This is a genomic window from Streptomyces sp. NPDC002032 (genome assembly GCF_042890765.1).
Lineage (GTDB): Bacteria > Actinomycetota > Actinomycetes > Streptomycetales > Streptomycetaceae > Streptomyces.
In genome coordinates this window covers 1-55,755 of record NZ_JBIASM010000029.1, presented here as the reverse complement: position 1 = coordinate 55,755, position 55,755 = coordinate 1, and the positions used below count along the sequence as shown (strand labels likewise).

At 73.5% G+C, this 55,755-nt stretch carries 52 protein-coding genes, 1 tRNA gene and 1 pseudogene (1 of these 54 only partly in view); 27 read left to right on the top strand and 27 right to left on the bottom strand.

Annotated features, from left to right (window positions below):
• The 3 genes from ACFYYT_RS34930 to ACFYYT_RS34920 all read left to right on the top strand — a co-directional run.
• On the top strand, positions 1-1,091 hold the 3' portion of the coding sequence (locus ACFYYT_RS34930; RefSeq protein WP_351822552.1) for a citrate:proton symporter. Its footprint begins 406 nt before the window's first position; the window shows 1,091 of its 1,497 coding nt (coding positions 407-1,497); its start codon lies beyond the left edge, outside the window; it ends in the stop codon at positions 1,089-1,091.
• 99 nt (positions 1,092-1,190) lie between these two features.
• Positions 1,191-2,603 (top strand): aldehyde dehydrogenase family protein, encoded by a 1,413-nt coding sequence (locus tag ACFYYT_RS34925; RefSeq protein WP_351822549.1) that lies wholly within the window; start codon positions 1,191-1,193, stop codon positions 2,601-2,603.
• A 97-nt stretch (positions 2,604-2,700) separates the two neighbouring features.
• The gene (locus ACFYYT_RS34920; protein ID WP_351822546.1) at positions 2,701-3,786 is read left to right on the top strand and encodes a Zn-dependent alcohol dehydrogenase; all 1,086 of its coding nucleotides are present in this window, start codon (positions 2,701-2,703) and stop codon (positions 3,784-3,786) included.
• 111 nt (positions 3,787-3,897) lie between these two features.
• On the opposite strand, the gene ACFYYT_RS34915 is transcribed toward ACFYYT_RS34920, so the two are convergent.
• Positions 3,898-4,632, bottom strand: coding sequence for a TetR/AcrR family transcriptional regulator (locus ACFYYT_RS34915; protein ID WP_351822543.1), 735 nt, complete (start codon positions 4,630-4,632; stop codon positions 3,898-3,900).
• Positions 4,633-4,719: 87 nt separating this feature from the next.
• Between ACFYYT_RS34915 and ACFYYT_RS34910 the strand changes: the two genes are divergently transcribed.
• From ACFYYT_RS34910 to ACFYYT_RS34900, 3 genes and pseudogenes are all read left to right on the top strand, one after another.
• On the top strand, positions 4,720-5,871 hold the full coding sequence (locus ACFYYT_RS34910) for an acyl-CoA dehydrogenase family protein (protein ID WP_351822539.1): 1,152 nt from the start codon (positions 4,720-4,722) through the stop codon (positions 5,869-5,871).
• 84 nt (positions 5,872-5,955) lie between these two features.
• A pseudogene (locus tag ACFYYT_RS34905) lies at positions 5,956-6,168 on the top strand (YiaA/YiaB family inner membrane protein); the annotation flags it as partial.
• Between the two features lie 82 nt (positions 6,169-6,250).
• Positions 6,251-6,877 (top strand): TetR/AcrR family transcriptional regulator, encoded by a 627-nt coding sequence (locus tag ACFYYT_RS34900; protein ID WP_351822536.1) that lies wholly within the window; start codon positions 6,251-6,253, stop codon positions 6,875-6,877.
• Between the two features lie 61 nt (positions 6,878-6,938).
• On the opposite strand, the gene ACFYYT_RS34895 is transcribed toward ACFYYT_RS34900, so the two are convergent.
• Positions 6,939-7,400: a MaoC family dehydratase gene (locus ACFYYT_RS34895; protein ID WP_351822533.1), complete on the bottom strand. Its 462-nt coding sequence runs from the start codon at positions 7,398-7,400 to the stop codon at positions 6,939-6,941.
• Positions 7,401-7,508: 108 nt separating this feature from the next.
• Here ACFYYT_RS34895 and soxR point away from each other — a divergent pair, with 108 nt between their 5' ends.
• Positions 7,509-7,955 (top strand): redox-sensitive transcriptional activator SoxR, encoded by a 447-nt coding sequence (gene soxR / locus ACFYYT_RS34890; RefSeq protein WP_351822530.1) that lies wholly within the window; start codon positions 7,509-7,511, stop codon positions 7,953-7,955.
• Here the strand turns inward: soxR and ACFYYT_RS34885 are convergent.
• The 4 genes from ACFYYT_RS34885 to ACFYYT_RS34870 form a co-directional block, all read right to left on the bottom strand.
• Complete coding sequence (locus ACFYYT_RS34885; protein WP_351822527.1) at positions 7,933-8,700, bottom strand: 3-keto-5-aminohexanoate cleavage protein; 768 nt, start codon at positions 8,698-8,700, stop codon at positions 7,933-7,935. The genes soxR and ACFYYT_RS34885 overlap by 23 nt on opposite strands.
• Positions 8,701-8,756: 56 nt before the next feature.
• Positions 8,757-9,410 carry a hypothetical protein gene (locus ACFYYT_RS34880; RefSeq protein WP_351822524.1) on the bottom strand — a complete coding sequence of 218 codons (654 nt, stop codon included), beginning with the start codon at positions 9,408-9,410 and terminating at the stop codon, positions 8,757-8,759.
• 154 nt (positions 9,411-9,564) lie between these two features.
• Entirely contained in the window at positions 9,565-11,058 is a 1,494-nt protein-coding gene (locus ACFYYT_RS34875) for a serine-threonine protein kinase (RefSeq protein ID WP_351822522.1), read from the bottom strand.
• Positions 11,059-11,161: 103 nt separating this feature from the next.
• A complete protein-coding gene (locus tag ACFYYT_RS34870) occupies positions 11,162-12,427 on the bottom strand; it encodes a DUF1343 domain-containing protein (protein WP_351822519.1) in 1,266 nt (421 codons plus the stop codon).
• 85 nt (positions 12,428-12,512) lie between these two features.
• Here ACFYYT_RS34870 and ACFYYT_RS34865 point away from each other — a divergent pair, with 85 nt between their 5' ends.
• The 3 genes from ACFYYT_RS34865 (at position 12,513) to ACFYYT_RS34855 (ending at position 15,926) form a co-directional block, all read left to right on the top strand.
• Positions 12,513-13,286: an SDR family oxidoreductase gene (locus ACFYYT_RS34865; protein ID WP_351822516.1), complete on the top strand. Its 774-nt coding sequence runs from the start codon at positions 12,513-12,515 to the stop codon at positions 13,284-13,286.
• Entirely contained in the window at positions 13,283-15,244 is a 1,962-nt protein-coding gene (locus ACFYYT_RS34860; protein ID WP_351822513.1) for an AMP-binding protein, read from the top strand. The genes ACFYYT_RS34865 and ACFYYT_RS34860 overlap by 4 nt, the downstream gene beginning before the upstream one ends.
• Before the next feature lie 70 nt (positions 15,245-15,314).
• Positions 15,315-15,926, top strand: coding sequence for a TetR/AcrR family transcriptional regulator (locus ACFYYT_RS34855; protein WP_351822511.1), 612 nt, complete (start codon positions 15,315-15,317; stop codon positions 15,924-15,926).
• Between the two features lie 44 nt (positions 15,927-15,970).
• Here ACFYYT_RS34855 and ACFYYT_RS34850 read toward each other — a convergent pair whose 3' ends face one another.
• Positions 15,971-17,098 (bottom strand): alkene reductase, encoded by a 1,128-nt coding sequence (locus ACFYYT_RS34850; protein WP_351822508.1) that lies wholly within the window; start codon positions 17,096-17,098, stop codon positions 15,971-15,973.
• 59 nt (positions 17,099-17,157) lie between these two features.
• Between ACFYYT_RS34850 and ACFYYT_RS34845 the strand changes: the two genes are divergently transcribed.
• The gene (locus ACFYYT_RS34845) at positions 17,158-17,541 is read left to right on the top strand and encodes a MerR family transcriptional regulator (RefSeq protein ID WP_351822506.1); all 384 of its coding nucleotides are present in this window, start codon (positions 17,158-17,160) and stop codon (positions 17,539-17,541) included.
• 54 nt (positions 17,542-17,595) lie between these two features.
• Here the strand turns inward: ACFYYT_RS34845 and ACFYYT_RS34840 are convergent, their stop codons facing one another.
• From ACFYYT_RS34840 to ACFYYT_RS34800, 9 genes are all read right to left on the bottom strand, one after another.
• Positions 17,596-18,246 (bottom strand): acetate uptake transporter, encoded by a 651-nt coding sequence (locus ACFYYT_RS34840; RefSeq protein WP_351822504.1) that lies wholly within the window; start codon positions 18,244-18,246, stop codon positions 17,596-17,598.
• A gap of 212 nt (positions 18,247-18,458) precedes the next feature.
• Positions 18,459-19,658 carry a S8 family serine peptidase gene (locus ACFYYT_RS34835; protein WP_351822501.1) on the bottom strand — a complete coding sequence of 400 codons (1,200 nt, stop codon included), beginning with the start codon at positions 19,656-19,658 and terminating at the stop codon, positions 18,459-18,461.
• A 189-nt stretch (positions 19,659-19,847) separates the two neighbouring features.
• A complete protein-coding gene (locus ACFYYT_RS34830; protein ID WP_351822499.1) occupies positions 19,848-21,071 on the bottom strand; it encodes an acyl-CoA dehydrogenase family protein in 1,224 nt (407 codons plus the stop codon).
• Between the two features lie 9 nt (positions 21,072-21,080).
• Positions 21,081-22,121, bottom strand: a complete 1,041-nt coding sequence (locus ACFYYT_RS34825) for a phosphotransferase family protein (protein WP_351822496.1) — start codon at positions 22,119-22,121, stop codon at positions 21,081-21,083.
• A 197-nt stretch (positions 22,122-22,318) separates the two neighbouring features.
• Positions 22,319-23,230 (bottom strand): MBL fold metallo-hydrolase, encoded by a 912-nt coding sequence (locus ACFYYT_RS34820; protein ID WP_351822493.1) that lies wholly within the window; start codon positions 23,228-23,230, stop codon positions 22,319-22,321.
• A 159-nt stretch (positions 23,231-23,389) separates the two neighbouring features.
• Positions 23,390-23,686 carry a hypothetical protein gene (locus ACFYYT_RS34815; protein ID WP_351822490.1) on the bottom strand — a complete coding sequence of 99 codons (297 nt, stop codon included), beginning with the start codon at positions 23,684-23,686 and terminating at the stop codon, positions 23,390-23,392.
• Between the two features lie 72 nt (positions 23,687-23,758).
• A complete protein-coding gene (locus ACFYYT_RS34810) occupies positions 23,759-24,082 on the bottom strand; it encodes a DUF202 domain-containing protein (RefSeq protein WP_351822487.1) in 324 nt (107 codons plus the stop codon).
• A complete protein-coding gene (locus tag ACFYYT_RS34805) occupies positions 24,079-24,477 on the bottom strand; it encodes a DUF202 domain-containing protein (protein WP_351822484.1) in 399 nt (132 codons plus the stop codon). Before ACFYYT_RS34805 ends, ACFYYT_RS34810 begins: the two co-directional genes overlap by 4 nt.
• Before the next feature lie 99 nt (positions 24,478-24,576).
• Positions 24,577-25,107, bottom strand: coding sequence for an NUDIX domain-containing protein (locus ACFYYT_RS34800; RefSeq protein ID WP_351822482.1), 531 nt, complete (start codon positions 25,105-25,107; stop codon positions 24,577-24,579).
• A gap of 76 nt (positions 25,108-25,183) precedes the next feature.
• Here ACFYYT_RS34800 and ACFYYT_RS34795 point away from each other — a divergent pair, with 76 nt between their 5' ends.
• Positions 25,184-26,839 carry an FAD-binding dehydrogenase gene (locus tag ACFYYT_RS34795; protein WP_351822479.1) on the top strand — a complete coding sequence of 552 codons (1,656 nt, stop codon included), beginning with the start codon at positions 25,184-25,186 and terminating at the stop codon, positions 26,837-26,839.
• Here the strand turns inward: ACFYYT_RS34795 and ACFYYT_RS34790 are convergent.
• Complete coding sequence (locus tag ACFYYT_RS34790; RefSeq protein WP_351822476.1) at positions 26,836-27,261, bottom strand: ASCH domain-containing protein; 426 nt, start codon at positions 27,259-27,261, stop codon at positions 26,836-26,838. The genes ACFYYT_RS34795 and ACFYYT_RS34790 overlap by 4 nt on opposite strands.
• Positions 27,262-27,612: 351 nt before the next feature.
• On the opposite strand from ACFYYT_RS34790, the gene ACFYYT_RS34785 reads away from it, so the two are divergent.
• From ACFYYT_RS34785 to ACFYYT_RS34770, 4 genes are all read left to right on the top strand, one after another.
• A complete protein-coding gene (locus ACFYYT_RS34785; RefSeq protein WP_351822473.1) occupies positions 27,613-28,563 on the top strand; it encodes a hypothetical protein in 951 nt (316 codons plus the stop codon).
• A gap of 45 nt (positions 28,564-28,608) precedes the next feature.
• Positions 28,609-30,153 carry an APC family permease gene (locus ACFYYT_RS34780; protein ID WP_351822470.1) on the top strand — a complete coding sequence of 515 codons (1,545 nt, stop codon included), beginning with the start codon at positions 28,609-28,611 and terminating at the stop codon, positions 30,151-30,153.
• 218 nt (positions 30,154-30,371) lie between these two features.
• On the top strand, positions 30,372-31,811 hold the full coding sequence (locus tag ACFYYT_RS34775; protein WP_351822467.1) for an amino acid permease: 1,440 nt from the start codon (positions 30,372-30,374) through the stop codon (positions 31,809-31,811).
• Positions 31,812-32,025: 214 nt separating this feature from the next.
• Positions 32,026-32,976: an AEC family transporter gene (locus ACFYYT_RS34770; RefSeq protein ID WP_351822464.1), complete on the top strand. Its 951-nt coding sequence runs from the start codon at positions 32,026-32,028 to the stop codon at positions 32,974-32,976.
• 90 nt (positions 32,977-33,066) lie between these two features.
• On the opposite strand, the gene ACFYYT_RS34765 is transcribed toward ACFYYT_RS34770, so the two are convergent.
• A tRNA-Leu gene (locus tag ACFYYT_RS34765) sits at positions 33,067-33,154 on the bottom strand.
• A gap of 168 nt (positions 33,155-33,322) precedes the next feature.
• On the opposite strand from ACFYYT_RS34765, the gene ACFYYT_RS34760 reads away from it, so the two are divergent.
• The 3 genes from ACFYYT_RS34760 to ACFYYT_RS34750 all read left to right on the top strand — a co-directional run bounded on the left by ACFYYT_RS34760 (position 33,323) and on the right by ACFYYT_RS34750 (position 36,021).
• Positions 33,323-34,648: a M20/M25/M40 family metallo-hydrolase gene (locus ACFYYT_RS34760; protein ID WP_351822461.1), complete on the top strand. Its 1,326-nt coding sequence runs from the start codon at positions 33,323-33,325 to the stop codon at positions 34,646-34,648.
• Positions 34,649-34,785: 137 nt separating this feature from the next.
• On the top strand, positions 34,786-35,019 hold the full coding sequence (gene chpH / locus ACFYYT_RS34755; protein WP_281205873.1) for a chaplin ChpH: 234 nt from the start codon (positions 34,786-34,788) through the stop codon (positions 35,017-35,019).
• Positions 35,020-35,181: 162 nt separating this feature from the next.
• Complete coding sequence (locus tag ACFYYT_RS34750) at positions 35,182-36,021, top strand: chaplin (protein ID WP_351822458.1); 840 nt, start codon at positions 35,182-35,184, stop codon at positions 36,019-36,021.
• A gap of 37 nt (positions 36,022-36,058) precedes the next feature.
• Here the strand turns inward: ACFYYT_RS34750 and ACFYYT_RS34745 are convergent, their stop codons facing one another.
• A complete protein-coding gene (locus tag ACFYYT_RS34745) occupies positions 36,059-36,247 on the bottom strand; it encodes a DUF5703 family protein (protein WP_351822455.1) in 189 nt (62 codons plus the stop codon).
• A gap of 47 nt (positions 36,248-36,294) precedes the next feature.
• On the opposite strand from ACFYYT_RS34745, the gene ACFYYT_RS34740 reads away from it, so the two are divergent.
• The gene (locus tag ACFYYT_RS34740; protein WP_351822453.1) at positions 36,295-36,960 is read left to right on the top strand and encodes a hypothetical protein; all 666 of its coding nucleotides are present in this window, start codon (positions 36,295-36,297) and stop codon (positions 36,958-36,960) included.
• 82 nt (positions 36,961-37,042) lie between these two features.
• Here the strand turns inward: ACFYYT_RS34740 and ACFYYT_RS34735 are convergent, their stop codons facing one another.
• Together ACFYYT_RS34735 and ACFYYT_RS34730 are read right to left on the bottom strand one after the other, a co-directional pair.
• Positions 37,043-39,244 carry a helix-hairpin-helix domain-containing protein gene (locus tag ACFYYT_RS34735; RefSeq protein ID WP_388610538.1) on the bottom strand — a complete coding sequence of 734 codons (2,202 nt, stop codon included), beginning with the start codon at positions 39,242-39,244 and terminating at the stop codon, positions 37,043-37,045.
• A 578-nt stretch (positions 39,245-39,822) separates the two neighbouring features.
• Positions 39,823-40,806: an aldo/keto reductase gene (locus tag ACFYYT_RS34730; protein WP_351822450.1), complete on the bottom strand. Its 984-nt coding sequence runs from the start codon at positions 40,804-40,806 to the stop codon at positions 39,823-39,825.
• 109 nt (positions 40,807-40,915) lie between these two features.
• On the opposite strand from ACFYYT_RS34730, the gene ACFYYT_RS34725 reads away from it, so the two are divergent.
• Both ACFYYT_RS34725 and ACFYYT_RS34720 read left to right on the top strand, forming a co-directional pair.
• Positions 40,916-41,965, top strand: a complete 1,050-nt coding sequence (locus ACFYYT_RS34725) for an LLM class F420-dependent oxidoreductase (protein ID WP_351822446.1) — start codon at positions 40,916-40,918, stop codon at positions 41,963-41,965.
• Positions 41,966-42,173: 208 nt separating this feature from the next.
• A complete protein-coding gene (locus ACFYYT_RS34720; protein WP_351822443.1) occupies positions 42,174-42,968 on the top strand; it encodes a ferritin-like domain-containing protein in 795 nt (264 codons plus the stop codon).
• 23 nt (positions 42,969-42,991) lie between these two features.
• Here the strand turns inward: ACFYYT_RS34720 and corA are convergent, their stop codons facing one another.
• Positions 42,992-43,984 carry a magnesium/cobalt transporter CorA gene (gene corA / locus ACFYYT_RS34715; protein WP_351822440.1) on the bottom strand — a complete coding sequence of 331 codons (993 nt, stop codon included), beginning with the start codon at positions 43,982-43,984 and terminating at the stop codon, positions 42,992-42,994.
• Between the two features lie 54 nt (positions 43,985-44,038).
• Here corA and ACFYYT_RS34710 point away from each other — a divergent pair, with 54 nt between their 5' ends.
• The 4 genes from ACFYYT_RS34710 (at position 44,039) to mshC (ending at position 47,552) form a co-directional block, all read left to right on the top strand.
• The gene (locus ACFYYT_RS34710; RefSeq protein WP_351822438.1) at positions 44,039-44,746 is read left to right on the top strand and encodes a histidine phosphatase family protein; all 708 of its coding nucleotides are present in this window, start codon (positions 44,039-44,041) and stop codon (positions 44,744-44,746) included.
• A 75-nt stretch (positions 44,747-44,821) separates the two neighbouring features.
• Positions 44,822-45,412 carry a DUF3090 domain-containing protein gene (locus tag ACFYYT_RS34705; protein WP_351822435.1) on the top strand — a complete coding sequence of 197 codons (591 nt, stop codon included), beginning with the start codon at positions 44,822-44,824 and terminating at the stop codon, positions 45,410-45,412.
• Positions 45,376-46,212, top strand: a complete 837-nt coding sequence (locus tag ACFYYT_RS34700; protein ID WP_351822571.1) for an SCO1664 family protein — start codon at positions 45,376-45,378, stop codon at positions 46,210-46,212. The genes ACFYYT_RS34705 and ACFYYT_RS34700 overlap by 37 nt, the downstream gene beginning before the upstream one ends.
• Before the next feature lie 110 nt (positions 46,213-46,322).
• Positions 46,323-47,552 carry a cysteine--1-D-myo-inosityl 2-amino-2-deoxy-alpha-D-glucopyranoside ligase gene (mshC, locus tag ACFYYT_RS34695; protein WP_351822434.1) on the top strand — a complete coding sequence of 410 codons (1,230 nt, stop codon included), beginning with the start codon at positions 46,323-46,325 and terminating at the stop codon, positions 47,550-47,552.
• Between the two features lie 76 nt (positions 47,553-47,628).
• Here mshC and ACFYYT_RS34690 read toward each other — a convergent pair whose 3' ends face one another.
• From ACFYYT_RS34690 to ACFYYT_RS34670, 5 genes are all read right to left on the bottom strand, one after another.
• Positions 47,629-48,639, bottom strand: coding sequence for a PAC2 family protein (locus ACFYYT_RS34690; RefSeq protein WP_351822431.1), 1,011 nt, complete (start codon positions 48,637-48,639; stop codon positions 47,629-47,631).
• A gap of 126 nt (positions 48,640-48,765) precedes the next feature.
• The gene (locus ACFYYT_RS34685) at positions 48,766-50,373 is read right to left on the bottom strand and encodes a glycerol-3-phosphate dehydrogenase/oxidase (RefSeq protein ID WP_351822428.1); all 1,608 of its coding nucleotides are present in this window, start codon (positions 50,371-50,373) and stop codon (positions 48,766-48,768) included.
• A gap of 40 nt (positions 50,374-50,413) precedes the next feature.
• Complete coding sequence (glpK, locus tag ACFYYT_RS34680) at positions 50,414-51,940, bottom strand: glycerol kinase GlpK (RefSeq protein WP_351822425.1); 1,527 nt, start codon at positions 51,938-51,940, stop codon at positions 50,414-50,416.
• Between the two features lie 78 nt (positions 51,941-52,018).
• Entirely contained in the window at positions 52,019-52,801 is a 783-nt protein-coding gene (locus tag ACFYYT_RS34675; protein WP_351822422.1) for an MIP/aquaporin family protein, read from the bottom strand.
• Between the two features lie 326 nt (positions 52,802-53,127).
• Positions 53,128-53,895 (bottom strand): IclR family transcriptional regulator, encoded by a 768-nt coding sequence (locus ACFYYT_RS34670; RefSeq protein ID WP_351822419.1) that lies wholly within the window; start codon positions 53,893-53,895, stop codon positions 53,128-53,130.
• A gap of 253 nt (positions 53,896-54,148) precedes the next feature.
• Here ACFYYT_RS34670 and ACFYYT_RS34665 point away from each other — a divergent pair.
• A partial coding sequence (locus ACFYYT_RS34665; protein ID WP_388610508.1) for a homocysteine S-methyltransferase family protein occupies positions 54,149-55,755 on the top strand: 1,607 nt, incomplete at its 3' end.

The following is a 55,755-nucleotide window of genomic DNA, read 5'->3' as shown; positions in this document are numbered from 1 at the left end:
TGGTGGTCATGACGGGCGTCGCCGCGACCGCCAACGGCGTGATGAACACCCTGCCCTGGGGCGGCCCCACGGCCCGCGCCGCCACCGCGCTCAAGGTGGACGCGGCCGATGTCTTCGTCCCGATGATCCCCGCCCTCGCGGCGGGGCTGCTGGCCGTCCTCGTGCTGGCGTACGTCCTCGGTCTCAGGGAGCGCCGCCGCGTCGGCTCGCTGGTCATGCCCGTCGAGGAGACCGCAGGGGCCGCACGGGCGGTGGAGACCGGGGAGACCGAGGAGGAGTCCCTGGTCACGGTGGGGCAGGGCGGGCAGGGTGCCCGTTCCGCCGCCGACTCGGGCGCCCCCGCCCCCGCCCCCGCCCCCGCCCCCGCCCCCGCCGCCGCGGGCTCCGGCGCCGGGCCGGACGCCACCGCCGCCGGTGCCGCGTACGCCGCGGAGCCGCGGGGCGAGGTGTTCCAGGGGCTCGACCCCGACCGGCCGACGCTGCGGCCCCGCCTCTACTGGTTCAACGCGAGCCTCACCGTCGTCCTGCTCACCGCGATGATCATGGAGCTGCTCCCGATCCCGGTGCTGTTCCTGCTCGGGGCCGCCCTCGCGCTCACCGTGAACTTCCCGCACATGCCCGACCAGAAGGCCCGCATCGCCGCGCACGCGGACAACGTCCTCAACGTCGCGGGCATGGTCTTCGCGGCCGCCGTCTTCACGGGCGTGCTCAGCGGTACGGGCATGGTCAAGCACATGGCGGACTGGCTGGTCGGAGCCATCCCCGAGGGCATGGGGCCGCACATGGCCCTCGTCACCGGGCTGCTCAGCCTGCCGCTGACCTACTTCATGTCGAACGACGGTTTCTACTTCGGCGTCCTGCCCGTCCTGGCCGAAGCGGGCGCCGCCCACGGGGTCTCCCCGCTGGAGATCGCCCGTGCCTCCCTCGTCGGGCAGGCCCTGCACATGTCGAGCCCGCTGGTTCCGGCCGTCTACGTCCTCGTCGGCATGGCCCGGGTCGAATTCGGCGACCACACCCGGTTCACCGTGAAATGGGCGGCCCTCACCTCCCTGGTGGTCCTGGCGGCGGGGATGCTTTTCGGCATCATCTGATCCCGGCGGACCCTGGCGCCCGGAAAACTACCGACGCTAGTTTGTATGGTGTCGACGACGTCAGGTCCACGCGCTCGTACGTGCTCGGGAGGAAATGCCATGAAGGCCCACGACGGGATGTACATCGGCGGGGAATGGCGGCCCGCCGCCGGAGCCGACCGGATCGAGGTCGTCAACCCGGCCGACGAGCAGGTCCTCGCCACCGTCCCGGCCGGCAGCGCCGAGGACGTGGACGCGGCCGTACGCGCGGCCCGCGCGGCCCTCCCCGGCTGGGCGGCCACGGCTCCGGCCGACCGGGGCGCCCTGATCGGGGCCCTGCGCGATGTGCTGGCCGCCCGGAAGGGCGAGATCGCCGAGACCATCACCGCCGAACTCGGTGCCACCCTCGGCTTCTCGGAGGCCGTCCACGTCGGGGCGCCGATCGCCGTGGCCTCCTCCTACGCCGAGCTGGCCGCCTCGTACGCCTTCGAGGAGCGGATCGGGAACTCCACCGTGCTGCTGGAGCCGGTCGGCGTGGTCGGGGCCATCACCCCCTGGAACTATCCCCTGCACCAGGTCGTTGCCAAGGTGGCACCCGCTCTCGCCGCCGGCTGCACCCTCGTCCTCAAGCCGGCCGAGGACACCCCGCTGACCGCACAGCTCTTCGCCGAAGCCGTGCACGAGGCGGGCATCCCGGCCGGAGTCTTCAACCTGGTGACCGGTACCGGCCCGGTCGCCGGCCAGGCGCTGGCCGAGCACGAAGGGGTCGACCTCGTCTCCTTCACCGGCTCGACCGCCGTCGGCAAGAAGATCGGCGCCATCGCGGGCGCCGCCGTCAAGCGCGTCGCCCTCGAACTCGGCGGCAAGTCGGCGAACGTCATCCTGCCCGGAGCCGATCTGGCCAAGGCCGTCGCGGCGGGAGTCGCCGACGTCATGAGCAACTCCGGCCAGAGCTGCAACGCGCTCACCCGCATGCTCGTCCAGCGGGAGCAGTACGAGGAGGCCGTGTCCCTCGCGGCCGCCTCCGTCGCCAAGTACCCCACCGGCGACCCCCGTGATCCGGCCACCCGCCTCGGCCCGGTGATCAACGCGAAGCAGCAAGCCCGCGTGCGCGGGTACATCACCAAGGGCATCGACGAGGGGGCGCGCCTCGTCGCCGGCGGCCCCGACGCGCCCCACGAGCAGGGGTACTTCGTCACCCCGACCGTGTTCGCGGACGTCACCCCCGAGATGGCCATCGCGCAGGAGGAGATCTTCGGCCCCGTGCTGGCGATCCTCCCGTACGAGGACGAGGAGGACGCCGTGCGCATCGCCAACGGCACCGTCTACGGCCTGGGCGGCGCCGTCTGGGCGGCGGACGCGGAGACGGCCGCGGCCTTCGCCCGCCGCATGGACACCGGTCAGGTGGACATCAACGGCGGCCGCTTCAACGTGCGCGCGCCCTTCGGCGGCTACAAGCAGTCGGGCGTGGGCCGTGAACTGGGCCCGCACGGCCTGGGGGAGTACCTCCAGACCAAGTCCCTGCAGTTCTGACCAGGTCCCTGCAATGCTGATCACGTCCCCGCAGTTCTGACCGCGGCCCCGCCGCACTGACCGCGCAAGCACCCGAAGACCGAAGGAGACGACGACCATGGTCCGTGCCGCCATCCTGCCCGCCGTCGGAGCCCCGCTGGAGATACGGGACATCGTGCTGCCCGAACCCGGCCCCGGGCAGGTCCGGGTGCGGCTCGCCGCAGCCGGCGTCTGCCACTCCGACCTCTCCCTCACCAACGGCACCATGCGGGTTCCCGTCCCCGCCGTCCTGGGCCACGAGGGCTCGGGGACGGTCCTCGCCGTCGGTGAGGGCGTCACCCACGTCGCCCCGGGCGACGGTGTGGTGCTCAACTGGGCCCCCTCCTGCGGGGAGTGCCACTCCTGCCGGCGCGGCGAGGTGTGGCTCTGCGCGAAGGCCCTGACCGGGGTCGGCGCGGTCCACGCCCATGACGCGGAGGGCACCGAGCTGCACCCCGGGCTCAACGTCGCCGCCTTCGCCGAGGAGACCGTCGTCGCGGCGAACTGCGTCCTGCCCGCGCCCGCCGGGATCCCGCTGCCCGAAGCAGCCCTCCTCGGCTGCGCGGTGCTCACCGGCTACGGCGCCGTCCACCACAGCGCCCAGGTCCGTCCGGGCGAGTCGGTGGCCGTGTTCGGGGCCGGCGGGGTCGGTCTGGCGGCGCTCCAGGCCGCCCGGATCGCCCAGGCGGGCCCGATCGTGGCCGTCGACGTCTCCCCGGCGAAGGAGGAGCTGGCCCGCGCGGCCGGGGCCACCCACTTCGTGCTCGCCTCCGACACCACCGCCAAGCAGATCCGCGCGCTCACCGGCGGACAGGGCGCGGATGTCGCCGTCGAATGCGCCGGCCGGGCCGCCAGCATCCGTGCCGCCTGGGACTCCACCCGCCGGGGCGGCCGCACCACGGTCGTCGGCATCGGCGGCAAGGAGGAGCGGGTCACCTTCCACGCCCTGGAGATCTTCCACTTCGCCCGCACCCTCACCGGCTGCGTCTACGGCAACAGCGACCCGGCCCGCGACCTCCCGGTGATCGCCGAGCACGTCCGGGCGGGCCGCCTCGACCTCGGCGCGCTCGTCACCGACCGCATCACCCTCGACGGCATCCCGGCCGCCTTCGACGCCATGCTCGCGGGCAAGGGCGGCCGCGCCCTGGTCGTCTTCGGAGCCTGACCCGCAGCCCCGCCCGGGCCGCAGCCCCGCCCGGGCCGCAGGTGCCCGGGCCGGGCCGCGCCCCGTGCCCGGACCGGGGGCCGGGGCGCGGCTACGGGGTGATCCGGCCGGTCATGCGGAGGGCGTCCGGAGCGCCTCGTACTGGAGGGCCAGGCCGTCCAGGAGGGCGGTGAGGCCCGTCTCGAAGGCGCCCTCGTCCACCTCGCGGCCGCGTTCCGCCAGCAGGTGGGCGCGGCCCAGGTGCGGGTAGTCCACCGGGTCGTACGCCGCCTCGTCGTCGACGAAGCCGCCGGCGAAGGAGGCCACTGCCGAGCCCAGGATGAAGTACCGCATCAGGGCGCCGATGCGCGTCGCGTGGGCCGGGGGCCAGCCCGCCGCCGTCATCGCCCCGAACACCGCGTCCGCCAGCCGGAGTCCGGCGGGCCGCCGTCCGGGCCCCCGTGCCAGCACCGGCACGATGTTCGGATGGTCCGACAGGGCGTCCCGGTAGGAGTGCGCCCAGGCGTGCAGCGCCGACCTCCAGTCGCCGGGGCCCCGGCCGCCGTCCCGGCCGTCGCCGTCCCGGCCGTCGCCGTCCCGGCCGCCGCCCTCCCGGCCTTCGCCGTCCCCGTCCCCGCCGTGGCCCTCGAACATCGACAGGTCGACCCGGGCGCTCACCGCGTCCGCCACCGCCTCCAGGATCGCGTCCTTGGTCCGGAAGTGGTTGTAGAGCGACGGCCCGCTGACTCCGAGCGCGGCCGCCAGCCGCCGCGTGGAGACGGCCTCCAGCCCTTCCGCGTCCACCAGCGCCCCGGCGGCCTCGACGATGCGGTCTCTGCTGAGGAGGGGCTTGCGCGGTCTGGCCATGCGCCACATAGTAGGCCCTGACCGCCATAAACTACCGGCGCTAGTTAAACGCCCGCGGCCCGCCACAAGACCCGCCCGGAGGCCCCCGTGAACCTGGAGCTCAGCGAGGAGCAGGAGGCCGTACGCGCCCTCGCCCGCGCGTTCACCGACCGCGAGATCGCCCCGTACGCCGCCGACTGGGACCGCGCCGAGAGCGTCGACCGGTCCATCGTGAGGAAACTCGGCGACCTGGGCTTCCTCGGCCTCACCGTCCCCGAGGAGTACGGCGGCTCCGGCGGCGACCACCTCTCCTACGTCCTCGTCACCGAGGAACTGGGCCGCGGCGACTCCGCCGTGCGCGGCATCGTCTCCGTCTCCCTCGGCCTCGTCGCCAAGACCGTCGCCGCCTGGGGCACCGAGGAGCAGAAGCGCCACTGGCTGCCGCGGCTGTGCTCCGGCGAGGCGCTCGGCTGCTTCGGCCTGACCGAGCCCGGCACCGGTTCCGACGCGGCGGCCCTCGCCACCCGCGCCGTGCGCGAGGGGGACGCGTACGTCATCAGCGGCAGCAAGATGTTCATCACCAACGGCACCTGGGCCGATGTCGTCCTCCTCTTCGCCCGCACCGGCGGCGAGCCCGGCCACCGCGGGATCTCCGCCTTCCTCGTCCCCGCCGACACCCCCGGCCTGACCCGCCGCGAGGTGCACGGCAAGCTCGGCCTGCGCGGCCAGGCCACCGCCGAACTCACCCTCGACGGCGTCCGCGTGCCCGCCTCCGCCCTCCTGGGCCCCGAGGGCAAGGGCTTCTCCGTGGCCATGTCAGCCCTGGCCAAGGGTCGGATGTCGGTGGCCGCCGGCTGCGTCGGCATCGCCCAGGCGGCGCTGGACGCGGCCGTCTCGTACGCGGCGCAGCGCGAGCAGTTCGGCAAGCCGATCGCCCACCACCAGCTGGTCCAGGAGCTGATCGCCGACATCTCCGTCGACGTGGACGCGGCCCGGCTGCTGACCTGGCGCGTGGCCGACCTGATCGACCGCGGCCGCCCCTTCGCCACCGAGTCCTCCACCGCCAAGCTCTTCGCCTCCGAGGCGGCGGTGCGCGCCGCGAGCAACGCCCTCCAGGTCCACGGCGGTTACGGATACATCGACGAGTACCCGGCCGGGAAGCTGCTGCGCGACGCCCGCGTGATGACCCTCTACGAGGGCACCAGCCAGATCCAGAAGCTGCTAATCGGCCGTGCCCGCACCGGCGTCTCCGCGTTCTGACGCACGGCCCGCCCCGCACGGCTGAGTACCGGGCTGAGTACGCGCGCCCATACGGGCGGCGCGCCCCCGCCCGATGCTGGGGTCATGAACGAGACACCCGTCAAGCAGCAGAACACGGCGGCCTACCACGCCCAGGCCGTCGCCGCCTTCGCCATCGCGCTGGGCGCCGTGGCCCTCGGGATCTACAACCTGCGGGTGGACGGCTGGGTCCGGGCCTTCCTCGGCATCGCCGTCCTCTACCTGACCACCTCGGCCTTCACCCTGGCCAAGGTGGTGCGCGACCGCCAGGAGGGCGGCCTCGCGCCCCGTCAACGCTAAGCGCTTGCTCACCCTCCGGTAGGCTGTCGCTTCCTGTCACGGCGAAGAGGGTGAGCGAGCGATGGACGGCGCGGCGCAGACCGACGGCTACCAGCCGTGGTCGGAGGTCACTCCCGACGCCGCGCGGCGGCTGCTCGTCGCCGCCGTCGACGCCTTCGCGGAGCGCGGCTACCACGCGACCACCACCCGTGACATCGCCGGCCGCGCCGGCATGAGCCCGGCCGCGCTCTACATCCACTACAAGACCAAGGAAGAGCTGCTCCACCGCATCAGCCGCATCGGCCACGACAAGGCGCTGGAGATCCTGGAGACGGCGGCCGCCGGATCCGGGGCCGCCGCCGAGCGGCTCGACGCGGCCGTCCGGTCCTTCGTGGGCTGGCACGCCGCGCACCACACCACCGCGCGCGTGGTCCAGTACGAGCTCGACGCGCTCGCGCCCGAGCACCGCGGCGAGATCGTGGCCCTGCGCCGCCAGAGCGACGCGGCCGTGCGCCGCATCATCGCCGAGGGCGTCCGGGCGGGGGAGTTCGACGTCCCCGACGTACCCGGGACCACCCTCGCCGTGCTGTCCCTGTGCATCGACGTGGCCCGCTGGTTCAGCGCCGCGGGACCGCGCACGCCCGAGGAGGTCGGCACCCTCTACGCCGGCCTCGTGCTCCGCATGGTCGGCGCCCGCCCGCTCCGGTAGGCGATTGCCCGGAAGGCCGGCGCCCCGCCCCCGCACGCGGTCCCGGCCCCGGCGGCGCTGCTCAGAAGTAGTAGCGCGACAGCGACTGCGCCACGCACACCGGCTTCTCGCCGCCCTCGCGCTCGACCGTCACGGTCGCCGCGACCTGGACGCCCTCGCCCGCGTCGGTGACCGCCGTGATCACGGCGGTGGCGCGCAGCCTGGAGCCGACCGGCACCGGAGCGGGGAAACGGACCTTGTCCACGCCGTAGTTGATGCCCATCCGCATCCCCTCGACCCGCATGATCTGCGGGACCAGGCTCGGGAGCAGCGACAGGGTCAGGTAGCCGTGCGCGATGGTGGAGCCGAAGGGGCCGTCGGCCGCCCGCTCGGGGTCCACGTGGATCCACTGGTGGTCGCCGGTCGCGTCCGCGAAGAGGTCGATCCGCTTCTGGTCCACCTCCAGCCACCCGCTCGGGCCGAGCGGCTCGCCGATGCCGGCGCGCAGTTCCTCGGCGGAGGTGAAGATCCTCGGTTCGGCCATGCCCTGCCCCTGTCTTCCGATGTCTTCCGACGCTGACGAATAAGCGTTTGCTCAGCATGCTGGGGCCCGCATGCGTCTGTCAACGCACCTCCGGCTACGCTCGGCCGTGTGCCGCAGATTCCCGAAAACGTCCACGAACTCACGGTCGGCCAGCTCTCCGCGCGCAGCGGGGCAGCCGTCTCCGCGCTCCACTTCTACGAGGCCAAGGGCCTGATCAGCAGCCGTCGCACCGCCGGCAACCAGCGCCGCTACACCCGTGAGGCGCTGCGCAGGGTCGCTTTCGTACGCGCCGCGCAGCGCGTCGGCATCCCGCTCGCCGACGTCCGCGAGGCCCTGGCCGAGCTGCCCGAGGAACGCACCCCGACCCGCGAGGACTGGGCGCGGCTGTCGGAGAGCTGGCGCGCCGAACTCGACGAGCGGATCCGGCGGCTCAGCGATCTGCGCGACCGGCTGTCGGACTGCATCGGCTGCGGCTGCCTGTCGCTCGCCAAGTGCGCCCTGTCCAACCCGGACGACGTCTTCGGCACACGTCTCAGCGGCTCGCGGCTGTCGTAGCGGCGGCGGCCCCGGTATCCAGCAACGCGCGGGCGGCCGCGACCAGTTCGGCATTGGAGCGCGCCGGCCGCCCGTCGGGCAGCAGCAGTACGTCCCCTACGCCGGTCCGCGCGGCCGCACCGCAGCGCGCGGCCAGCCGCAGCACCGGCCAGGCGGCCGCGTCCCGCCCGTACAGCAGCACCGGCACCGGCGGCAGCCAGCGCAGCCCCGCCACCAGCGCCGGGTCCGCCCGCGCCAGCTCCGCCACCAGCCGGACCCGCCCGTGATCCGGCGCGGCCCACTCCAGGAACCGGGCCAGCGGCTCCGGACCGGCCCCGCCGCCCAGCGGTACCACGGCGTCCACGGCCACCCCCCGCTCCAGCAGCGCCCGGGCCAGCCGCCGGGCCCCCGCTTGCGCGAACGGCACCACGGCCCGGTCCGGCAGCACCGTCCAGGACCGCACCCGCTCCAGCCGCTCCCCGGGATCCGGCTCGGCGGCGGTCCCCGCGGGGACCGAGAGAGGTACGCGGACCCCTGTGCCGCGCAACTCCTCCAGCAACGGCCCCACCACCCGGGGCGAGAGGCCCTCCCGCCCGCACGGGGTTCGCGGGTGCACCAGTACCTCCCCGGCCCCGGCGGCGACGGCCGCCAGCGCCGATTCCGCCAGGTCCCGGGGGGACATCGGCACCGCACCGCCCTCGGCGCCGCCGCGCGAACCGTTCAGCGCCACCTGGAGCACCTGCCCCGGGCCGCCCCGGCCGTCCACGCCGCCCCCACCCCTTGCCGCGCCCGCACCGCCTGCCCGGCCCGCGCCGGAAACGCTCACGCCGCGCCCGCCGACGCCGGATAGGCCGGGTGGACCGATCCCGGGCGCACCGCCGTCGGGTGCGCCAGTACGGCGTCCGCCAGCGCGGCGTCCGCCAGCGCCGGTCTCGGCACCACGATCCCGCAGCCCCCGCACACCGGCCCGTCCCACGCCCACGCCCCGGCCCACGCCCCGTGCCCCGGGAGGGCCGCCGGCCACCGCAGTTCCCGCTCCCCGCACACCGGGCAGGCCGTGCCCGGCTCCGATTCCAGCGCCCTCACCAGCCGCCGCAGCACCTCACCCAGCGACCCGTCCGGCCGCACACCCGGATCGGCACACCGCACGACCGCGTCCCCGCTGCCGCCCCAGGCCCACTCCGGCCGCCGTACGCCGTCGTGCTTCTCCCGTCTGCGCCGCGCCGCGAACTGCCGCTCGTACTCCAGCCAGACCGCGCGGGCGTCCTCCAGCTCCTCCAGCGCCGCGACCAGCCGCAGCGGATCCGCACCCCGGTCCTCGGGGGCGATCCCGTACCGGTCGCACAGGTGCCACCACGTCGCCCGGTGCCCGTAGGGGGCGAACCGTTCCAGGCAGCGGCGCAGCGAATGGCGCCGCAGCGCCCGGTCGTTGCGCGCGTCACGCACCTGGTAGGCCAGACTCCGAAATCCCGCCATCGCACCTTCACCTCCGCCGCCGTGCCCCCGCCCACACCTGTGTTCGCACTACTCCGTGGAACGAAGCAGCCCGCCCTGACGTGCCCAACATGCCCGTTCGGATGTGGGCGCATGCGGGGGCGGTCGAGGCGTGTGGGTGGCACATGGCCGGAAGTCAACGTCCCATGCGCCCCGCGCCGACCACGATCCGGGCGAGTTCCTCGTGGCAGACGTCACTGTGCGCCCCCGACGGCGGGCCTCCCCGCCGCACCACGGAACCCGCGTCCACACTGACGCAGCCCGCCTCCGGCAGCCCGTCGCGCAGGGCCGCCTCCAGGCTCAGCCGCGGCGCGTCCGGTACGGCCCGCAGCCCGTCGTGCCCGACCGCGCCCCACCGCTCGTCGAAGCCCAGCAGTCCGGCCGAATCGCCCGCCATCCGGGAGGCCAGCGGATAGAACACCCCGAGGGCGCTGTCGTGGGCGGAGTGGCAGGCCACCACCGGGCCGGCCACCTTGCGCTGGAGCCCGCGCAGGGCGCCGCCGCGGCGCGCGTCGTGGGGGAGGCGGTCGCTGAAGGCGTAGTGCGAGAAGGCGCCCTGCAAGAGCGTCAGGGACTTCAGGTGACGGGCGCCGTCGGGCGCGGCGCGCAGCGAGAAGGACACCACCCGCGCCCCGAAGCTGTGGCCGATCAGATGGATGCGCAGGGCCGGGCGCCGGCCGGCCAGGTCCGTCAGCACCGGTCCGAGCCCGCGCTCGCCGACCACCCCGGCCCGTTTCTTCATCTCGTAGTACGTTGCCTGGCGCAGCAGCTCCTTCGCGCCGCCCCACAGGGTGCGCAGCCCGTCGCCGGGCGCGAAGGCCGGTGCGGCGGAGCCCTCCGGCCCCGACCGGGCCAGGGCGTCGGCCAGGGCCCGGCACACCTCCAGGACGTCCCGCGCGAAGAGGTCCGGCACCTCGGGGGCGCCGTCGGCCCCGGCCGCCGCGGCGGTCGTCTCGGCCCGGTCGACCTGGACGAGTTCCCGTACGAGCGCCCCGAACTCGGCGAAGGCCGCCTCCGACTCCGGCCGTTCGTCCAGCAGCCGGGCGACCCGGCCGAGCTCCGCGTCCCGGCCGGGCCAGAAGGCCCCGAGCGCGAGGCGGGTGGCCGGGTCCAGCGCGGTGGCGGCGGTGGCGGCCGTTCCGGCGGCGGCGGGCGGGTCGAAGTCGGGTATCGGCTCGTCGGAGAAGCGGATCGAGGGCCACACCACCCCCACGTACCCGAGCCGCACCCCGGCGCCGACCAGGCCGGGGAAGGGGGCGAAGAAGCGGTCGAAGAGCCGGGTCGCGGTGGTCCGGTCGCTGTTCCACCCGTGCGCGAACACCAGCAGGTCGGTGGCGTCGATCCGGGCCACGGCCGCCCGCGTCGCCGGGTCCACGTCCCCCTGGACGTCGAAGGTCAGCTCCTGGTACGGAGCCACCCCCACCGCCGGGACGGCCGCGGCGGCCGGGCCGGCCGGGAGCCCGAAGGCGGCCTTGACGCCCGCCCCGGCCCCGATCCCGGCTCCCTTCCCGATCCCGATCCCGATCCCGGCCACGATCCCGGCCCCGGTCGCGACTCCGCCCACGGCCCCGGTCCCTGCCCCGCCCACGGCCCCGATCCGGGCCCCGCCCACGGCCCCGTTGTCCGCCATGACGACCTCCCCCTCCGCGCCTCCGGTGCAGGCAGCATCCCGCTGCCGGTCCCCGTCGGCCAGCCCCGCGACAGCACCGGATCGGGCCTTTCCGGCTCCGGGATCAGGGGTAGAGCAGGTACTCCTCCCGGACCGCCGCGAACCGGGCCAGCCCCGCCGCCCAGTCGCCCGCGATCTCCTCCACCCCCGCGCCCGCGTCCACCAGAGTGCGGACCCGGTCCGACCCGGTCAGCCGGTCGATCCAGTGGTCCGGCCGCCAGGCGAACCCGCTCCACGCCCGCCGCGCCGTGACCAGCAGTCCGATGCCCGTCCGGACCGGGTCGAAGGCCTCGCGGTCGTGCACGACCAGCCGGAGGCCGCCGCAGGGCTTCCCGGCGTGCTTGGAGAAGGAGGGGGTGAACCAGGCCTCCCGGAACCACACCCCCGGCAGCCCCAGCCCGTCGGCCTCCTGCGCCCACCGCCGGTCGAGCCCCTCCGCGCCGAGCACCTCGAAGGGCGTGGTCGTACCCCGCCCCTCCGACAGGCTGGTTCCCTCGAACAGGCAGGTCCCGGCGTAGGCGAGGGCGGTGTCCGGGGTCGGCATGTTGGGGCTCGGCGGCACCCACGGCAGCCCCGTCGCGCCGAAGAGGGATCCGCGCCGCCAGCCCGTCATCGCCACCGTCCGCAGCCGCGCCGGACTCGCCCTCAGGAACTCCCCGTTGAACAGCAGGGCCAGTTCGGCCGCCGTCATGCCGTGGGCCAGCGCGATCGGCTCCCGGCCGACGAAACTCGCGTACGGGCGCTCCAGCACCGGCCCGGCCGCCCGCCGGCCGCCCACCGGGTTGGGCCGGTCCAGCACCACCACCGCCTTGCCGGCGAGGGCGGCCGCGCGCATGCAGTCGTAGAGGGTCCAGACGTAGGTGTAGAAGCGGGCCCCGACGTCCTGGATGTCGAAGACGACGGTGTCGACGCCCGCCGCCGTGAAGAGGTCCGCGAGCCGCTGCCCGCTCTTGTCGTACGTGTCGTACACGGGCAGCCCCGTGGCAGGATCGCGGCCGGACCCCTCCGAGCCGCCGGCCTGCGCCGTCCCGCGGAACCCGTGCTCGGGCCCGAACACCGCGACCAGGTCCACCCGGGGGTCGGCGTGCAGTACGTCGACCAGGTGGCGGGCGTCGGCGGTGATGCCGGTGGGGTTGGTGACGACCCCGACGCGCTGGCCGGCGAGTTCCGCGTACCCGTCGGCGGCGAGCCGCTCGAAGCCCGTCCGCACCCGGGCGGCGGCGGCCGGGGCGGGCGCCGCCGCGGCCCCCACGGCTCCGGCGCCCCCCACGGCACCCACGGCACCCACGGCCCCCGCCAGTCCCAGCACCCCGCGTCGTGACAGCGTCATCCGGACACGCTAAGGCCGCTCCCCCCTTCCGCCCCGACATACCGACTGGTTAGTCTGCCCGGGATCCGGCAGTCAGCGGCGAAAGGTGATCCCCGTGAGCGCGTACCAGGACCAGCGAGTCGTCGTCACCGGCGCGGGCGGCGGGATCGGCGCCGCCCTGGCCCACCGCTTCGCAGCCGAAGGGGCCACGGTCGTCGTCAACGACCTCGACCCCGCCAAGGCGGCCGCCGTCGCGGGCGCGATCGGCGCCCGGGCCGTCGCGGTCCCCGGCGACGCCTCGACGGTCGTCGCCCAGGCCCGCGAAGCCCTCGGCGGCGCCGTCGACGTCTACTGCGCCAACGCCGGACTCGCCTCCGGCGGGGACGCGTTCGCGGACGAGGACGTCTGGGCGGCGGCCTGGGACACCAATGTGATGGCCCACGTGCGCGCCGCCCGGGCCCTGCTGCCCGACTGGCTGGAGCGCGGCGGCGGCCGGTTCGTGTCCACCGTCTCCGCCGCCGGGCTGCTGACCATGATCGGAGCGGCGCCGTACAGTGTCAGCAAGCACGGTGCCCTCGCCTTCGCGGAATGGCTCTCGCTGACCTACCGCCACCGGGGCGTCCAGGTCCACGCCATCTGCCCGCAGGGCGTGCGCACCGACATGCTGACCGCCGCGGGCTCGGCGGGCGAGCTCGTGCTGGCGCCGACCGCGATCGAGCCGGACGCGGTGGCGGAAGCACTGTTCGACGGCATGGAGAAGGGCCGGTTCTTGATCCTCCCGCACCCCGAGGTGGCGGACTACTACGCCGCCCGCGCCGGCGACCCGGACCGGTGGCTGGGCAACATGAACCGCCTCCAGCAGAAATGGGAATCCTCATGACGCCCCCGCCCCGCGCCGGAGAGCAGGCCGGGCAGCATGCGCAGGCCGAGCAGGCCGAGCAGAGCGAGCAGCCCGGCCGGCCGGAGCAGGCCGTGCACGCGGGGCGGCACGGGCAGGCCTCACCGGCGGGGCCGCGCGCGCAGGGTGGGCAGCACGAGCAGGCGGAGCAGGGCGAGCCGGGCGGGAACGCCTCGCGGACGGGGCAGGGCGACCAGCCCGGCCAGCCGGAGCCGGCCGGGCCGGGTGGGGCTGCGGGGTGGTCCCGTTACGGGGCCCGGCCGTGGCTCGGGCGGCTGAGTGCGGCCCAGCTGGCTCCGGTCAGCCCGCCGCCCACGGTGCTGGACGCCTTCCGGGCCGCCGTCGCCCGGGCCCCGCAGCACCCGGCCCTCGCCTACTTCGACGGCCGGACCGGCTACGCCGAGGCCGACGCCCTCTCCGACTCCCTCGCCGGACACCTCGCCGCGCGCGGGGTGCGGCGGGGCGACCGGGTCGCCGTCATGCTCCAGAACACGCCGCACTTCGTGCTCGCGGTGCTGGCCGCCTGGAAGGCCGGGGCCGTGGTCGTACCGCTGAACCCGATGTACAAGTCCGCCGAGGCCGGCCACGCCCTGCGCGACTCCGGCGCCGCCGTGCTCGTCTGCGAGGACCGGGCCTGGACGGCGTACCTGAGCGCGTGCGTTCCGGACACCGGGGTGCACACCGTCCTCACGGCCGACCCCCACGACTTCCAGACCCGCGACGACCCCCGCGTCCTCCCGCCACCCTTGTCCGGCCCGCCACCCCCGTCCGCCCCGTCCGCCCCGGCGGCCGGCCCCGGGCTCCGGCCCGGCCCCCGACCCGCCGACCTCGCCTCCGTGGCCCGCCAGGGCCACCCCGCGCCGCCCGATCCGCGGCTCACCGCCGCCGACCTCGCCCTGATCAGCTACACCTCCGGCACCTCCGGCACCCCCAAGGGCGCCATGAACCCGCACGGCGCCCTCACCTACAACGCCACCCGCCAGGTCACCGGCCACCCCGTGCCGCCGGGCGCCGGCTACTTCGCCCTCGCCCCGCTCTTCCACATCACCGGCATGGTCTGCGAGCTCGCCGCCTGCTTCACCAACGCGGGCACCCTCGTCCTCGCCCACCGCTTCGACGCGGGCACCGTCCTGGACGCCTTCCTCGAACACCGCCCCGCCTACACCATCGGACCGGCCACCGCCTTCACGGCCCTCACCGCCCACCCCGCGGCCACCCCCGAGCACTTCGCCTCCTTCCAGGTGGTCTCCTCCGGCGGCGCCCCGCTGCCGCCCGCCCTGGTCGCACGTCTGCGCGACGCCTTCGGCTGCCACCTGCGCAACGGGTACGGCCTCACCGAGACCACCGCCGCCTGCGCCTCGGTCCCCGCGCACCTCGAAGCCCCCGTCGACCCCGCCTCCGGCACCCTCTCGGTCGGCGTCCCCGGCGCGCAGACCCTCGTACGGATCCTCGACGAGCAGGGCGCCGAGCTGCCCTTCGGCGAGAGCGGCGAGATCGCCGTCCGCGGCCCCCAGGTCGTCCCCGGCTACTGGGGCCGCCCCGAGGAGAGCGCCGCGGCCTTCCCGGACGGCGAACTGCGCACCGGCGACATCGGCTTCATGGACGCGGACGGCTGGCTCTACGTCGTCGACCGCAAGAAGGACATGATCAACGCCTCCGGGTTCAAGGTCTGGCCGAGGGAGGTGGAGGACGTCCTCCACGCGCACCCGGCGGTCCGCGACGCGGCCGTCGTCGGCGTGCCCGACGACTACCGGGGCGAGAGCGTGAAGGCGTACGTCAGCCTGCGCCCCGGCGCCACCGTCGGCCCGGCGGAGCTGTCCGCGTACTGCGCCGAGCGGCTGGCCGCGTACAAGTACCCGCGCGAGGTGGAGATCCTGCCTGTTCTTCCCCGGACGACCAGTGGCAAGATCCTGCGACGTGAACTGCGCGACCGAGGCTGAAAACCGTCGGACGGTCGTACAGCGCGGGAATGCCGGGAATGCGATGCATCAGGAGAGGAAGGCGGGCACCATGGGCGCCAGCACCACCGAGGGACCCGAGGGCGTGGGCCGGGAGACCCCGGTGCCGCAGCGGCTGCTGGCCGTCGCCACCAGGCTGTTCGCCGAGCGCGGCTACGACCGCACCTCCGTCCAGGAGATCGTCGAGGCGGCCGGTGTGACCAAGGGCGCGCTGTACCACTACTTCGGTTCCAAGGACGACCTGCTGCACGAGGTGTACGCGCGGATGCTGCGCCTCCAGCAGCAGCGACTCGACGCGGTGGCCGGATCCGACGCCCCGGTGGAGGAGCGGCTGCGGGCCGCCGCCGCCGACGTGGTGGTCACCACGATCGAGAACCTCGACGACGCGATGATCTTCTTCCGGTCGATGCACCAGCTGAGCCCGGAGAAGTACAAGCAGGTGCGGGCCGAGCGGCGGCGCTACCACGAGCGGTTCCGGGCGCTGGTCGAAGAGGGGCAGAAGAACGGGGTGTTCGCCATGGCCACCCCCGCGGACCTGGTGGTCGACTTCTACTTCGGCTCCGTGCACCACCTGTCGACCTGGTACCGCACGGACGGCCCCCTCACCCCGCACCAGGTGGCCGACCACCTCGCCGACCTGCTGCTGCGCTCCCTGCGCCCGTAGGCACTCGTACAGCCAGTCACGTACACCCAGTCACGTACAGCCGGTCACGCGCAGCCGTACTGGAGCGCCGGGTAGTCGTTGTAGCCCTCCGCGCCCCCGACGTGCATCAGGAACTCCGGACGGAGCTCGTTCAGGGGCGCCCCCGTGCGCAGCCGTGCCACGAAGTCGGGGTTGGCGACGAAGCCCCGCCCCAGCGCGATCAGGTCGGCGCCCGCGGCCAGCAGGCGTTCGCCCCGGGCCTTGCCGCCGTCGGCCGCGACCTCCTCGCGGGACAGGGCGGGGTTGGCGATCAGCGTGCCCGGCCAGAGCCCCCGGATCTCCGCGTAGAGGGCGTCGTCCGGGTCGGCGTGCACCTGGTGCAGGTAGACCGGCTCCAGCTCGGCGAGCGCCTCGGCCAGGGCGGGGTAGAGCTCCCCGGTCCCGCCCTCCTCGATGCCGTTGACGTTCGCTCCGGGGGAGATCCGGACGCCGACCCGGTCGCGGCCGACCGCCGCCACGACGGCCCGGACCACTTCGACGGTGAAGCGGATCCGCCCCTCGACGGAGCCACCCCAGGCGTCGGTGCGCAGGTTGGTGTTGCGCGAGAGGAACTGGTGCAGCAGGTGGCCGTTGGCGGAGTGCACCTCCACCCCGGCGAATCCCGCCGCGACGGCGTTGCGGGCGGCCGTCGCGAAGTCGGCGAGGGTGGCGCCGATGTCCGCCGCCGTCATCGCGCGGGGCGTGACCCCCTCCCGGAGCCCGCCGGGCGTGGGCAGCGGCTCCGGGAAGCGGACGGCCGACGGGGCGAGCGGTACGTGGCCGCTGGTGTCGGGGTGGCCGACCCGCCCGGCGTGCTGGAGCTGGAGGAACATCCGCCCCCCGGCGGCGCCCACCGCCCCGGTGACCCGGCGCCAGCCGGCGATCTGCTCCGGCGTGTGGATGCCCGGGATGTGCGGGTAGCTCTGGCCGACGGCGTTCGGGGTGGTGCCCTCGGCGATGATCAGCCCGGCCGAGGCGCGCTGCGCGTAGTGGGCGGCCATCAGCTCACCGGGCACCCCGTCGGCTCCGGCGCGGTTGCGCGTCAGCGGGGCCATCACGAGGCGGTTGGGGAGTACGAGGCCGCCGAGACGGGCGGGTTCGAAGAGGCGGGACGAGAAGGCCGGTGCCTCCGATGCCTGCGGTGTCTGCGTCATGCCGGTACCGTAAAACGTGACACCGGTGTGAGGTTCAAGGGCGGCAGGGGGAGCGGGACATGCGGATCGGCGAGCTGGCACGGCGCACCGGGGTCGGCGCGCGCTCCCTGCGCTACTACGAGGAGCAGGGGCTCCTGGCCTCCGACCGGACGCCCGGCGGCCACCGTGACTTCCCCGAGCGGGCCGTCGACCGGGTCATCCGGATCCAGGAGCTCTACGCGGCCGGCCTGCACAGCGCCAGGATCGCGCGGATCCTGCCCTGCATGCGGGACGAGGACGGCGGCCCGTCGGTGCGCGCCACCCCGGCGCTGGTGGCCGAACTGAGCGAGGAGCGGGACCGGATCGACCGGATGATCGGCGACCTGGTCCGCTCCCGGGAGGTGCTCGACGAGGTCATCGGCGCGGCGGCCGGCATCCTCGCGCTCGCACGCGACCGGGCCTGAGGCCGCGCGGGCCCCAGCCCGGCGGCGCCACCCGGCCGCCCCGGTCCAGCGGCCTCAGCCCAGCGGGAGGACCTTGCGGCCCCAGGTCTCCTCGGCCACCCCGGCGAAGGAGACGTACCAGGCGATGCCCGCGCACAGCAGGCCGAGCCAGCCGCCGGCGTGGCCGAGCGCGGTGACCTGGGTGAGGTCGCCGAGGGCGAGGAAGAGGAAGGTCAGCGCGAGGACGGTGAACAGGGCCCGGTGCGCCAGGTCCAGCTTCAGGGCGGCGACCGCCATGTACGCGGTGAAGACGAACCAGGCGATCAGGAACCAGCCGGTGGCGATGTGCGCCTGGCCGGCCGGCAGGGTCGGGACGACGAACTTCACGTAGCCGGCGAAGGCCATCCAGAACGCGCCGTACGAGACGAACGCGGTGGTGCCGAAGGTGTTGCCGCGGCGGAACTCCAGCACGCCCGCGACGAACTGGGCGAGGCCGCCGTAGAAGAGCGCCAGGGGCAGGACGACGGCGCTGAGGGCGGCGTTCGCGATCAGGCCCGAGTTGAAGAGGCTGAGCACGAAGGTGGTCAGCGCGAACGCGGCGAGGCCGAGCGGTCCGGGGTTGGCCAGGCGCGCGGCCGGAGCCGGAGCCGCAGCCGCAATCGGGGTGGCGGCCGGGGCCTGCGGCGCCGGGGCGGGGACGGCCGGGGTCAGGGTGGAGCTGGGCATGGCGATATGCACCTTCGGTGGGGGGATGTACCGAATATAGCCCACCGGAAGCTCCCCTTCCGTCCCTTCCGGCCGGGACTCCGGGGGGCGAAGGTCCCCTCCGCCTCCGCCGCCCGGAGTCCCGCCCGGACGCCGGTCCGGCCCGTCCCCCCCGGCCACCCCTGGCGGGGGCGGCGGGAGGACGGGCGGGGACCGCTACGCCCGGTCTTCCGCTACGGGGCCACCTTCAGCAGCTTGTTCGCCGTGCCCGCCGACGGGTTGGTCACCGCTCCCGCCGTCGCCGCCGCGGTCAGGGCCGTGGCGGTCTGCGCCGGGGTCGACGACGGGTGGCCGCCGAGGTAGACGGCCGCGGCTCCCGCCACGTGCGGGGTGGCCATGGAGGTGCCGGAGATGGTCTTCGTACCGCTGTCGCTGTCGTTCCAGTCCGAGGTGATGTCGGAGCCCGGCGCGTACAGGTCCACCACGGAACCGAAGTTGGAGAAGGATGACTGCGCGTCGTCGATGGTGCTCGACGCCACCGTGAGGGCCTCGGGGACCCGGGCCGGGGAGCCCTGCCCGGCGTCGGCCGACTCGTTGCCCGCCGCGACGGCGAACGTGATGCCCGAGGCCACGGCCCGGCGCACGGCCTCGTCGAGGGCCTCGTCCGCGCCGCCGCCGAGGCTCATGTTGGCCACGGAGGGCCCGGAGTGGTGCTGGGTGACCCAGTCGATGCCGGCGACCACCTGCTCGGTGGTGCCCGAGCCGTTGTCGTCCAGCACCCGCACGGCGACCAGCTTCGCCTTCTTGGCGACCCCGTGGGCGGTGCCCGCGATGGTCCCGGCCACGTGCGTGCCGTGGCCGTTGCCGTCGTCGGCGCTGTCGTCGTTGTCCACGGCGTCGAAGCCGCTGGTGGCGCGGCCGCCGAAGTCCTTGTGGGTCACGCGTATGCCGGTGTCGATGACGTACGCCGTCACCCCTTCACCCGCCCCGTCCGGGTAGACGTACTTCTTGTCCCCCTCCTTCGCGGTCTGGTCGATGCGGTCCAGCCCCCACGACGGGGGGTTGGGCTGGGTGGCCTTGGCGGAGAACTTCTTGTTCTGCACGACCTTGCCGACCGCCGGGTCGGCCGCGAGCCGCTTGGCCTCGGTCTCGCTCAGCCCCGAGGCCGAGAAGCCGTTGACCCGGGAGCCGTAGGAGCGTTGCAGTTCGCCTCCGTACTTGTCGGCGAGCTTCTGCTTGTCGGCGGATCCGTCGAGGATGACGACGTAACTGCCGTCGATCGCACCGGGTGCGCCCAGTCCGTAGACGGTGCCTTCGGCCGGTGCCGCCGCTCCCGCGAAAGGGGTGGCGAGCAGGGTCACGGCGGCCGCGGTGGCGGCTCCCGTGACGACTGCCGCGTACCGGAAACCGCGCGAGCGCTTGTGAGTTGCCATGTGGAGGGATCTCCTCGTGGTGACGTGTGGGGCGTCGAACCTTCTGGAGAACCCTGTTCCGATTGACAGGAGCAAATCAAGATCACCCCGGCCTTCCGGGGTTATTCAACAAGGTTTCTCAATCAGCCCCCCGCATCGCCTTCACCGTGCACACACGTTCCACCGAACTCCCGCACGAATGCCCCACGTTCAGCCCCGGCCGGCGTACGGCCGCAGCTCCCGGCGCGCCAGCGAGCGCTGGTGCACCTCGTCGGGACCGTCCGCCAGCCGCAGCGTCCGCGCGGCCGCCCACAGTTCGGCCAGCGGGAGGTCCTGGCTCACCCCGCCCGCGCCGTGCAGCTGCACCGCCCGGTCAAGGATCTCCACGACCGCGCGCGGAGTCGCGATCTTGATGGCCTGGATCTCGGTGTGCGCGCCCCGGTTCCCGGCCGTGTCCATCAGCCAGGCCGTCTTCAGCACCAGCAGCCGCAGCTGTTCGATGGTGACCCGGGCATCGGCGATCCAGCCCTGCACCACCCCCTGCGCGGCCAGCTCCTTGCCGAAGGCCGTACGCCCCACCGCGCGCCGGCACATCAGCTCCACGGCCCGCTCCGCCATGCCGATCAGCCGCATGCAGTGGTGGATCCGGCCCGGGCCGAGCCGCGCCTGGGCGATGGCGAAGCCGGTGCCCTCCGCGCCGATCAGGTTCGCCGCCGGGACCCGGGCCCCGTCGAAGACCACCTCGGCGTGCCCGCCGTGGTCGTGGTCCGCGTACCCGTACACCGTCATCGCCCGGCGGACCTCGACGCCCGGCGTGTCGCGGGGGACCAGGACCATCGACTGCTGGCGGCGCGGATCGGCGCCCTCCGGGTCGGTCTTGCCCATCACGATGAAGATCTTGCAGTCCGGGTTCATCGCCCCGGAGATGTACCACTTGCGGCCCGTGACCACGTACTCGTCACCGGCGCGCTCGATCCGCGTCTCGATGTTCGTCGCGTCCGAGGAGGCGACCTCGGGCTCGGTCATCGCGAAGGCCGAACGGATCTCGCCCGCCAGCAGTGGCTCCAGCCACTGCTTCTTCTGCCGCTCGTCGCCGAACTGCGCCAGCAGCTCCATGTTCCCGGTGTCCGGGGCCGCGCAGTTGGTCGCCATCGGCGCCAGGTGCGGACTGCGGCCGGTGATCTCGGCGAGCGGGGCGTACTGGAGGTTGGTCAGCCCGGCGCCGTACTCCGCGTCGGGCAGGAAGAGGTTCCACAGGCCCTGGCGGCGCGCCTCGGCCTTCAGTTCGCCGAAGACGGCCGGGGTGTCCCAGGGCGAGGCCAGCCGCGCGCGCTGCTCGGCGGCGAGGGCCTCCGCCGGGTAGACGTACTCCTCCATGAACGCGAGCAGCCGCTCGCGGAGTTCCTCGGTACGGGAGTCGAATGCGAAGTCCATGGGTGCTGCTCAGCCTTCCTGGAGGGTGGTCAGACCGTGCTCGATGAAGACCGGGACCAGTTCGCCGATCCGGTCGAAGCCCGCGCCGACCGTCTGCCCGAGCGTGAAGCGGTAGTGGATGCCTTCGAGGATCACCGCGAGCTTGAACCACGCGAAGGCCGTGTACCAGGCGATGGCCCCGGTGTCCCGGCCGGAGCGGGCGGCGTACCGCGCGATCAGCTCGGCCGGCTCCGGATGCCCCGGCGCCCGGCTCGTCGTGCTGACCGGGGAGTCGGTCAGGCCCAGGTCGGAGCTGTACATGACGAGCAGCCCGAGGTCGGTGAGCGGATCGCCCAGCGTGGACATCTCCCAGTCCAGCACCGCCCGGATCGAGTCGTCCGGGCCGCCGATCAGTACGTTGTCCAGCCGGAAGTCCCCGTGCACCACCGTCGGCGCGGGGGAGGCGGGCAGCGCCCGGCCGAGCGCCGCGTGCAGCTCGTCGATCCCCGCCAGCTCCCGGCCCCGGGAGGCCGCGAGCTGCTTGCCCCAGCGGCGCAGCTGCCGGTCGAGGAAGCCCTCGGGGCGGCCGAAGTCGCCCAGCCCGACCGCCGCCGGGTCCACGGCGTGCAGGTCGACCAGGGTGTCCACCAGGGCGAGCACCGCCCGCCGGGTCCGCTCGGGGCCGATCCCCGCCAGCTGCGCGGCGCTGCGGTACGGGACCCCGTCCACGAACTCCATGACGTAGAACGGCGCCCCCAGCACCTCCTCGTCCTCGCACAGCAGCAGTGGCTCGGGCACCGGGACGGCCGTTCCGTGCAGGGCGGCGATCACCCGGTGCTCGCGCCGCATGTCGTGCGCGGTGGCCAGGACGTGGCCGAGCGGCGGCCGGCGCACCACCCAGCGGGCGGCGCCGTCGGTGACCGCGTACGTCAGGTTCGAGCGGCCCCCCTCGATCAGCCGGCCGCTCAGCGGGCCGGTCACCAGCCCGGGGCGCGCGGCGTCGAGATGGCCGCGCAGCCGCTCCAGGTCCAGGCCGCGCGGGCTCGGGGAGCCTGCCGGGGCTGCGGTCATGGTGCGCACCTCCGTACGGAGTCGACGGTGAGGGGTGGAACGGATCGTCCCGGGACATCATGCCGACCAGTCGGTATGCCGTCCAGGGGGCAGGCCGGAGAACTCCTCCGGCCCGGCCCCGCGCCCACCCCGCGCCCGCCCCGCCCGGGGGCCGCCGGCCCGGTCCCGGACGGGCTCACCCGTGGGGCGGTCCCGTGTCAGGCGTGACACAGGATCGGCGTGCCCCCGTTCATCACCGTCATGTCCCGCAGCACGGCCATGATGTCCAGCGGGGCCCCCTCCGGCTCCCCGGCCAGCTCCGCGTACGCCCGGTGCACGTTCGCCACCAGCCGCTCGCTCTCCCGCCAGGCGGCGAACTCCCCGAGGTCCGCCCCCTGCGCCGTCTCCAGCGGGCTCAGCCCCTTGTCCCGGCCCTCCCGGGCCAGTTCGGCGACGAACCGCAGGTAGCGGCCGGTGGCCTCGTACGCCGACGGGTCGGTCAGCGGCCCGTGACCCGGTACGACGGTCTCCGCGTCCAGGGAGGCGAGCAGCTCCAGCGCCCGCAGCGAACCGGACAGCGAGCCCATCGCGAGGAAGGGCGTCCCCCCGGCGAAGACCAGGTCCCCGGTGAAGACGACGCGCTGCCCGGGCAGCCACACGACCGCGTCCCCGGTGGTGTGCGCCACGCCCGGGTGGATCACCCGCACCTCGGTGTCACCGACGTGCAGGGTCAGCCGCTCGCTGAAGGTGAGGTCGGGGGCGGTGATCGCTATCGCGCCGAAGTCCGTGGCGGGCCAGATCATCTCCAGCTGGTGCCCGGCGGCGAGCTGCTCGGCCCGCGCGTTGTCGTGCCCGACGATCAGGGCCTCGGGGGCGAACACCCCGTTGCCGTAGGTGTGGTCGCCGTGGTGGTGGGTGTTCACGACGGTCCGGGGGAGCGGCGCCCCCGAAGCGCGGACCGCCTCGCGCAGGGCCAGCGCCCGGCGCTCGGTGGCGGCGGTGTCGACGAGCAGGGTCCGACCGCCGTCGCTGACGAACCCCGCGTTGTTGAGGCACCAGCCCCCGTCCGGCTGGACGTAGGCGTGGACGCCGCTCGCGGGCTGGACGACGTACGGTGCGTCGACGGTCATGGTGCTCTCCCCGGGTCGCTGTGACGGTGACCGGAATCCTGTCAGCCGGGCCGACGGCCGGGGAGAGCGGGGGTGTTGGGGGTGCGAGGGGCGCGCCTGACGGCCGGCGGCCGGCGGTGGCCGCCCGTGGCCGTCAGGGGCGGCCGTCAGGGGCGGCCGTCAGTGGTCGTCGTAGTGACCGTCGTGCTCGGCGTGCCGGTGGCCGTCGTGGACGTAGTCGACGTGGTCCCCGTGCGGGACGGAGTCGTGCCCGCAGTCCGGGCCGTGGGCGTGCCCGTGGTCCTCGTGGGCGGTGTGGCCGTCGCTCTCGCACTCGTCCCAGTGCCCGGAGTGCTCCCGGTGCAGGTGGCCGTCGTGCGCGTAGTCGACGTGGTCGCCGTGCGGGACCGCCCGGTGGCCGCAGGAGGGGCCGTGGACGTGTTCGTGCGTGGGGTGCTCGTGGTGCAGGGTCGTCATGGCGCCGAGGCTAGTGCGGATTGCCCCGTAAACCCCGTTGTGTCCCCCTTCGTGTCGCGCGCCCCCGGAAGGTCACCAGATCAGCGTCATCGCGAACAGCGCCAGCGCCACCGTGCACAGCACCGCGCCCGCCGCCACGCGCGGCGCGAGGGCGGGCGGCCGGGCCGCCGCCAGCTGCCGCATCCGCAGGTGCGCCACCCCGAGGAACGCCAGATAGATCAGCGCGATCACGGCGGTTCCGCCCACCTGCACCGGCGATCCCGACCCGCGCAGCGCCTGCCGCAGCGCCAGGACGACCGCCACCGAACAGGCCAGCGTCGTACGCCGCCACGCCAGCCGGGTCCGCTCCGGCTGCAGCCCGGCGTCGCGGACCGCCGCCGTTCCGGCGCCGCTCACCGGCCGGCCGTCCAGCCGAGCAGCACGACGAGCACCATGGTCGCCGCGACCAGGCCGACGCCCAGGCTCAGCAGCACCGGGAACCGCGACAGCGGCAGGTCCTCGCCGCGCCGCATCGCCCGCTCGCACCGCACCCAGTGGTTGACGGCCCGCAGCGCGCAGGCGGCCCCGACCGCCAGCAGGGCCAAGGCCATCCCGACCCGTACGCCCCAGCGCAGGTCGGGCAGGAACTGGTCGACCGCGAAACCGCCCCCGACCAGCGCGAGCGCGGTCCGGATCCAGGCGAGGAAGGTCCGCTCGTTGGCCAGGGAGAAGCGGTAGTCCGGGGTGTCGCCCTCGTCCCGCAGCCGCTTCGGCGCGAACCAGAGGCGCACGTCTTTGACGAAGTCGATCATCCGGCCAATCTACGGGCCCCGGCCCCGCGGATCCGGCAGCGCCCCGGCCCCCCGCCCCGGCCCCCACAGCGGCCCGGCCCCCCGGCCGCCCCGGTGCGCTCAGCCCCCGTCCGCGCGGAAGGCCGTCAGCCGCCGGTAGGCCTCCAGCCCGTCCGGCACCCACGCCCACTCCCCGTCCGCGACCCGCCGCTCCAGCTCCCGCGGCGTCAGCCAGGTGTGCCAGTCCACCTCCGAGGCCTGCGGAGTCACCGGCAGGTCGCACCGCACCTCGTGCACGTACGACCACCAGGCCCCGCCCGGACCCTCGTACAGGAACTTGAACAGCGGCCGCGGCGGCTCCAGCCCGCTCACCCCCAGCTCCTCCTCGGCCTCCCGCAGCGCGGCCCGCGCGTAGTCCTCGCCGGTGCCCAGCACCCCGCCCACGAACATGTCGTAGTACGAGGGGAACACCAGCTTCGACGCGGTCCGGCGGTGCACGAACACCCGCCCCCGCGCGTCCCGGGCCAGCACGAACACGCACCGGTGGATCAGCCCCCGGGCGTACACCTCGCCCCGCGGGGCCCGCCCGGTGACCCGGTCGTCCCGGTCCACGACGTCCAGTACTTCATCAGCGGCACTCACGGAATCCATCCAACCACCGCTGTTGACTGGTTACCGCTCCGTAGCAAAGGATCTGCCCCACCACCGACCGGAGGACGGGCAACGCATGACGTACGACGCTGACGTGATCGTGATCGGAGCGGGCCTCGCCGGGCTCGTCGCCACCGCCGAGCTCGTCGACGCGGGCCGCAAGGTGATCCTCCTCGACCAGGAGCCCGAGCAGTCGATCGGCGGGCAGGCGCACTGGTCGTTCGGCGGGCTGTTCTTCGTCAACTCGCCCGAGCAGCGCCGGATGCGCATCAAGGACAGCCGCGACCTGGCCCTCCAGGACTGGGCGGGCACGGCCGGCTTCGACCGCCCCGAGGACGCCTGGCCGCGCCGCTGGGCCGAGGCGTACGTGGACTTCGCGGCGGGGGAGAAGCGGCCCTGGCTGCACGCCCAGGGGGTGCGCTTCTTCCCGGTGGTCGGCTGGGCGGAGCGCGGCGGCTACGACGCGAACGGCCACGGCAACTCCGTCCCGCGGTTCCACATCACCTGGGGCACCGGCCCCGGCCTGGTCGCCCCCTTCGAACGCCGGGTCCGCGCCGGGGTGGCCCGGGGCCTGGTCCGGCTCGCCTTCCGGCACCGGGTCACCGGCCTGGAGGCCACCGCCGGCACGGTGGACACCGTCACCGGCGAGGTGCTGGCCCCCTCGGACGCCGTACGGGGCTCCGCCAGCGGCCGCGAGGTGAGCGGCGCCTTCAGCCTGCGGGCCCAGGCGGTGATCGTCACAAGCGGCGGCATCGGCGGCAACCACGACCTCGTGCGCGCCCAGTGGCCCGAGCGGCTCGGCACCCCGCCCGAGCGGCTGCTCTCCGGGGTCCCCGCGCACGTCGACGGCCTGATGCTGGGCATCACGGAGGCCGCGGGCGCCAGCCACATCAACAAGGACCGGATGTGGCACTACACCGAGGGCATCGAGAACTGGAACCCCATCTGGGCCCGGCACGGCATCCGGATCCTGCCCGGCCCGTCCTCGCTCTGGCTCGACGCCACCGGCAAGCGGCTCCCCGTACCGCTCTTCCCGGGGTTCGACACGCTCGGCACCCTCGACCACATCATGAAGACCGGACACGACCACACCTGGTTCGTGCTCAACCAGCGCATCATCGGCAAGGAGTTCGGCCTCTCCGGCTCGGAGCAGAACCCCGACCTGACGGGGAAGTCGGTGCGTGACGTCATCGACCGGGCGCGGCAGGCCGTCCCGGGCCCGGTGAAGGCCTTCATGGACCACGGCGCCGACTTCATCGTCGAACGCGACGTGTCCGCGCTGGTCCGCCGGATGAACGGGCTCACCAAGGAGAACCTCCTCGACGAGGCCGCGGTCCGGGCCGAGATCGTCGCCCGCGACCGGGAGATCGCCAATCCGTTCACCAAGGACCTCCAGGTGACGGCCATCCACGGGGCCCGCAGGTACCTCGGCGACAAGCTGATCCGCACCGCCGCCCCGCACCGCATCCTGGACCCCGCCGCGGGCCCGCTGATCGCGGTCCGGCTCTCGATCCTGACCCGCAAGTCCCTGGGCGGGCTGGAGACCGACCTGTCCTCGCGCGTTCTGACCCCGGCGGGCGAACCGCTCCCCGGTGTCTACGCGGCCGGGGAGGCGGCGGGCTTCGGCGGCGGGGGCGTCCACGGCTACCGGGCCCTCGAAGGCACCTTCCTGGGCGGCTGCATCTTCTCGGGCCGCGCGGCGGGCCGCGCGGCCGCGAAGGCCGTCTCCTAGACGGGGCCCCGCACCACCCGGAAGCGCTCGGTGACCACCGGGGTGTCGTCGTCGAGGGTGAAGGGGGGCCCGTCCGGGCCCGCGCGCCGTTCCACGTCGCGCCAGAACCCCTCGTGGGAGGCGCGCCATTCGGCCACCGACGCGTAACCCTCCCCCTCGTCGAGGACGTGCCGCAGTCCGACGTCGGCCAGCCGCAGGACGCGCACCTCCGTCACTTCCAGGACAGCCAGCGGCTGCTCGGCGGAGTCCACCAGCACCACGCGCGCCCCCGGCTCGGGCAGCGGCTCGCCCTCCCGCTCGTACTCCTCCAGCAGTCCCGTCGTCGTGGTCTTCGCCCCGCTCAGCACCGCCGCCACCAGTCGGTCGCGCAACTCCCCGGGGAAACCCAGCTGGCAGGGGGGAAGTCCTTCGTACGTCGTCATGGGGACAGGTTACGGAGTCGGCCCGGCGCGAGGCACCCGTGCCCGAACCGCCACAACCGGGCCAACTCGGCCAGCCAACGGACCAGTTGAAACCCGCCACGCGGCGGGCTGGACCTTGACGCGGAGCTGTGCGTACCGGTTTGCTGTGCGTGATCATCCGGAACGCTCACCGGCAAGATCAAGCCGCACCACCGCAACAACCGGCAACAAAGGCAACACCCGTAGCACCCCGTAGCACCCGTCGCACCCGTAGTACGCGTACCACCGGCACCACCGTCCCCCGTCGGCACCCCGTGCGCGCCCCCGCGCACGCCGCCCACCCGCGCCCGCGTCCTGGAGGGAAACCCGCGGATGTCCCCGCCTCCGCCGCCCCTCGGCCGCGCCCGCAAGCGGGACGCCCAGCTCTTCGACCCCGCCCTGTGCGACACCGAACTGGTCGCGGTGCGGACCCAGTTCACCCAGGGCCGGTGGTCCAAGGCCCGCACCCTCCTGGTCGGCACCGGGGACGACTGGGACCGCCGCGGCCACCGCCTCGTCGTCCTCGCCCAGACCCCGGCCGCCGCCGCCTGGGCCGGCGAATGGCTGCTCGCCGAACCCGGCAGCGCCGACGCCGTGACCCTCCTCGCCTGCGCGGCCGTCTTCACCGCCCTGCGCGGCAAGGGCACCCCCGAGGCGGCCGACGAGGCCTGCCGCCGCGCCGCCGCGCTCCTGCCGGCCGACCCCACCCCCTGGCTCGGCCTGCTGATGCTCTCCCGCGCCTTCGGCACGGAGGAGGAGTTCAGCCGTCACTTCGACCAGGTCCGGGCCCGGCACCGGGAGCACCACCACGCCCATCACCTGATGGTCGCCAAGCTCGCCGAGCGCACCCCCGCCGCCGGGCACGACCCGCTCCACGAGGTCTACGACTTCGCCGCCTGGGCCGCCGAGGAGTCGCCTGCCGACTCCCCGCTCGCGGTCCTGCCCGTCATCGCCCACGCCGAGCGCTACCGGGTCCTCGCCGCCGCCCAGGGCCGCGCCACCGCCGAGGCCGCCGTCGAACACTGGACCGGCCGCCGCGCCCGCCAGGTGCTGCGCTCCGCCTTCGACTGGTGGCTGGAGTGGGAGCGCGAGGACCACCCGCGCAACCGGGTCGACCTCAACTTCCTCGCCCACGCCAAGCTCTGCGAAGGGCGCCCCGCCGAGGCCGCCGCCCTCTTCCACCGCATCGGCAGCCACGCCACCAGCGCCCCCTGGTCCTATCCCGACCGGGACCCGCACAAGGCCTTCCTCGCCGCGCGCAGTGCCGCGCTCGGCACCGCCTAGCCCCCGACCAGCCGACCAGCCAGTCACCCCCGAAAGGACCCCGCCATGCCGACGGGCAGATCCACCACGCTCCCAGCCGAGCCCGAGATCCGCACGTACAAGGGCCAGGACCGCGCCCTGCGCGCCGACCGGCTCGGCACCGCCGGACTGCTGCTCTCCGTCCTCGCCGCGAGCGCGCCCCTGATGGTCGTCGCGGGTGTCATGCCCACGATCTTCGGGGTCATGGGCATCGTCGGCCAGCCGCTGCTCTTCGTGATCCTCGGTGTCGTCCTCGCCCTGTTCGGCATCGGGTACGCCGAGATGAGCCGGCACGTCCACAACGCCGGCGCCTTCTACGCGTACATCGCGCGCGGCCTCGGGCCCACCGCCGGAGCCTGCGCCTCCCTCGTCGCCCTCGTCGCCTACAGCGCCATGCAGGTCGGCGTGTACGGCATCCTCGGCTTCGAGATCTCCGGACTCTTCGCCACCTACCTCGACGTCCAGGTCGCCTGGTGGATCCCGGCCCTGATCGCGGTCGCCGCCACCGGCGCCCTCGGCTGGCTCAAGATCGACCTGAACGCCAAGGTGCTCGGCGTCCTGCTGCTGATCGAGTGCGCCCTCGTCGTCGTCTTCGACGCCGCCGCGCTCGGCAAGCCCGGCCCCGAGGGCCTCTCGCTCACCGCCTTCGACCCCGGCACCCTCTCCGGCGCGGGCCTCGGCACCGCCCTGTGCTTCTGCATCGCCGCCTTCGTGGGCTTCGAGCAGTCGCCGGTCTACGCCGAGGAGACCAGCAAGCCGCACATCGTCGTCTCCCGCGTGATGTTCCTCGCGGTCGGCTTCGTCGCCCTCTTCTTCGCCCTGAGCGCCTGGGCCCTGACCGTCGCCACCGGCCCCGCCGCCATCGTCAAGGCCTCCACGGACGCCGGCCCCGGCCTGCTCTTCGCCCTCACCGAGAGCCGCCTGGGCGCCGCGTTCACCGACGTCCTGCACGTGCTCTTCGTCACCGGCATGTTCGCGGCGATGCTGAGCTTCCACAACGTCGTCGCCCGCTACGCCTTCGCCATGGGCCGCGAGGGCCTGCTCCCCGCCCGTTTCGGCCGCACCAACCCCGGCACGGGCGCGCCCGCCACCGGCTCGCTGCTCCAGACCGTCGTGGCCGCCGTCGTGGTCATCGTGTTCGCGCTCACCGACGGCCTGCCGGTCGGCGACCCCACGGCGCCCGTCCTGCACCTGTTCACCTGGATGGGCAGCGTCGGCGCCCTCGGCGTGACCGTGCTGATGGCCGCGTCCTCCGTCGCCGTCATCGCGTTCTTCGTCCGCCGCGGCACCGCCGGCGCGCAGATCTGGCGGCTGGTCGCCGCGGGCCTGTCCGGGCTCGCGCTGGTCGTCATCGCCGTCTACACCGTGCGCGATTTCGGCGTGCTCGTCGGCGCCGAGGAAGGCTCCGCGCTGAGCTGGGTGCTGCCCGCGATCATCGCCCTCGCCGCCGTGGCCGGGCTCGTGCACGGGCTGCTGCTCAAGCGGCGCCGCCCGGAGGCGCACGCCCGGATCGGGCTGGGCAACGAGGCCTTCCGCCTCGACCAGGCCGCGGAGACGGACCCGCTCGCCTGAGGCTCCCCGCCTCGCTTTCCTGCCCCCAGGAGGCCCCCCGCGACCGTTTCCATGGTCGAGGGGGGCCTCCACGCGGATGGGGCCGATTTTGGCGGGTAGCGGAGCCTCATGGTCTATTGGGGCGACAAAATCACCGGAACGCGGCACGGGAGACACCACCCAGCTCGCCCGCACGCGCCCCGGACCTGCCTGTCCGACCCACGAAGGCGAAGTCCCGAATGAGTGACCGCACCTTGACCACGGCCCCAGCCGAGGCGTCGTCCCGCCATGTCGACGCCGGTGACGAGGGCTACAGCAAGGACCTCAAGTCCCGCCACATCAACATGATCGCGATCGGCGGGGCGATTGGCACCGGCCTGTTCCTCGGCGCGGGCGGCCGCCTGGCCGGCGCCGGACCCTCCCTCGCCATCGCCTACGCGGTGTGCGGCGTCTTCGCCTTCTTCGTGGTCCGCGCCCTCGGCGAGCTGGTGCTCTACCGCCCCTCCTCCGGGGCCTTCGTCTCCTACGCGCGCGAGTTCATGGGGGAGAAGGGCGCCTACACGGCGGGCTGGCTCTACTTCCTGAACTGGTCCACGACCACCGTGGCCGACATCACGGCCGCCGCGACCTACGCCCACTTCTGGTCGCTGTTCACCGACGTCCCCCAGTGGGTGCTCGCCTTCATCGCCCTGGCCGTGGTCCTGACCGCGAACCTGATCTCGGTGAAGTACTTCGGCGAGATGGAGTTCTGGTTCTCCCTGGTCAAGGTCGCGGCCCTGTCGCTGTTCCTGATCGTCGGCATCTACCTCGTCGCCACCAGCCACGACATCGGCGGCCACACCCCGGGCCTGTCCAACATCAGCGACAACGGCGGCATCTTCCCGTCCGGCGTGCTCCCGATGCTGCTGGTCATCCAGGGCGTCGTCTTCGCGTACGCCTCCGTGGAGCTGTGCGGCGTCGCGGCGGGCGAGACCGAGAACCCCGAGAAGATCATGCCCAAGGCGATCAACTCGATCATGTGGCGCGTGGGCATCTTCTACGTCGGTTCCGTGGTCCTGCTCGCCCTGCTGCTCCCGTACACCGAGTACTCCGGCGACCAGAGCCCCTTCGTGACGGTCTTCGACAAGCTCGGCGTCCCCGGCGCCGCGGGCATCATGAACCTGGTCGTGCTGACCGCCGCCCTCTCCAGCCTGAACTCCGGGCTCTACTCCACCGGGCGCATCCTGCGCTCGATGGCGATGTCCGGCTCGGCCCCCAAGTTCACCGGCGTCATGAACAAGGGCAAGGTCCCGTACGGCGGCGTCCTGTTCACCGCCGCCTTCGGCATCGCGGGCGTCGGCCTGAACTACTTCATGCCCTCGGACGCCTTCGAGATCGTCCTGAACTTCGCCTCGCTGGGCATCCTCGGCACCTGGGCGATGGTCATGCTGTGCTCGCTCCACTTCTGGCGCCGCGCGCGGCAGGGCCGCCTGGAGCGCCCCTCCTACCGCCTGCCCTGGGCCCCGTACACGCAGATCGTCACGCTGGTCTTCCTCGTCACGGTCCTGGTCCTGATGTGGTGCGACGGCGGCGTCGGCCGCACCACGGTCCTGTTCGTCCCGGTCATCGGCGCGGCCCTCGTCGGCGGCTGGTTCCTCGTCCGCGGCCGCGTGGCCGAACTGGCCGCCTCCCGCCGCTGACGGCCCCGCACGACCCCGGAAGGCCCCCGCACGCCCGTGCGGGGGCCTTCCCGTTACCGTGAGGGCGCCCGCACGTCCACCACCGTCCCGTACCGGAGCAGCACGCCGTGACGTACCCGATCACCCCGCCGGCCCCGAACGGTCCGCCGGTGCGCGGCATCACGGCCCACCACGGCCTCGTCGCGGGCCGCAGCCCGGTGGAAGCGCCGCGCGCATGGGGGCGCTGACCGCCCTGGAGAAGCTGCTGCCGGTGGTCCTGGCCTTCGGCTGCGGCGTCCTCCTCGCACGGCGCAAGGTCGTACCGGCCGAGAGCTCGAAGGCCTTCGCCGACTACGCCTTCCTCTTCGCGGTGCCCTGCTACCTGTTCGGCAACATCTACGCGAGCGACCTGGCCGCCCTCTTCGACTGGCGGGCGATCGGCGGCTACGCGGCCACCGCCGCCTGCGCGGTGGCCGTCGTCGGCGTCGCGGCCCGGCTGTCCGGCGTACGGGACCCCCGGGGCGTGGCCCTGCGCATCATGGCGGGCGTCCAGGTGAACACCGCCTACTTCGCCGTACCGGTGTTCATCATGCTCTTCGGGAACGCGGCGCCGATCTTCCCCGTACTGCTCTTCCAGGTCTGCGTCCTGTCCCTGGTCGTCATCTCGATCATGGAACTGGGCCGCCCCGAGCACACCGGAGGGCCCGGCACACGCCTCGCCCGGGCCGTCGGGGCCTCGCTCGGGACGCCCCTGGTCCTCGCCTGCAACGCCGGCATCCTGCTGAACCTGCTGTCGGTGCACCTGCCGAAGGCGGTCCTGGACAGCTTCGCGTTCGTGGGCGACAGCGCCTCCCCGGTGGCCCTGTTCGCCCTGGGCCTGCACCTGGGCGGAGCGGGCCTGAGCCTGCGGGGCACCACGGCGGAGGAGGCGTGGCTCGTCGCCTTCAAGTGCCTGGTCTTCCCCTTCATGGCGTGGACGGTGTGCCGCTGGGTCTTCGGCGTCGAGGGCGACTGGCTCGCCTACCTCGTCATGATCGCCGCGATGCCGGCCCCGCAGAACCTCTTCATCTTCGCCCAGCGCTACGACGTCGACGTGGCCATGTCGGCGGAACTGGTCGTCAAGAGTTCCCTGGCCTCGCTGCTCGTGCTGCCCCTGTGGGTGCAGTGGACCGTCCACTTCGGCTGAGCCCGCGGCTCGTCGCGGGCGACCGGCTCGAAGCCCGGTGAGCACCCGGGGAAACGAAGAAGGACCCCGCCGCAGCGGGGTCCTTCTCTGTGGTGTCCGAGGGGGGACTTGAACCCCCACGCCCGATAAAGGGCACTAGCACCTCAAGCTAGCGCGTCTGCCATTCCGCCACCCGGACAAGGTGTCTGTCTCGCGTCCCTCGCGGGCCGTTCCGACGTGGAAAACATTACCAAACATTCCGGGGTCCTCGATCACACCCCCCGGTGACCGGGGATCGCCCTTGGGGAGAGCGGCCGGGGGCGCGAGGATGGGGAGCAAGCAGGTACTGATCAGTGGGAGGAACAGCGTGAGCGAATCGGGCGCGGGCAAGACCGTCTCCGGCCAGGACGAGGTCGTCGACCTCTGCCGGGACCTCATCCGGATCGACACCAGCAACTACGGGGACCACTCGGGGCCGGGCGAACGCAAGGCCGCGGAGTGGGTCGCCGAGAAGCTCGCGGAGGTCGGGCTGGAGCCGCAGATCTTCGAATCGCACAAGGGGCGCGCCTCCACCGTGGCCCGGATCGAGGGGGAGGACCCCTCCCGGCCCGCCCTGCTCATCCACGGGCACACCGACGTGGTCCCGGCCAACGCCGCCGACTGGACGTACGACCCCTTCTCGGGCGAGATCGCCGACGGGTGCGTGTGGGGCCGCGGCGCGGTCGACATGAAGGACATGGACGCGATGACGCTGGCCGTCGTCCGCGACCGCATGCGCAGCGGCCGCAAGCCCCCCAGGGACATCGTGCTCGCCTTCCTCGCGGACGAGGAGGCCGGCGGCCTCTACGGCGCCCGCCACCTGGTCGACAAGCACCCCGGGCTGTTCGAGGGGGTCACCGAGGCCATCGGCGAGGTCGGCGGCTTCTCCTTCACCGTGAACGAGAACCTGCGCCTCTATCTCGTGGAGACGGCCCAGAAGGGCATGCACTGGATGCGCCTCACGGTGGAGGGCACCGCGGGCCACGGCTCCATGACCAACAACGACAACGCGATCACCGAGCTCTGCGAGGCCGTCGGCCGTCTCGGCCGCCACCAGTGGCCGGTACGGGTGACCAAGACCGTACGGTCCTTCCTCGACGAACTCTCGGACGCCCTCGGAACCCCGCTCGACCCCGACGACATGGACGCCACCCTCGCCAAGCTCGGCGGCATCGCCAAGATGGTCGGCGCCACCCTGCGCAACTCGGCCGCCCCGACCATGCTCGGCGCCGGGTACAAGGTCAACGTCATCCCCGGCCAGGCCACGGCGCACGTCGACGGCCGCTTCCTGCCGGGCTACGAGGACGAGTTCTTCGCCGACCTCGACCGGATCCTCGGGCCGCGCGTGAAGTACGAGGACGTGCACGGGGACAAGGCCCTGGAGACGGACTTCGACGGACGGCTCGTGGACGCCATGCAGGGCGCCCTGAAGGCCGAGGACCCCATCGCCCGCGCCGTCCCGTACATGCTCTCCGGCGGCACGGACGCGAAGTCCTTCGACGACCTCGGCATCCGCTGCTTCGGCTTCGCGCCGCTCCAGCTCCCGCCGGAGCTCGACTTCGCCGGGATGTTCCACGGCGTGGACGAGCGGGTGCCGGTCGACGGACTCAAGTTCGGGGTGCGCGTCCTCGACCGATTCATCGACAACGCCTGACGCCGGGAAATCGAGAAGGTGTGCGCATTCCACTGAGAAGAGTGAATGCACTCATACGCTCGTAGCCCCGGTGATCCCTCCTCGTTACAGGTGGTGCGGTCCGCGGCTGGGACCGCACTTGCCTACTAGGAGGAACAATGCTCAAGAAGGTTGTCGCCGCTGCGGCTGCCACCGGTGGTCTGGTTCTCGCGGGTGCCGGCCTCGCCGTCGCCGACGCGGGCGCCCAGGGTGCGGCCATCGGCTCCCCCGGTGTCCTGTCCGGCAACGTCGTCCAGGTTCCGGTCCACGTGCCCGTGAACGTCTGCGGCAACACGATCTCCGTGATCGGCCTGCTCAACCCGGCCTTCGGCAACACCTGCGTCAACGCCTGACGCGTCTGAAGTCCTGGCCCCGGAGCGCACTCCAGCGCTCCGGGGCCGCCGGGCTTTCCGGCCCGGAACCACGATCTTCGGCGTAGCAGGCGGGGGAGCCTGTACGGCCTGTACGTCGACCGACCCGTACGACGACACGTACACACCAGGGGACGAGTACAGATGCGACGACCTGTTCAGGGCACGAGGAAGACGCTGATCACGATGGCGGCCGCGGGGGGAGTCCTCGCGCTGGGCGGTGGCTACGCCCAGGCGGCCTCCGGAGCGTCCGGGCACGCCGCGAACTCGCCGGGGCTGCTGTCCGGCAACAACGTGCAGGCACCCGTGGACGTACCGGTGAACGCCTGCGGGAACTCCGTGACGGTCATCGGGGCCCTCAACCCGGCCTTCGGCAACCGCTGCGCCAACGGGTCCGGCACGCCGCAGCACCCGGGCCACCCCGGCCAGCCGGGCCAGCCGGGCCAGCCGGGTCAGCCGGGCCACCCGGGCCAGCCGGGACACCCGGGACACCCGGGCCAGCCGGGACACCCCGGCCACCCGGGCGGCGGGGACGAGCCCTGCGACGACGAGCCGGGCAACCCGGGCACCCCGGGCGATCACCACCCGGGCAACCCGGGCACCCCCGGGGGCCACACCCCGGGCCACCCCGGCGACCACAACGGCGGCGGCGACGCCCCCGGCGTTCCGGGCGGCGGGAACCCCGGGACCCCGGGCACTCCGGGCACTCCGGGCACTCCGGGCGGCGGGAACCCCGGGCACCCCGGGACCCCCGGCGGTGGCACCCCGGGCACGCCCGGCGGGCAGACCCCCGGGACCCCGGGAACGGGAACCCCGGGCACGCCCGGGATCCCGGCCGGCCAGACCCCCGGGACGCCCGGCCAGGGCAGCGGCGGGCTCGCCGCGACCGGCGCCGGTGACGTCCTCTCGGCCGGCGTACCGCTGGCGGGCGGTCTGCTGCTGGCCGGGGCCGTGCTCTACCGCCGCGCCCGCAGCGCCGCCTGACCGCCACCCCGACGCGGGCCCCCGGCCGGGGCCCGCGTCACCAGGTCGCGCGGACCTGGCGAATGATCCGGCGGCGCAGCCGCACCCGGCGGCTGCCGTCCCGGTACAGGGCCAGGCGGTCCAGCTCCCAGTGCCCGTACTCGGCATGGTCGGTCAGCAGGCGGGTGGCCTCCTGGCGGGAGGTTCCGCGCGGTACGTACACGTCGACAAATTCGTATTCCGGCATCGCATCTATTGTGCGGGCACGGGCCCGCTACGGATAGCGTCTGCACTATGTCTGATGCCGCTCTGCCCACTGTTGCCGAGGTACGCGCCGCCGCCGAGGCGGTCAAGGCCGCTCTCGACCGTCACCTCGCCGCGGTCGAGCGCAGGATCGGGGACGAGGACCCGGCCGTGTACGCCGCCTTCAACGAACTCGCCGCCGCCGCCGAGGAGTACGACGAACTCCTCTACGACCGCTACGACGAGGTCACCCCCTTCGAGATCCCCACGCCCGAGGACGGGGTCGCGTACACCGGCCCCGCCGAGCCCGCCGCCTTCAGCGTGCTCATCCGCCGCGACTACGCCGTCGTCGAACCGGCCCGGCTGATCGCCCAGGCCGAGCGCGTCGCCGCGCACGACCGGGACGCCGAACTCGTCGATGACGGCGGCACCTCCGGAGCCCTCGGTGTGCTGTTCGGGGAGTACGAGCCCGACGAGATCGCCTCCCGGTACAAGGAGTTCGGGCTGGAGGAGGGCGACTCCACCCTCTGGATCGCCGCCCTGGAAGAGGTCGCGGAACCGGGGGACTGGCTCAACTCGCCCTTCGGGCACGTCGATCAGCAGGACGTCCTGCACCGCTTCGACGTGAGTTCCGTCTTCGACGAGGACGAGGACGAGGACGACGTGGACTTCGACGAGGACGAGGAGGGCGCCGAGCCGGGACTGACCCCGGCCTGAGGCTCCGCCACGCACCGCGCCCCCGCCCGCCGTTACCGGCCGGACGGGGGCGCGGACGCGTGTGCGGCATCGCGCCGGCGCGTCAGACGGACTGCTCCTGAGCGGCCGTCAGCGCCCGCAGCAGGCCCGTCAGCCGGGTCGTCCGCGGCTTCGGCGGCACCTCGGCCACCGCGCGGGGCAGCGCCTGGTCCACCCCGTGGACCACGGACAGGTGCCGCTCGGCCCGCCCGAACGCCGTGTACACCCAGTCCCGCGACAGGGCCTCCGCCGCGTCCCCCGGCAGTACGACGACCACCGCGGGCCAGCGCGCGCCGACGGCCTGGTGCGCCGTGAGGGCCCAGCCGTGCCGCACCCGGGACTCCACCCGCTCCCGCGGTACGACGACCCGCTCGCCCGCCGCGTCCAGGTGCAGCCCCTGCGCGTCGGCCGTCACCACCCGCGCCGGGAGCGCCCGCCCGGGCGAGGGCACGTGGACCACGCGGTCGCCGGGGTCGAAGCCGCCGAACCGGCCCGGGCCGGGATTCAGCCGCTCCTTGAGGGCCGCGTTCAGGGCGCGCGTCCCCGCCGAGCCGCCGTGGCCCGGGGTGATGACCTGTACGTCCTGCGCCTGGATCCCGAAGGCGCGCGGCACCGATTCGCAGACCAGCTGCACGGTGCGGTGCACGGCCTCACCGGCGTCGCGCACCGGGACGATGACGATCTCCTTGCCGGGCGCGTCGACCTGGTTCAGCTCCCCGATCCCCACCCCCGACACCAGCTCGCCGAGCGGGCCGGGATCCGGGGTCCGGGACACGATCCGTGGACAGGCGGCGGCCGCCAGCACATCGGCGAACACCCGCCCGGGCCCGGCCGATCCGAGCACCCCGGGGTCTCCGGAGAGCACCAGCCGGGCTCCGTCGGGCACCGACTCCACGAGGGCGGCGGCCGTCTCCACGTCCAGCTGCGGGGCGTCCAGGACGATGAGCAGGTCGAGCTCGAAGCGGCCGTCGGCGTCCCGCCCGGGGCCCTGGGTGCCCGCGAGCAGGCCCGCCACGCCCACGGCGTCCCGCGTGTCCCCGGCGGGGCTGTGCGCGGCCAGGACGGCCCGCCGGCCCAGCTCCCGGGCGGCCGCCAGCAGGGCCAGCGGCTCGGCGCGGGCCGCCTCGCCGCCGGTGTGGACGACCAGGCCGTGACCGGCGACGGCCCGGATCAGCTCGGCGCCGGGGCCCGCCGCCGCCCGCGACCAGTCGGCCGGCGGGCCGAAGGTGGCGGACAGCCGGGCCAGACCGTCGGCGAGGCTCTCCTCGGCCAGGGCGTACTCCTCCAGGCCCACGAGGATCCGTACGGGCCGCTCGGCCTCGTCGGCCGCGTCGGCCTGGTCGGTCTGGTCCGCCTCGTCGGCGTGCCCGTTCTGCGCGGGCTCGCCGAGCGGTTCGTGGAACACCAGCACCGCGCCCTCCCCGATCGCCGCCTCCAGGGCTTCGGCGGGGGCCGCCACGCCGTACTGGGCCAGGGCCTTCTCCAGCACCGGCGCCTCCAGCGCGGTGTGCCCCTTGAGGGCGGCCTGGGCGAGCAGCCAGCCCAGCAGGGCCGCCCCGCGGCGCGGGTCGGCGGGGCCGGCCTGCGGGCCCAGCAGGGCCTGCGCGAAACCGTCCGCCTGGGTCGGGCGGACGCCGGCGACCGAGAGCAGCAGCCAGGGGTCCTCGGCGAGCCGCTGCGCCGCGCCCTCGCCGAGGGCCTCGGCGGCGGGGCCGGCCAGCGCCTCGGGGGCGCCGCCACGGGCGAGCAGGGCCCGTACCGCGCCGGTGTCCTCGGCGGTGGGGGCGGCGGGCGCGGGCACCGCGGCCGGGCGGGGGGCCGGGGGAGCGGGGGCCGCCCTGCGGGGCGCGGGGGCCTCGTCGAAGAACACGGTGGAGGGCGGCTGGGCACCGCCCTCCACGGCCCGTACGGCGGCCAGCAGGTCGGCGGCCCGGCCGCTGAGCTTGGCTCCGGCGTCGACGGGGCCCTCGCGCTCGGCCTTGCGCCGCGCGATGCGCTCCCGCTCGATCTTCTGCGCCGCCAGCTCGGCCTGCGCCTCGCTCACCCCCGCCGCCGCCTCCGCGCCCCCCGGGGCCGCGTCACCCTGGCCCCCCGCCTCCGCGCCGTCCCGCGCGGGATCCACCTCGGCGTCGGCCGCCTCCGGGTCCGCCTCGGCGTCGGTCGCCTCCACGTCGGCCTGAGCCCCCGGCTCCGAGCCGCCCTGTACCGGACCCGCCTCCGGGTCGGCCTGAGCCCCCCGCTCCGCGCCGTCCCGCGCGGGATCCACCTCGGCGTCGGCCGCCTCCGGGTCCGCCTCCGCGTCGGCCTGGGCCTGCGTACCCGCGTCGTCCCGCGCCGGGTCCGCCTCCGCGTCGGCTGCCTCCGGGTCGGCCGGCGCTCCGGCCGGGGCGTCCTCGGTCGGGGCCTCGACGGTGGCGGTCGGGTCGGGCTCGGAGCCGTCGGCGGCCGGGGTGGGCCCTGCGGGGCTTTCCCCCGCCCCGCCCCTTCCCGAAACCGGGGGCTCCGCCCCCGTCCCCCCGCCCCCGGCTCCGCCGGACACCGCACCCTCGCCCGCCCTGTCGGCGGGAAGGCCCGGAGCTCCGGCTTCGCCGGGCGCGGGGCCGTCCGCCTCGGTTCCGGCCGAAGGGCCGTCCGGGGCGCCCGCTTCGCCGGGCGCGGGCCCGTCCGCCGGGGAGTCCGGGACTGCGCCCGATTCGGCCGCCTCGGTTCCGGCCGAGGGGCCGTCCGGGGCTGCGGCTTCGTCGGGTGCGGGTCCGGCCGGGGCGGTGGCGCCGGTGGGGGTGGCCGGGGACTCCGGGGTGGCCCCTTGGGGGGCGGTGGGGGCGGGGGCCTCGGGGTCCGTGCTCACAGCGTGCTCCAGTCCTGATCGGGATAGCGGTGCACGGGCGCCGACACGTCGTCCAGCGCCCGGCAGATCTCCTCCGGAAGACTAAGGGCCTCCACCGACAGCGCCGCCCCCAGCTGCGCCGCCGTCCGCGCGCCGACGATCGGGGCGACCACCCCCGGCCGGTCCCGGATCCAGGCCAGCGCCACCTGGAGCGGGGTCACCCCGAGGCCCTGCGCGGCCGTCACCACCGCGTCCACGATCCGCCCGGCCGGCTCGTCCAGGTACGGGTCCACGAAGGCGGACAGGGACGGCGACGCGCCCCGCGAGCCGGCCGGCGTGCCGTCCCGGTACTTGCCCGTCAGGACCCCCCGCCCCAGTGGCGAGGACGGCAGCAGGCCGACGCCCAGGTCCAGCGCGGCGGGCAGCACCTCGCGCTCCACGCCCCGCTGGAGCAGCGAGTACTCCATCTGCGTCGACGCCAGGCGGCTGCGCACCCCCGGCGCGGCCAGCTGCCAGGTCGCCGCCTTCGCCAGCTGCCAGCCGCAGAAATTGGACACCCCCGCGTACCGGGCCCGCCCGCTGCTGACGGCCAGGTCCAGCGCCTGGAGGGTCTCCTCCAGCGGGGTCGCCGGGTCGAAGGCGTGCACCTGCCAGAGGTCCACGTGATCGGTACCGAGACGGTCGAGCGAGTCGTCCAGGGCGGCGAGGAGGTGACCGCGCGAGCCGTCGAAGCGCCGGTCCGGATCCGGCACGCTGCCCGCCTTGGTCGCGATGACCAGGTCCCGGCGCGGGACGAGGGAGCCCACCAGCTGTCCGAGGAAGTACTCCGCCTCACCGCCCCCGTACACGTCGGCGGTGTCGACGAGCGTCCCGCCCGCCTCCCAGAACGTCCTCAACTGCTCGGCGGCGGCTTCCTCGCCGGTGTCACGGCCCCAGGTCAGGGTGCCGAGGCCGATCCGGGAGACGCGCAGTCCGGTGCGGCCGAGATGCCTCTGCTCCATGAGCGCTGAGACTACTGGGGCACTGCCGCAGGACGGCCGGGCGCGCTACAGTCCCCCGCAGACCCACGTTACTGATCGGTAGACAGGCACTTCGTAAGGGGACGACAACATGCGGCTCGGCATCAATCTCGGGTACTGGGGTGCGGGCATGGACGCCGACAACCTCGCCGTCGCCCAGGAGGCCGACCGCCTCGGCTACGACGTCTGCTGGGCGGCCGAGGCCTACGGTTCCGACGCGGCCACCGTGCTCGCCTGGGTCGCCGCCCAGACCGAGCGGATCGACGTCGGCTCGGCGATCTTCCAGATCCCGGCCCGGCAGCCGGCCATGACGGCGATGACCGCCGCCACCCTCGACTCCCTCACCAAGGGCCGCTTCCGGCTCGGTCTCGGCGTCTCCGGCCCGCAGGTCTCCGAGGGCTGGTACGGCGTGAAGTTCGACAAGCCCCTCGCGCGGACCCGCGAGTACGTGGAGATCGTCCGCAGGGCGATGAGCCGCGAGCGCCTCTCCTTCGACGGCGAGCACTGGACCCTCCCGCTGCCCGGCGGCCCCGGCAAGCCGCTCAAGCTGACCGTGCACCCCGAGCGCGAGCACATCCCGCTCTACATCGCCGCGATCGGGCCCAAGAACCTCGAACAGACCGGCGAGATCGCCGACGGCGCCCTGCTGATCTTCCCGGCCGCCGAGCACCTGGAGGAGACGGCCCTGCGCCACATCCGCGCGGGCCGCGAGAAGGCCGGGCTGACCATGGACGGCTTCGACGTCTGTCCGACCGTGCCGCTGGCCGTCGGCGAGGACGTGACGGCCCTCGCGGACATGTTCCGCCCGTACACCGCCCTGTACGTCGGCGGGATGGGCAGCCCGAAGCAGAACTTCTACAACCAGCTCGCCCAGCGCATGGGCTACGAGAAGGAGGCCGCCGAGATCCAGGCCAAGTACCTGGGCGGCGACAAGGAGGGCGCGGCCGCGGCGGTGCCGCACTCGCTGATCGACTCGACCACCCTGCTGGGTTCCGTCGAGCGGATCGCGGACGGGATGCGGGCCTACGCCGACGCCGGGGTCACCACCCTCACCCTGGCCCCGGCCGGCTTCACCCGGGAGGAGCGCCTCGCCGCCCTGCGCGCCGGCACCGAGGCCCTCGCCCTGGCCGGCCTGGCCTGACGGCGGCGGGCCCGGCCTGACGGGGGTCCGGAAGTTCTGCGGCCGTGGTGGGGGCTCGGGGGTCTTCCCCGCCACGGCCGACACAGCCATCAACGCGCGGCGCGCCCTCGGGGTTACGCCTCCCGCCGCCCCGGCCCGGATCGTTCATTCGGCCGAAGGGGGCGCCCCCTCGGTTGCCCGCCCGGCGGATCCGACTTTGACTCGTTGCATGCTCTCTGCCCGCAGCCTGTTCCGGGAGATCGTCGACCACGACGACTCCTTCCAGCTGTTCTGCTCCATCGCCGCCAGCGGGGAGTCCCAGGGCGGCTGGGAGAACGCCAGGATCGCCGCCCTCGTCCCCGACGGCATGCGCGACCTCGCACCCAAGATCACCCGGCACGGCGCCGACGAGGACAAGCACGGCCGGATCTTCCGCGCCCTGCTGCGCAACCGCGGCCTGGCCCCCGTCCCCGTCCCGCCCGAGACCGACTACACGATGCTGCTGGAGCGCCGCGGCATCGGCCTCGCGCACGACAAGCTGCGCCGCGAGGAGCCCCTCACCGAGCGGGACATCGTCGTCTACCTCGCCCACAGCCGCGTCACCGAACAGCGGGCCTCCGAGCAGATGGTCATGCTGGTGCGCCACTTCGGCGACCACCCCGAGCTCGGCAAGGCCGTCCGTTTGATCAGCAACGACGAGGACAACCACCTCGCCTACTGCCACGAGGAACTGCTGCGCCTCGCCCGCGAGGGCCACGGCCGGACCATCCAGCGCGTCCTGCGCGAGAGCGCGCTCGCCGAGATCGCCGTCTACCGGGAGGTCAGCCTCGCCGTCATGGACCACATGGGCCGGCTGCTGGGCTGGCCCGCCCCCAAGGCCGCCGCCCTGGCCGCCGGGATCCGCGGCGCGTACGCGTACGAGCGCTTCAGCGGCTGGCACCGGATGGTGCGCCTGCGGCCTCCGCGGCGCAGCGGAGCACTGGGCGGCGCACCCGCCACCGCGACCGCGCCCGGCTACGCGTAGCCGCCCCCGGGCACGGCCGGGGCCTACAGCCAGCCGCGCCGCTTGAACAGCCGGTGCAGCCCCGCGCACACGGCCGCCATCAGCACCAGCACCGCCGGATAGCCCCAGCCCTGCCGCAGCTCCGGCATGTGCTCGAAGTTCATCCCGTAGATCCCCGCCACCATCGTCGGGACGGCCGCCATGGCCGCCCAGGCGGAGATCTTGCGCATGTCGTCGTTCTGCCGGACCCCCATCTGCGCCAGGTGCGCCGACAGCGCGTCCGACAGCAGCCGGTCCAGGCCCTCGATGTACTCGTTGGCCTTCGTCAGGTGGTCGGCGACGTCCCGGAAGAACGGCTGGGCGTGCTCGTGCACGAAGGGCACCTGCCCGAAGGCCAGCCGGTCCATCGGCTGGAGCAGCGGGCTGGTCGCCCGGCGGAACTCCAGCACCTGCCGCTTGAAGCCGTAGATCCGGGCGGCCGTGTTCTTGGAGTCCGAGGCGCCCGGCGCGAACACCTCCGCCTCCAGCTCCTCCAGGTCCACCTGGAGCTCCGCCGCCACCTCGATGTAGTGGTCCACGACCGCGTCCGACACCGCGTACAGCACCGCGGTCGGGCCGTGCCGCAGCACGTCCGGCTCCCGCTCCAGCCGCTGCCGTACGGCGGCCAGCGCGGCCCCCTCGCCGTGCCGGACCGTGACCACGAAGGAATCGCCGATGAAGACCATCAGCTCGCCGGTGGTCACCGTGTCCGTGTCGTCGTCGTACTTCACCGGCTTGAGGACCACGAACAGCGAATCGTCGTACACCTCCAGCTTCGGCCGCTGGTGCGCCGTCAGCGCGTCCTCCACCGCCAGCTTGTGCAGCCCGAACTCCCGGCTGACGTGCTCGAACTCCGGCTCCGTCGGCTCGTGCATGCCCACCCACACGAAGGCGTCGCCCGCCGCCCGCGCCTCGTCCAGGGCGTCCGAGAAGTCCTCGGGCGCCTCCGAGCGGCGGCCGTTCCGGTACATCGCGCAGTCCACAATCACGCGGGGCATTCTTCCCTGACCTCGCCCCGCCCGCACATCCGCGCCACCGCTTAGGCTTCCCCCATGGCCATGCTGATCCTCGTACGACACGGGCGGTCCACCGCCAACACCGCGGGCGTGCTCGCCGGATGGACCCCGGGGGTGGGCCTGGACGAGCACGGCGCGGCCCAGGCCGCCGCCCTGCCCGGCCGGCTCGACGGGATGCCCCTCGCGGCAGCCGTCACCAGCCCGCTCCAGCGCTGCCGCGAGACCCTCGCCCCGCTGCTCGCCGCCCGCCCGGAACTGCCGCTGCACACCGACGAGCGCATCGGCGAGTGCCACTACGGCGACTGGTCCGGCCGCAAGCTCTCCGAGCTCGCCGACGAACCCCTCATGAAGATCGTCCAGCAGCACCCCTCGGCCGCCGCCTTCCCCGGCGGCGAGTCCATGCGGGCCATGCAGGCCCGGGCCGTGGACGCCGTACGCGAATGGAACGCGCGGATCGAGGAGGAACACGGCGCCGACGCCGTCTTCCTCATGTGCTCCCACGGCGACATCATCAAGTCCCTCGTCGCCGACGCCCTCGGCATGCACCTCGACCTCTTCCAGCGGGTCCACGCCGATCCCTGCTCGGTCACCGCCATCCGCTACACCCCCACCCGCCCCTTCCTGCTGCGCCTCGGCGACACCGGGGACCTCTCGCCGCTGATCCCACGGGCGGCCCCGTCCCCCGACACCGCCACCGAGGACGGCGGGAACGCCGTGGTGGGGGGCGGCGCGGGCGCGGCCTGATCGAGCGGCGCAGTAGGGTGGCAGGGCGCCCCCACGGCGCGCAGCCCTGCTCTGCCTCAGACTTGGAGACCGGTCGTGCCCCGTCAGGTGTTCCTTTACGACCCGCCGGACCGCTTCGTGGCCGGCACGGTCGGTCTGCCTGGACGCCGTACGTTCTTCCTGCAGGCCTCCTCGGGCCCCCGCGTCACCAGCGTGTCGCTGGAGAAGACCCAGGTCGCCGCGCTCGCCGAGCGGATGGACGAACTGCTGGACGAGGTCGTGCGGCGCACCGGCGGCAACGCGCCCGTCCCGGCCGTCGCCTCGACCGAGGCAGCCGACACCGCCCCCCTCGACGTCCCCGTCGACGAGGAGTTCCGCGTCGGCACGATGGCGCTCGCCTGGGACGGCGAGGAGCAGCGGATGATCGTCGAGGCGCAGGCCCTCGTCGAGGTCGAGGCCGACTCCGACGAGGACCTCGCCGAGGCCGAGGAGCGGCTGCTCCAGGACGAGGAGAACGGGCCGCCCATGCTGCGGGTCCGCCTCTCCGGCGCCCAGGCCCGCGCCTTCGCCAAGCGGGCCCTGGACGTGGTCAACGCGGGCCGGCCGCCGTGCCCGCTGTGCAGCCTGCCCCTGGACCCCGAGGGGCACGTCTGCCCCCGCCAGAACGGGTACCGGCGCCAGGCGTGAGCCCCGAGACCGAGATCGAGGAGCTGCTCACCCGCGGTGAGCTCACCGTCCGCGGCCGCATCGCCGAGGCCTCCAACGCCGTCCTGCTCTGCACGGTGACCTACGAGGGCGCCAGCGCCGACTGCGTCTACAAGCCGGTGCGGGGTGAACGGCCGCTGTGGGACTTCCCCGACGGCAACCTCGCCCGCCGCGAGCGTGCCGCCTACCTGGTCTCGCAGGCCACGGGCTGGGGCCTCGTCCCGACGACGGTGCTGCGCGACGGCCCGTACGGCGAGGGCATGGTCCAGCACTGGATCGACGCCGGAGAATCGCCGGAGTCCGGGCTGCTCGCTCTCGTCGAGGGAGAGGAACCCGGGGAGGGCTGGAAGGCGGTCGCCCTCGCCGAGGTGGGGGAGGGCCGCACCGCCCTGCTCGTGCACGCCGACGACCCCCGGCTGCGGCGCCTCGCCGTCCTGGACGCCGTGATCAACAACGGCGACCGCAAGGGCGGCCACCTGCTGCCCGCGCCCGACGGGCGGCTCTACGGCATCGACCACGGAGTGACCTTCCACACCGAGGACAAGCTGCGCACCCTGCTGTGGGGCTGGTCGGGGGAGCCGCTCACCGAGGAGGCCCGGCAGGTGCTGGAGTCCCTCGCGGCGGAGCTGGCCGAGGGAGCCCCGCTCGCCACCCGGCTGGGCGAACTGATCACCCCGGTCGAGCTGGCCGCCGTACGGGGCCGGGTGGCCCAACTGCTGCGCGAGGGGACGCACCCCAAGCCGTCCGGACAGTGGCCGTCGATCCCCTGGCCGCCGGTCTGACGGGCGACGACGCCGAACGCACAGTTCCGGCCAGAACGCAAGAGCGCTGATCAGGCCAAGAGTGCTCCTCCGGTTCGTTTCCGGAACACTCGTCCGGTTAGGCTCGAGACATGCATGCCTGGCCCGCTTCTGAGGTCCCCGCCCTGCCCGGCAAGGGCCGCGACCTCCAGATCCACGACACCGCGACCCAGGGGACGATCACACTCGCCCCCGGTCCCGTCGCCCGTATCTACGTCTGCGGGATCACCCCGTACGACGCGACGCACATCGGTCACGCGGCGACCTACAACGCGTTCGACCTCGTGCAGCGCGTGTGGCTCGACAACAAGCGGCAGGTCCACTACGTCCAGAACGTCACGGACGTGGACGACCCGCTCCTGGAGCGGGCGCTGCGCGACGGACACGACTGGACCGAGCTGGCGGAGCGCGAGACGGCTCTGTTCCGCGAGGACATGACCGCCCTGCGCATGCTGCCGCCGAAGCAGTACGTCGGCGCCGTCGAGGCCATACCCGGCATCGTCCCGCTGGTCGAGCGGCTGCGCGACGCCGGCGCCGCGTACGAGCTCGACGGCGACGTCTACTTCTCCGTGGAGTCCGACCCGAACTTCGGCGGGGTCTCGCACCTCGACGCCGAGGCGATGCGGATGCTGTCCGCGGAGCGCGGCGGGGACCCGGACCGCCCGGGCAAGAAGAACCCCCTCGACCCGATGCTGTGGATGGCCGCGCGGCCGGGCGAGCCGAGCTGGGACGGCGCCACCCTGGGCCGCGGCCGGCCCGGCTGGCACATCGAGTGCGTGGCCATCGCCCTGGAACACCTGGGCATGGGCTTCGACATCCAGGGCGGCGGCTCCGACCTGGTCTTCCCGCACCACGAGATGGGCGCCTCGCACGCGCAGGTCCTGACGGGCGAGTTCCCGATGGCCAAGGCGTACGTCCACGCGGGCATGGTCGCCCTGCACGGCGAGAAGATGTCCAAGTCCAAGGGCAACCTGGTCTTCGTCTCCGCGCTGCGCCGGGCCGGCGTCGACCCGGCGGCGATCCGGCTGGCCCTGCTGGCCCATCACTACCGGGCCGACTGGGAGTGGACGGACGAGGTCCTCACCGAGGCCGTGGCCCGGCTGGAGCGCTGGCGCGCGGCCGTCTCGCGGCCGGACGGCGTACCGGCGGAGGCGCTGGTCGAGGAGGTCCGCGAGGCGCTCTCCCGGGACCTGGACGCCCCTGCCGCGCTGGCGGCCGTCGACCGCTGGGCCGAGCGCCAGCTCGTCTCCGACGAGACCGACGAGTCGGCCCCCGGCCTGGTCTCCCGCACGGTCGACGCCCTGCTGGGCGTGGCCCTGTAACCCCTGCCGCCCCGGCGGCCGGTGCCCCCGCCCCTCCCGGGCGGGGGCACCGCCCTTTTCCGGCGGGGGCCCGAAGCTACGCCTCCGGGGTGTCGTCCTCCCCGGGGGACGGGGGCTCGGCCTCGGTCTCCGCCTCGGTCTCCGCCTCCGGCCCGGGGTCCGGCTTGCGCTTCGGGGGACGGGTCAGGCCGCTGGAGGTGTCGCGGAGGTACGAGCCGTCACCCGGCTCGGCCGACGGCCCCGCCGACGGATCCCGCCGCCGCAGGTACCGCTCGAACTCCCGCGCGATCGCGTCCCCGGACGCCTCCGGCAGGTCCGCGGTGTCCCGCGCCTCCTCCAGCGTCTGCACGTACTCCGCCACCTCGCTGTCCTCGGCGGCCAGTTGGTCCACCCCCAGCTGCCAGGCCCGCGCGTCCTCGGGCAGCTCGCCCAGCGGGATCCTGAGGTCGATCAGGTCCTCCAGCCGGTTGAGCAGCGCCAGCGTCGCCTTCGGGTTCGGCGGCTGCGAGACGTAGTGCGGCACCGCCGCCCACAGCGAAACGGCCGGCATCCCGGCATGGGTGCAAGCCTCCTGGAGGACGCCGACGATCCCGGTCGGCCCCTCGTACTTGGTCTCCTCCAGATCCATCGTCCGGGCCAGGTCCGCGTCCGAGGTCACCCCGCTCACCGGTACCGGCCGGGTGTGCGGGGTGTCCCCGAGCAGCGCGCCCAGGATGACCACCATCTCCACGCCCAGCTCGACCGCGAAGCCGAGGATCTCCTCGCAGAACGACCGCCACCGCATGGACGGTTCGATGCCCCGCACGAGCACCAGGTCGCGCGGCTTCGCGCCGCCGATCCGGACCACCGACAGCCGCGTCGTGGGCCAGGTGATCTTCCTTACCCCGTTGTCCAGCCACACCGTCGGCCGGTTGACCTGGAAGTCGTAGTAGTCCTCGGCGTCCAGCGCCGCGAAGACCTCGCCCTTCCACTCCCGGTCCAGGTGCGCCACCGCACCGGAGGCGGCGTCACCCGCGTCGTTCCAGCCCTCGAACGCGGCCACCATGACCGGGTCGATCAGCTCGGGCACGCCCTCAAGCTCGATCACCCAGGTCTCCTTCCGAAGTTCCTTGCGTACGTGGGCCAGCCTAAGCCTTGATGAGGCACCGGCCACAGCCCACGACAGAGGGGCGGTTCCCCTCGGGACCGCCCCTCTTCCCCACCTGCGCGAGAGCTATGCCTTGCGGCTCAGCATCTCCTCGACACGGGCCCGTACGGCCTCGTCGTCCAGGCCGCGGACCGTCACCGTGGTACGGCGGCGCAGCACGTCGTCGGCCGTCTCGGCCCACTCGTTGTCACGGGCGTAGGCGACCTGCGCCCAGATCTCGGGGCCGTCCGGGTGGATCCGCTCCGCGAGCGCCGGGTCCTCGTTCGCCAGGCGCGCGATGTCGAAGGCCAGCGAGCCGTAGTGCGAGGCCAGGTGGCGGGCCGTCAGCGGGTCCATGCGCGAACCGGGCTCGCGGTCCACCAGCAGGCGGTGCGCGACGGCGTTGGGGTTGGCGACACCGGGCAGCGGCACCCGGCGCACCAGCGACTTCACCGGCTCCATGTCCTCGGTCAGCGGGCTGCCGGGCAGCTTCGCCAGCTTGTCCATGACCACGCGGCCGATGTGCCGGTACGTGGTCCACTTGCCGCCGGCCACCGACAGCATGCCGCCCGCGCCCTCGGAGACCACCGTCTCGCGCTTGGCCTTCTCGACCCCGCCGGGGCCGCCGGGCAGCACCCGCAGGCCGGCGAAGGCGTACGTCATCAGGGAGCGGTCCAGATCGGCGTCCTTCACCGAGAAGGCCGCCTCGTCCAGGATCTGCTGGATGTCGGACTCGGTGGCGCGCACGTCCGCCGGGTCGCCCTCGTAGACCTCGTCGGTCGTACCGAGGAGCAGCTGGTCCTCCCACGGCAGGGCGAAGGTGATGCGGTACTTGTCGATCGGGGTGGCCATGGCGGCCTTCCACGGCGACTTGCGCTTCATGACGATGTGCGCGCCCTTGGACAGGCGGATCGACGGCATCGAGTGCTTGTCTTCCATGCGCCGCAGGTGGTCCACCCACGGGCCGGTGGCGTTGAGCACGACGCGCGCGTCGACCCCGAACTCGGTGCCGTCGAGACGGTCCTTGAGCTCGGCGCCGCTGACCCGGCCGCGCGTCATGCGCAGTCCGGTGACCTCGGCGTGGTTCAGGACGACCGCGCCCGACTCGACGGCCGCGCGGACCGTCATGACGGCGACGCGGGAGTCGTTCATCTGGTGGTCGTAGTAGACCGCGACGGCCTTCAGGTTGTCCGTCTTCAGACCCGGGTTGTCGGCGACGGCGCGGGCCGGCGAGATGACCTTCCCTATGCCGTCGCCGAAGGCCGAGAGCGCCGAGTACGCGAACACGCCCGCGCCCAGCTTCGCCGCGCCGACCGGACCGCCCTTGTAGACGGGCAGGTAGAAGGTCAGCGGGTTCACCAGGTGCGGGGCCACGTCCTTGGCCAGCACCCGGCGCTCGTGGTGGTTCTCGGCGACCAGCTTGACCGCACCGGTCTGCAGGTAGCGCAAGCCCCCGTGGACGAGCTTGGAGGAGGCGGAGGAGGTGGCGCCGGCGAAGTCGCCGGCGTCCACCATGGCAACCCGCAGACCCGACTGCGCGGCGTGCCAGGCCACCGAGGTGCCCAGGATGCCACCGCCGATGACGAGCAGGTCGTAGGTGGCCTTCGACAGCTGCTCACGGGTCTCGGCGCGGCTCGGGTTCGAACCGGCGGTCGGGTGCGTTCCCAGGGCGGGAACGCGCTGCAGGGTGCTCATATCTCTTTCAGCTCCTCGTCGATTGACTCAGCTGGTGCGGTCAGCTGGCGTCTTCGTCGTCGACCCAGCCCATGGAACGCTCCACGGCCTTGAGCCAGCTCTTGTACTCGCGGTCCCGCTGCTCGGCGGGCATCCGCGGGGTCCATTCCGCCGCACGGCGCCAGTTGGCGCGCAGGGCGTCGGTGTCGGGCCAGAAGCCGACGGCCAGGCCGGCGGCGTAGGCGGCGCCGAGGCAGGTGGTCTCGGCGACCATCGGGCGCACCACGGGGGCGTCCAGGAAGTCCGAGAGCGTCTGCATCAGCAGGTTGTTGGAGGTCATGCCGCCGTCGACCTTGAGGGCGGCGAGCTCGACGCCCGAGTCCTTGGTCATGGCGTCGGTGATCTCGCGGGTCTGCCAGGCGGTGGCCTCCAGCACGGCACGGGCGATGTGCGCCTTGGTGACGTACCGGGTCAGGCCGGCGATGACACCGCGGGCGTCGGAGCGCCAGTACGGGGCGAACAGGCCGGAGAAGGCGGGCACGAAGTAGGCGCCGCCGTTGTCCTCGACGGAGGAGGCCAGCGTCTCGATCTCGGCCGCGGACTTGATCAGGCCCATCTGGTCGCGCATCCACTGGACGAGCGAGCCGGTGACGGCGATGGAGCCCTCCAGCGCGTAGACCGGCTTCTGGTCGCCGATCTTGTAGCCGACCGTGGTCAGCAGGCCGCTGTAGGAGTTGATGATCTTGTCACCGGTGTTCATCAGCATGAAGGTGCCGGTGCCGTACGTGGACTTCGCCTCGCCCTCGGCGAAACAGGTCTGGCCGAACAGCGCGGCCTGCTGGTCGCCGAGCGCCGAGGCGACCGGGACACCGGCGAGGACGCCGTCCTTGACGTGGCCGTAGACCTCGGCGGAGGACTTGATCTCCGGGAGGATGTCGAGCGGCACCTCCATGGACTCGGCGATCTTCTCGTCCCAGGCCAGGGTGTGCAGGTTCATCAGCATGGTGCGCGAGGCGTTGGTGACGTCGGTGACGTGCACACCGCCCTGCGCGCCGCCGGTGAGGTTCCAGATGACCCAGGAGTCCATGGTGCCGAAGAGGATGTCGCCCGCCTCGGCGCGCTCGCGCAGGCCCTCGACGTTGTCGAGCAGCCAGCGGGCCTTCGGGCCGGCGAAGTAGCTCGCCAGCGGCAGGCCGGTCTCGCGGCGGAAGCGGTCCTGGCCGACGTTGCGGCCGAGCTCCTTGCACAGGGCGTCGGTGCGGGTGTCCTGCCAGACCAGCGCGTTGTGCACCGGCTCGCCGGTGTTCTTGTCCCACAGGACGGTGGTCTCGCGCTGGTTGGTGATGCCGACCGCCTTGACGTCGGCGGCGGTGATCTCGGCCTTGGCGATGGCCCCGGCGACGACCTCCTGGACGTTGGTCCAGATCTCGGTGGCGTCGTGCTCGACCCAGCCCGGCTTCGGGAAGATCTGCTCGTGCTCCTTCTGGTCGACGGCGACGATGCGGCCGTCGCGGTCGAAGACGATGCAGCGGGAGGAGGTGGTGCCCTGGTCGATCGCGGCGATGAAGGGGCCGGTGCTGGTGGTCATGGTGTCTGCTCCTGGCAGGTCTTGTGAGTTGGCGGAATCAGGAGGGCGGTGCGGATCTTTCGATCGTTCCGGTGCTGATCAGGCGAACGCGATGTTGTACAGACCACCGGCGAGGGCGGCACCGACGAGCGGGCCGACGACCGGGATCCAGGAGTACCCCCAGTCCGAGCCGCCCTTGTTGGGCAGCGGGAGCAGGGCGTGCACGATGCGCGGACCGAGGTCGCGCACCGGGTTGATGGCGTAGCCGGTCGGACCGCCCAGCGAGAGGCCGATGCCGACGACCACGAACGAGGTGATCAGGACGCCTATGACACCGAGCCCCTTGCCGTCGTCCTGGAGGCCCTGGGTCAGGATGGCCAGGACCAGGACGGCGGTGCCGATGATCTCGGTCGCGAGGTTCTGCACGACATTACGGATCTCGGGACCCGTGGAGAAGATCCCGAGCACCGGGCCGGCCGTGTCGTGCGGGTGCGGGTCCTCGGGACCGAGCTTGGCGTCGCGGATGTGCTCCGGGTCCGACAGGTGCGCGAGGAACTGGCCGTAGTACGTGACCCACATCAGGACGGCGCCCAGCATGGCGCCGAGCAGCTGGCCCGCGAGGTAGACGGGCACGTCGCCCCATTCGCCGGTCTTCACGGCGATGCCGACGGTGACCGCCGGGTTGAGGTGCGCGCCGGAGAGCGGTGCGGAGACGTAGGCGGCGATCAGGACGGCGAAACCCCAGCCGAAGGTGATCGCGAGCCAGCCCGCGTTGCGGGCCTTGGAGCTCTTGAGCGTGACGGCGGCGCAGACGCCACCACCGAGCAGTGTGAGCAGGGCGGTACCGATGGTCTCGCCGATGAAGATGTCGGAGCTGGACACCCGCGACTCCTTTGTCTTACGTCCAGGGGGTGGGCGGACACCGGGTCCCTCCGGTGGTCCACCGCACTCGGTGAGTGCTGCACCGGTCCTTGGCCTCGCCATAGCCTAACGCGTATTGCCGGTAGGTGTTCGACAATGCCGACCGATGAACGGCAGTTTTCCGCCTGGGTGAAGAACGCGTCAAGGGCTGGCCAGGTCAAAGAACCGGATCGTTACCACTAGGTACGATCGACCAAATCAAGCCATTGGCTGATCGGTAAAAGACAAAATCCACCCAAACGGCACGCATGGCGGCCACTGGGTGGATCAGATCGATCAAGTCAAGCTCAGAACCGGCCCGCCCCGAGGTCGCGTGAAACCGACCGCGCGCAGTCCCGTACGGAGGCCACCAGGGCCGCGTGCGGCTCGCCCGAGGTTCCGCAGACCCGCTCCACGGCCCCCGCCACCGCCACGGCCCCCACCGGCATCCTGCGCCGGTCGTGGATCGGCGCCGCCACCGAGGCGAGGCCCTCCCAGGTCTCCTCGACGTCCGCGGCCCAGCCGCGCGCCCGGGTCAGCTCCAGGATCTCCTCGAAACCCGCCGCGTCCGTGACGGTACGGGGCGTGAACGCCTCCCGCTCCACCTCCACGGCCTGGGTGTGCGCGACGGGGTCGTACGCCGACAGCACCTTGCCCAGCGCCGTGGAGTGCAGCGGCTGCATGGCCCCCACCTCCAGCACTTGACGGCTGTCGTCCGGGCGGAAGACGTGGTGCATGATCAGCACCCCGCTCTTGTGCAGGACGCCCACGTACACGCTCTCGCCGCTCGCCCGCGCCAGGTCGTCCGTCCAGACCAGCGCCCGCGCGCGCAGCTCGTGCACGTCCAGATAGCTGTTGCCCAGGCGCAGCAGCTCGGCGCCCAGCTGGTAGCGGCCCGAGGCCGGGTCCTGTTCGACGAAGCCCTCGGCTTGCAGGGTGCGCAGGATCCCGTGCGCCGTGCCCTTGGCCAGGCCCAGGGACGACGCGACGTCCGAGAGGCCCAGCCGGCGTTCCCCGCCCGCCAGGAGCCGCAGCATCGCAGCGGCTCGTTCGAGCGACTGGATGTTCCGTGCCATCGCGCAGCCTCCTGCTGACGTAGTTCGACAATGCTGAACAGTATCGGTCGATGTCGACCTTGTGCAGGGACGGGCGGTTCCCGGCACCCCCTCCGCCGCGTGACTCACCCGTACGGGCCCCGCGCACAGAATGCAGTCCGCCACGTGGGACGACCCCACCGGGGGCGGTGCCACGCGGTTACCCTGACCGCGTGCACCCTTGACACCGAGGGGGTGCAAAGCCGACAGCCGTCGCATCCCAGGGAGCTCAACCATGGCCTCGTTGCCGAACCCGCCCGCTGACACCCAGACCAGGGCCGATGCCCTCCGCGAGGCGCTCGCGACCCGCGTGGTCGTCGCCGACGGGGCGATGGGGACCATGCTCCAGGCGCAGGACCCCTCGATGGAAGACTTCCAGCAGCTCGAAGGCTGCAACGAGGTCCTGAACGTCACCCGCCCGGACATCGTCCGCTCGGTCCACGAGGCGTACTACTCGGTGGGCGTGGACTGCGTCGAGACCAACACCTTCGGCGCCAACTTCGCGGCACTGGCCGAGTACGACATCGCCGACCGCAACTTCGAGCTGTCCGAGGCCGGCGCCCGGATCGCCCGGGAGGTCGCGGACGAGTTCACCGCCTCGACGGGACAGCAGCGCTGGGTGCTCGGCTCGATCGGCCCGGGCACCAAGCTCCCCACCCTCGGCCACATCACGTACGCGCAGATCCGTGACGCCTACCAGATCAACGCCGAGGGCCTGCTCTCCGGCGGCGCCGACGCGCTCCTCGTCGAGACGACCCAGGACCTCCTCCAGACGAAGTCCTCGATCATCGGCGCCCGCCGCGCCATGGAAGCCCTCGGCGTCAGCGTCCCCCTGATCTGCTCCGTGACCGTCGAGACCACCGGCACGATGCTGCTGGGTTCGGAGATCGGTGCGGCGCTGACGGCGTTGGAGCCGCTCGGCATCGACATGATCGGGTTGAACTGCGCGACGGGTCCGGCGGAGATGAGTGAGCACCTGCGCTATCTGGCGCGCAATGCGCGTATTCCGCTGTCGTGTATGCCGAATGCGGGTCTGCCGGTTTTGACGAAGCAGGGTGCGCATTATCCGTTGTCGGCGTCGGAGCTGGCGGATGCGCAGGAGACGTTCGTGCGGGAGTACGGGCTGTCGCTGGTGGGGGGCTGCTGTGGCACGACGCCGGAGCATCTGCGGCAGGTGGTGGAGCGGGTGCGGGGTGCTGCTGTCACCGCGCGTGCTCCGCAGCCGGAGGCGGGGGCGGCGTCGTTGTATCAGACGGTGCCGTTCCGGCAGGACACGGCGTACATGGCGATCGGTGAGCGGACGAACGCGAACGGGTCGAAGAAGTTCCGTGAGGCGATGCTGGAGGCCCGCTGGGACGACTGTGTGGAGATGGCCCGGGATCAGATCCGTGAGGGCGCGCACATGCTGGACCTGTGTGTGGACTATGTGGGCCGTGACGGTGTCGCGGACATGAAGGAGCTGGCGGGGCGGTTCGCGACGGCTTCGACGCTGCCGGTCGTACTGGACTCCACGGAGGTTCCGGTGATCCGGGCGGGGCTGGAGATGCTGGGCGGGCGGGCGGTCATCAACTCGGTGAACTATGAGGACGGTGACGGTCCGGAGTCGCGTTTCGCGAAGGTCACCCGGCTGGCGCGGGAGCACGGTGCGGCGCTGATCGCTTTGACGATCGACGAGGAGGGCCAGGCCCGCACGGTCGAGCACAAGGTCGCGATCGCGGAGCGCCTGATCGGGGACCTCACCTCGAACTGGGGGATCCGGGAGTCGGACATCCTCATCGACACGCTCACGTTCACGATCTGCACGGGTCAGGAGGAGTCCCGCAAGGACGGGATCGCGACGAT

Coding starts and splice junctions, on each gene's coding strand:
- glpK (WP_351822425.1), bottom strand. CDS start 51,940: ATGACCACCAGCACCGGCCCCTTCATCGCCGCGATCGACCAGGGCACC.
- ACFYYT_RS34845 (WP_351822506.1), top strand. CDS start 17,158: ATGCGGATCGGCGAGCTGGCACGGCGCACCGGGGTCGGCGCGCGCTCC.
- chpH (WP_281205873.1), top strand. CDS start 34,786: ATGCTCAAGAAGGTTGTCGCCGCTGCGGCTGCCACCGGTGGTCTGGTT.
- ACFYYT_RS34850 (WP_351822508.1), bottom strand. CDS start 17,098: ATGACGCAGACACCGCAGGCATCGGAGGCACCGGCCTTCTCGTCCCGC.
- ACFYYT_RS34925 (WP_351822549.1), top strand. CDS start 1,191: ATGAAGGCCCACGACGGGATGTACATCGGCGGGGAATGGCGGCCCGCC.
- ACFYYT_RS34870 (WP_351822519.1), bottom strand. CDS start 12,427: ATGACGCTGTCACGACGCGGGGTGCTGGGACTGGCGGGGGCCGTGGGT.
- mshC (WP_351822434.1), top strand. CDS start 46,323: ATGCATGCCTGGCCCGCTTCTGAGGTCCCCGCCCTGCCCGGCAAGGGC.
- ACFYYT_RS34785 (WP_351822473.1), top strand. CDS start 27,613: ATGTCCCCGCCTCCGCCGCCCCTCGGCCGCGCCCGCAAGCGGGACGCC.
- ACFYYT_RS34830 (WP_351822499.1), bottom strand. CDS start 21,071: ATGGACTTCGCATTCGACTCCCGTACCGAGGAACTCCGCGAGCGGCTG.
- ACFYYT_RS34775 (WP_351822467.1), top strand. CDS start 30,372: ATGAGTGACCGCACCTTGACCACGGCCCCAGCCGAGGCGTCGTCCCGC.
- ACFYYT_RS34770 (WP_351822464.1), top strand. CDS start 32,026: ATGGGGGCGCTGACCGCCCTGGAGAAGCTGCTGCCGGTGGTCCTGGCC.
- ACFYYT_RS34855 (WP_351822511.1), top strand. CDS start 15,315: ATGGGCGCCAGCACCACCGAGGGACCCGAGGGCGTGGGCCGGGAGACC.
- ACFYYT_RS34895 (WP_351822533.1), bottom strand. CDS start 7,400: ATGGCCGAACCGAGGATCTTCACCTCCGCCGAGGAACTGCGCGCCGGC.
- ACFYYT_RS34790 (WP_351822476.1), bottom strand. CDS start 27,261: ATGACGACGTACGAAGGACTTCCCCCCTGCCAGCTGGGTTTCCCCGGG.
- ACFYYT_RS34800 (WP_351822482.1), bottom strand. CDS start 25,107: ATGGATTCCGTGAGTGCCGCTGATGAAGTACTGGACGTCGTGGACCGG.
- ACFYYT_RS34805 (WP_351822484.1), bottom strand. CDS start 24,477: ATGATCGACTTCGTCAAAGACGTGCGCCTCTGGTTCGCGCCGAAGCGG.
- corA (WP_351822440.1), bottom strand. CDS start 43,984: ATGCCCCGCGTGATTGTGGACTGCGCGATGTACCGGAACGGCCGCCGC.
- ACFYYT_RS34835 (WP_351822501.1), bottom strand. CDS start 19,658: ATGGCAACTCACAAGCGCTCGCGCGGTTTCCGGTACGCGGCAGTCGTC.
- ACFYYT_RS34780 (WP_351822470.1), top strand. CDS start 28,609: ATGCCGACGGGCAGATCCACCACGCTCCCAGCCGAGCCCGAGATCCGC.
- ACFYYT_RS34840 (WP_351822504.1), bottom strand. CDS start 18,246: ATGCCCAGCTCCACCCTGACCCCGGCCGTCCCCGCCCCGGCGCCGCAG.
- ACFYYT_RS34820 (WP_351822493.1), bottom strand. CDS start 23,230: ATGACCGTCGACGCACCGTACGTCGTCCAGCCCGCGAGCGGCGTCCAC.
- ACFYYT_RS34740 (WP_351822453.1), top strand. CDS start 36,295: ATGTCTGATGCCGCTCTGCCCACTGTTGCCGAGGTACGCGCCGCCGCC.
- ACFYYT_RS34920 (WP_351822546.1), top strand. CDS start 2,701: ATGGTCCGTGCCGCCATCCTGCCCGCCGTCGGAGCCCCGCTGGAGATA.
- ACFYYT_RS34815 (WP_351822490.1), bottom strand. CDS start 23,686: ATGACGACCCTGCACCACGAGCACCCCACGCACGAACACGTCCACGGC.
- ACFYYT_RS34795 (WP_351822479.1), top strand. CDS start 25,184: ATGACGTACGACGCTGACGTGATCGTGATCGGAGCGGGCCTCGCCGGG.
- ACFYYT_RS34750 (WP_351822458.1), top strand. CDS start 35,182: ATGCGACGACCTGTTCAGGGCACGAGGAAGACGCTGATCACGATGGCG.
- ACFYYT_RS34730 (WP_351822450.1), bottom strand. CDS start 40,806: ATGGAGCAGAGGCATCTCGGCCGCACCGGACTGCGCGTCTCCCGGATC.
- ACFYYT_RS34725 (WP_351822446.1), top strand. CDS start 40,916: ATGCGGCTCGGCATCAATCTCGGGTACTGGGGTGCGGGCATGGACGCC.
- ACFYYT_RS34880 (WP_351822524.1), bottom strand. CDS start 9,410: ATGGCGGGATTTCGGAGTCTGGCCTACCAGGTGCGTGACGCGCGCAAC.
- ACFYYT_RS34875 (WP_351822522.1), bottom strand. CDS start 11,058: ATGGCGGACAACGGGGCCGTGGGCGGGGCCCGGATCGGGGCCGTGGGC.
- ACFYYT_RS34670 (WP_351822419.1), bottom strand. CDS start 53,895: ATGGCACGGAACATCCAGTCGCTCGAACGAGCCGCTGCGATGCTGCGG.
- ACFYYT_RS34685 (WP_351822428.1), bottom strand. CDS start 50,373: ATGAGCACCCTGCAGCGCGTTCCCGCCCTGGGAACGCACCCGACCGCC.
- ACFYYT_RS34860 (WP_351822513.1), top strand. CDS start 13,283: ATGACGCCCCCGCCCCGCGCCGGAGAGCAGGCCGGGCAGCATGCGCAG.
- ACFYYT_RS34745 (WP_351822455.1), bottom strand. CDS start 36,247: ATGCCGGAATACGAATTTGTCGACGTGTACGTACCGCGCGGAACCTCC.
- ACFYYT_RS34825 (WP_351822496.1), bottom strand. CDS start 22,121: ATGACCGCAGCCCCGGCAGGCTCCCCGAGCCCGCGCGGCCTGGACCTG.
- ACFYYT_RS34915 (WP_351822543.1), bottom strand. CDS start 4,632: ATGGCCAGACCGCGCAAGCCCCTCCTCAGCAGAGACCGCATCGTCGAG.
- ACFYYT_RS34900 (WP_351822536.1), top strand. CDS start 6,251: ATGGACGGCGCGGCGCAGACCGACGGCTACCAGCCGTGGTCGGAGGTC.
- ACFYYT_RS34720 (WP_351822443.1), top strand. CDS start 42,174: ATGCTCTCTGCCCGCAGCCTGTTCCGGGAGATCGTCGACCACGACGAC.
- ACFYYT_RS34710 (WP_351822438.1), top strand. CDS start 44,039: ATGGCCATGCTGATCCTCGTACGACACGGGCGGTCCACCGCCAACACC.